The 57,671-nt window shown below is 39.0% G+C and carries 47 protein-coding genes, 2 pseudogenes and 1 CRISPR repeat array (1 of these 50 running past the window's edge); of the genes and pseudogenes, 5 read left to right on the top strand and 44 right to left on the bottom strand.

Going from position 1 to position 57,671, the window contains the following annotated elements:
* The first annotated feature begins 130 nt into the window (after nucleotides 1-130).
* A CRISPR array of direct repeats spans nucleotides 131-563; the repeat unit is 37 nt; unit sequence TGTTTTGGAGACATTCAAAACAGCATAGCTCTAAAAC.
* A gap of 131 nt (nucleotides 564-694) precedes the next feature.
* The 11 genes from csn2 to fucO form a co-directional block, all read right to left on the bottom strand.
* A complete protein-coding gene (gene csn2 / locus IW492_RS07530) occupies nucleotides 695-1,357 on the bottom strand; it encodes a type II-A CRISPR-associated protein Csn2 (RefSeq protein WP_202067003.1) in 663 nt (220 codons plus the stop codon).
* Nucleotides 1,347-1,688 carry a CRISPR-associated endonuclease Cas2 gene (gene cas2 / locus IW492_RS07535; protein WP_202067004.1) on the bottom strand — a complete coding sequence of 114 codons (342 nt, stop codon included), beginning with the start codon at nucleotides 1,686-1,688 and terminating at the stop codon, nucleotides 1,347-1,349. The genes csn2 and cas2 overlap by 11 nt, the downstream gene beginning before the upstream one ends.
* On the bottom strand, nucleotides 1,685-2,551 hold the full coding sequence (gene cas1, locus IW492_RS07540) for a type II CRISPR-associated endonuclease Cas1 (RefSeq protein WP_202067005.1): 867 nt from the start codon (nucleotides 2,549-2,551) through the stop codon (nucleotides 1,685-1,687). The genes cas2 and cas1 overlap by 4 nt, the downstream gene beginning before the upstream one ends.
* Nucleotides 2,552-6,562 carry a type II CRISPR RNA-guided endonuclease Cas9 gene (gene cas9 / locus IW492_RS07545; RefSeq protein ID WP_202067006.1) on the bottom strand — a complete coding sequence of 1,337 codons (4,011 nt, stop codon included), beginning with the start codon at nucleotides 6,560-6,562 and terminating at the stop codon, nucleotides 2,552-2,554. It abuts the gene before it with no gap.
* 570 nt (nucleotides 6,563-7,132) lie between these two features.
* Entirely contained in the window at nucleotides 7,133-9,022 is a 1,890-nt protein-coding gene (locus IW492_RS07550; RefSeq protein ID WP_202067105.1) for an ABC transporter ATP-binding protein, read from the bottom strand.
* Entirely contained in the window at nucleotides 9,015-10,751 is a 1,737-nt protein-coding gene (locus IW492_RS07555; protein WP_202067007.1) for an ABC transporter ATP-binding protein, read from the bottom strand. The genes IW492_RS07550 and IW492_RS07555 overlap by 8 nt, the downstream gene beginning before the upstream one ends.
* Nucleotides 10,748-11,215, bottom strand: a complete 468-nt coding sequence (locus IW492_RS07560; protein WP_202067008.1) for a MarR family winged helix-turn-helix transcriptional regulator — start codon at nucleotides 11,213-11,215, stop codon at nucleotides 10,748-10,750. The genes IW492_RS07555 and IW492_RS07560 overlap by 4 nt, the downstream gene beginning before the upstream one ends.
* Before the next feature lie 1,256 nt (nucleotides 11,216-12,471).
* Nucleotides 12,472-12,987, bottom strand: a complete 516-nt coding sequence (locus IW492_RS07565; RefSeq protein ID WP_202067009.1) for a YjbQ family protein — start codon at nucleotides 12,985-12,987, stop codon at nucleotides 12,472-12,474.
* The gene (locus IW492_RS07570) at nucleotides 12,984-13,676 is read right to left on the bottom strand and encodes a triose-phosphate isomerase (protein WP_202067010.1); all 693 of its coding nucleotides are present in this window, start codon (nucleotides 13,674-13,676) and stop codon (nucleotides 12,984-12,986) included. Before IW492_RS07570 ends, IW492_RS07565 begins: the two co-directional genes overlap by 4 nt.
* Before the next feature lie 11 nt (nucleotides 13,677-13,687).
* Nucleotides 13,688-14,518, bottom strand: coding sequence for a class II fructose-bisphosphate aldolase (locus IW492_RS07575; protein WP_202067011.1), 831 nt, complete (start codon nucleotides 14,516-14,518; stop codon nucleotides 13,688-13,690).
* 134 nt (nucleotides 14,519-14,652) lie between these two features.
* Nucleotides 14,653-15,804: a lactaldehyde reductase gene (fucO, locus tag IW492_RS07580; protein WP_202067012.1), complete on the bottom strand. Its 1,152-nt coding sequence runs from the start codon at nucleotides 15,802-15,804 to the stop codon at nucleotides 14,653-14,655.
* 306 nt (nucleotides 15,805-16,110) lie between these two features.
* On the opposite strand from fucO, the pseudogene IW492_RS07585 reads away from it, so the two are divergent.
* Nucleotides 16,111-17,295: pseudogene (locus IW492_RS07585) on the top strand (IS110 family transposase).
* A 109-nt stretch (nucleotides 17,296-17,404) separates the two neighbouring features.
* Here IW492_RS07585 and rhaD read toward each other — a convergent pair.
* The 18 genes from rhaD to IW492_RS07675 form a co-directional block, all read right to left on the bottom strand.
* Nucleotides 17,405-18,217, bottom strand: a complete 813-nt coding sequence (rhaD, locus tag IW492_RS07590; RefSeq protein WP_202067013.1) for a rhamnulose-1-phosphate aldolase — start codon at nucleotides 18,215-18,217, stop codon at nucleotides 17,405-17,407.
* A gap of 72 nt (nucleotides 18,218-18,289) precedes the next feature.
* Nucleotides 18,290-19,336 (bottom strand): zinc-binding dehydrogenase, encoded by a 1,047-nt coding sequence (locus IW492_RS07595; protein WP_202067014.1) that lies wholly within the window; start codon nucleotides 19,334-19,336, stop codon nucleotides 18,290-18,292.
* Nucleotides 19,337-19,363: 27 nt separating this feature from the next.
* Nucleotides 19,364-20,635: a PTS galactitol transporter subunit IIC gene (locus tag IW492_RS07600; protein ID WP_202067015.1), complete on the bottom strand. Its 1,272-nt coding sequence runs from the start codon at nucleotides 20,633-20,635 to the stop codon at nucleotides 19,364-19,366.
* A gap of 26 nt (nucleotides 20,636-20,661) precedes the next feature.
* The gene (locus tag IW492_RS07605; RefSeq protein WP_202067016.1) at nucleotides 20,662-20,955 is read right to left on the bottom strand and encodes a PTS sugar transporter subunit IIB; all 294 of its coding nucleotides are present in this window, start codon (nucleotides 20,953-20,955) and stop codon (nucleotides 20,662-20,664) included.
* 51 nt (nucleotides 20,956-21,006) lie between these two features.
* Nucleotides 21,007-21,423 carry a hypothetical protein gene (locus IW492_RS07610; protein ID WP_202067017.1) on the bottom strand — a complete coding sequence of 139 codons (417 nt, stop codon included), beginning with the start codon at nucleotides 21,421-21,423 and terminating at the stop codon, nucleotides 21,007-21,009.
* 13 nt (nucleotides 21,424-21,436) lie between these two features.
* Entirely contained in the window at nucleotides 21,437-21,904 is a 468-nt protein-coding gene (locus tag IW492_RS07615) for a PTS sugar transporter subunit IIA (RefSeq protein WP_202067018.1), read from the bottom strand.
* A gap of 7 nt (nucleotides 21,905-21,911) precedes the next feature.
* Nucleotides 21,912-23,972 (bottom strand): BglG family transcription antiterminator, encoded by a 2,061-nt coding sequence (locus IW492_RS07620; protein WP_202067019.1) that lies wholly within the window; start codon nucleotides 23,970-23,972, stop codon nucleotides 21,912-21,914.
* A 1,245-nt stretch (nucleotides 23,973-25,217) separates the two neighbouring features.
* Entirely contained in the window at nucleotides 25,218-26,069 is an 852-nt protein-coding gene (locus IW492_RS07625) for a DUF4357 domain-containing protein (RefSeq protein ID WP_229442086.1), read from the bottom strand.
* Nucleotides 26,070-26,788: 719 nt separating this feature from the next.
* Nucleotides 26,789-28,252, bottom strand: coding sequence for a DUF4153 domain-containing protein (locus tag IW492_RS07630; protein WP_202067020.1), 1,464 nt, complete (start codon nucleotides 28,250-28,252; stop codon nucleotides 26,789-26,791).
* Between the two features lie 2 nt (nucleotides 28,253-28,254).
* Nucleotides 28,255-28,464 (bottom strand): helix-turn-helix domain-containing protein, encoded by a 210-nt coding sequence (locus IW492_RS07635; RefSeq protein ID WP_202067021.1) that lies wholly within the window; start codon nucleotides 28,462-28,464, stop codon nucleotides 28,255-28,257.
* Entirely contained in the window at nucleotides 28,464-28,913 is a 450-nt protein-coding gene (locus IW492_RS07640) for a DUF2975 domain-containing protein (protein WP_202067022.1), read from the bottom strand. The genes IW492_RS07635 and IW492_RS07640 overlap by 1 nt, the downstream gene beginning before the upstream one ends.
* A gap of 424 nt (nucleotides 28,914-29,337) precedes the next feature.
* Nucleotides 29,338-29,643, bottom strand: coding sequence for a hypothetical protein (locus IW492_RS07645; RefSeq protein ID WP_202067023.1), 306 nt, complete (start codon nucleotides 29,641-29,643; stop codon nucleotides 29,338-29,340).
* A gap of 62 nt (nucleotides 29,644-29,705) precedes the next feature.
* On the bottom strand, nucleotides 29,706-30,845 hold the full coding sequence (locus tag IW492_RS07650; RefSeq protein ID WP_202067024.1) for a DUF3114 domain-containing protein: 1,140 nt from the start codon (nucleotides 30,843-30,845) through the stop codon (nucleotides 29,706-29,708).
* 288 nt (nucleotides 30,846-31,133) lie between these two features.
* Nucleotides 31,134-31,793: a hypothetical protein gene (locus IW492_RS07655; RefSeq protein ID WP_202067025.1), complete on the bottom strand. Its 660-nt coding sequence runs from the start codon at nucleotides 31,791-31,793 to the stop codon at nucleotides 31,134-31,136.
* Nucleotides 31,794-31,950: 157 nt separating this feature from the next.
* Nucleotides 31,951-32,871: an LCP family glycopolymer transferase gene (locus tag IW492_RS07660; RefSeq protein WP_202067026.1), complete on the bottom strand. Its 921-nt coding sequence runs from the start codon at nucleotides 32,869-32,871 to the stop codon at nucleotides 31,951-31,953.
* Between the two features lie 317 nt (nucleotides 32,872-33,188).
* Nucleotides 33,189-33,860, bottom strand: coding sequence for a hypothetical protein (locus IW492_RS07665; RefSeq protein WP_202067027.1), 672 nt, complete (start codon nucleotides 33,858-33,860; stop codon nucleotides 33,189-33,191).
* A gap of 142 nt (nucleotides 33,861-34,002) precedes the next feature.
* The gene (locus IW492_RS07670) at nucleotides 34,003-34,737 is read right to left on the bottom strand and encodes an ABC transporter permease (RefSeq protein WP_202067028.1); all 735 of its coding nucleotides are present in this window, start codon (nucleotides 34,735-34,737) and stop codon (nucleotides 34,003-34,005) included.
* Nucleotides 34,737-35,453: an ATP-binding cassette domain-containing protein gene (locus IW492_RS07675; RefSeq protein ID WP_202067029.1), complete on the bottom strand. Its 717-nt coding sequence runs from the start codon at nucleotides 35,451-35,453 to the stop codon at nucleotides 34,737-34,739. The genes IW492_RS07670 and IW492_RS07675 overlap by 1 nt, the downstream gene beginning before the upstream one ends.
* Nucleotides 35,454-35,553: 100 nt before the next feature.
* On the opposite strand from IW492_RS07675, the gene IW492_RS07680 reads away from it, so the two are divergent.
* Nucleotides 35,554-36,297: a polysaccharide deacetylase family protein gene (locus IW492_RS07680; protein WP_202067030.1), complete on the top strand. Its 744-nt coding sequence runs from the start codon at nucleotides 35,554-35,556 to the stop codon at nucleotides 36,295-36,297.
* Nucleotides 36,298-36,301: 4 nt separating this feature from the next.
* Nucleotides 36,302-37,285: an ABC transporter substrate-binding protein gene (locus IW492_RS07685; protein WP_202067031.1), complete on the top strand. Its 984-nt coding sequence runs from the start codon at nucleotides 36,302-36,304 to the stop codon at nucleotides 37,283-37,285.
* Nucleotides 37,286-38,028: 743 nt separating this feature from the next.
* Here the strand turns inward: IW492_RS07685 and IW492_RS07690 are convergent.
* The 7 genes from IW492_RS07690 to IW492_RS07720 form a co-directional block, all read right to left on the bottom strand.
* Nucleotides 38,029-38,640, bottom strand: a complete 612-nt coding sequence (locus IW492_RS07690; protein WP_202067032.1) for a hypothetical protein — start codon at nucleotides 38,638-38,640, stop codon at nucleotides 38,029-38,031.
* Nucleotides 38,641-39,110: 470 nt separating this feature from the next.
* The gene (locus IW492_RS07695; RefSeq protein WP_202067033.1) at nucleotides 39,111-41,234 is read right to left on the bottom strand and encodes a hydantoinase/oxoprolinase family protein; all 2,124 of its coding nucleotides are present in this window, start codon (nucleotides 41,232-41,234) and stop codon (nucleotides 39,111-39,113) included.
* An 11-nt stretch (nucleotides 41,235-41,245) separates the two neighbouring features.
* On the bottom strand, nucleotides 41,246-42,568 hold the full coding sequence (locus tag IW492_RS07700; RefSeq protein WP_202067034.1) for a citrate transporter: 1,323 nt from the start codon (nucleotides 42,566-42,568) through the stop codon (nucleotides 41,246-41,248).
* A 172-nt stretch (nucleotides 42,569-42,740) separates the two neighbouring features.
* Nucleotides 42,741-43,502, bottom strand: coding sequence for a type I 3-dehydroquinate dehydratase (aroD, locus tag IW492_RS07705; protein ID WP_202067035.1), 762 nt, complete (start codon nucleotides 43,500-43,502; stop codon nucleotides 42,741-42,743).
* Nucleotides 43,489-44,718, bottom strand: a complete 1,230-nt coding sequence (locus tag IW492_RS07710; protein WP_202067036.1) for an MFS transporter — start codon at nucleotides 44,716-44,718, stop codon at nucleotides 43,489-43,491. The genes aroD and IW492_RS07710 overlap by 14 nt, the downstream gene beginning before the upstream one ends.
* A gap of 138 nt (nucleotides 44,719-44,856) precedes the next feature.
* Complete coding sequence (locus IW492_RS07715; RefSeq protein ID WP_202067037.1) at nucleotides 44,857-45,735, bottom strand: shikimate dehydrogenase; 879 nt, start codon at nucleotides 45,733-45,735, stop codon at nucleotides 44,857-44,859.
* A gap of 18 nt (nucleotides 45,736-45,753) precedes the next feature.
* Nucleotides 45,754-47,802: an oxidoreductase gene (locus IW492_RS07720; protein ID WP_202067038.1), complete on the bottom strand. Its 2,049-nt coding sequence runs from the start codon at nucleotides 47,800-47,802 to the stop codon at nucleotides 45,754-45,756.
* 687 nt (nucleotides 47,803-48,489) lie between these two features.
* Here IW492_RS07720 and IW492_RS07725 point away from each other — a divergent pair.
* Together IW492_RS07725 and IW492_RS07730 are read left to right on the top strand one after the other, a co-directional pair.
* Nucleotides 48,490-48,771, top strand: a complete 282-nt coding sequence (locus tag IW492_RS07725) for a hypothetical protein (RefSeq protein ID WP_202067039.1) — start codon at nucleotides 48,490-48,492, stop codon at nucleotides 48,769-48,771.
* 532 nt (nucleotides 48,772-49,303) lie between these two features.
* Nucleotides 49,304-50,209, top strand: a complete 906-nt coding sequence (locus tag IW492_RS07730; protein WP_202067040.1) for a LysR family transcriptional regulator — start codon at nucleotides 49,304-49,306, stop codon at nucleotides 50,207-50,209.
* A 269-nt stretch (nucleotides 50,210-50,478) separates the two neighbouring features.
* On the opposite strand, the gene IW492_RS07735 is transcribed toward IW492_RS07730, so the two are convergent.
* From IW492_RS07735 to IW492_RS07770, 8 genes and pseudogenes are all read right to left on the bottom strand, one after another.
* Complete coding sequence (locus IW492_RS07735; protein WP_202067041.1) at nucleotides 50,479-50,664, bottom strand: hypothetical protein; 186 nt, start codon at nucleotides 50,662-50,664, stop codon at nucleotides 50,479-50,481.
* 106 nt (nucleotides 50,665-50,770) lie between these two features.
* Nucleotides 50,771-51,553 (bottom strand): annotated as a pseudogene (locus IW492_RS07740) (transposase).
* A gap of 247 nt (nucleotides 51,554-51,800) precedes the next feature.
* Nucleotides 51,801-52,073: a hypothetical protein gene (locus IW492_RS07745; RefSeq protein ID WP_202067042.1), complete on the bottom strand. Its 273-nt coding sequence runs from the start codon at nucleotides 52,071-52,073 to the stop codon at nucleotides 51,801-51,803.
* A 486-nt stretch (nucleotides 52,074-52,559) separates the two neighbouring features.
* Nucleotides 52,560-53,771: a DUF916 and DUF3324 domain-containing protein gene (locus IW492_RS07750; RefSeq protein ID WP_202067043.1), complete on the bottom strand. Its 1,212-nt coding sequence runs from the start codon at nucleotides 53,769-53,771 to the stop codon at nucleotides 52,560-52,562.
* 10 nt (nucleotides 53,772-53,781) lie between these two features.
* Nucleotides 53,782-55,470 (bottom strand): hypothetical protein, encoded by a 1,689-nt coding sequence (locus IW492_RS07755; RefSeq protein ID WP_202067044.1) that lies wholly within the window; start codon nucleotides 55,468-55,470, stop codon nucleotides 53,782-53,784.
* A gap of 43 nt (nucleotides 55,471-55,513) precedes the next feature.
* A complete protein-coding gene (locus IW492_RS07760) occupies nucleotides 55,514-56,248 on the bottom strand; it encodes a hypothetical protein (protein ID WP_202067045.1) in 735 nt (244 codons plus the stop codon).
* 15 nt (nucleotides 56,249-56,263) lie between these two features.
* Nucleotides 56,264-57,244: a hypothetical protein gene (locus tag IW492_RS07765; RefSeq protein WP_202067046.1), complete on the bottom strand. Its 981-nt coding sequence runs from the start codon at nucleotides 57,242-57,244 to the stop codon at nucleotides 56,264-56,266.
* Nucleotides 57,231-57,671: the 3' end of a YfhO family protein gene (locus IW492_RS07770; RefSeq protein ID WP_442896313.1), read on the bottom strand. Its footprint extends 2,211 nt past the window's final position; the window shows 441 of its 2,652 coding nt (coding positions 2,212-2,652); its start codon lies beyond the right edge, outside the window — the gene reads right to left on this strand; the stop codon is at nucleotides 57,231-57,233. The genes IW492_RS07765 and IW492_RS07770 overlap by 14 nt, the downstream gene beginning before the upstream one ends.

Genomic DNA, 57,671 nt, shown 5'->3' on the forward strand with positions numbered 1-57,671 from the left:
TTATTAGCTTCTGCCGGTATTCCTCATATCCGAGGAGGCTCATTGTCAAGGACAATCGGACAATAACGCGAATTGAAATCGGACACCTTATAAAAACTGTCAAGAAAAGGGTTGCCATTCCAAACTTTCATGTTTTGGAGACATTCAAAACAGCATAGCTCTAAAACTGGGGCTTGTTTTACCCCGCAAATTCCAGAGTTTTGGAGACATTCAAAACAGCATAGCTCTAAAACTTGGAAAGTTGTCAAAAAAACAGTATGCAAGTTTTGGAGACATTCAAAACAGCATAGCTCTAAAACAGTTCAGCTGGTATGATGTATTTCTTAAATGTTTTGGAGACATTCAAAACAGCATAGCTCTAAAACGAGAAACGATTCTCTGCAGTCATTCGAAGTGTTTTGGAGACATTCAAAACAGCATAGCTCTAAAACATGCGCTCTTGTGACTTTCGCAGACACTTTGTTTTGGAGACATTCAAAACAGCATAGCTCTAAAACCAAATGGATGGCGCTTGCCGCAAGGGGTAAGTTTTGGAGACATTCAAAACAGCATAGCTCTAAAACCTCGTAGAAAAAATTTTTTCCACTTAATTTCGTAATCGCACTACTCATCCTAGCAAGATTCTTGCTTTAAATGCCTCAAAATTATTTACTTAATTATTCAATTCTCAAGGATCACATATCTTCACTTACTATTATACCTTATCATCATGGTAAAGAAAATAATCTTCATCTAATATATATTGACTTTTCGTATCAACTTTTCTTGGTTCAATAAACAACACTTGAATATGCAATAAAGAGATATACTGCGTCAGTTCTTCTAATTCTTCCTTCGTTAAAAATGAACAGACATTGACTAAAACCAGTAATTTCTTTTTAGAAAGAAATTTGGTTATCTGCATAATTTCCAGCAACTTCTCGAAAAATGTATCGCTTTTAGTTTCAATCTTGATCCCCAAAGCTTTAAATAGTTCCAAAATAGTTATTTCATCTTCCTCTAAATCTAGTTCATGCTCTAATAGTTCATATCCAATCAAATCGCTTATAGTCGAACTCAGCTTTTCAATCATTGTTTTGACTTCCGGTTTCTCATTCAATTGTTGCTCTAAATCAGTATAAATCAATTTCAAAACAGCCGGAGAATTTACATCATAGCCAAAAACATCCGTAACCAACAGTAATTCTGTACCTTTGAGCGCTTTTTGTTTTTCATCAAATAGTTTTAGTTCATTCCCTTGTTCGTACTGATACAACAATTTCGTTACATGAGCAAAGGCTTTCGGATTTTCAATTATAAAAAAGGCAGATTTATCTATTTCAATCGGTTGATCCAGTAAAGAAAAATTAAGCTTCATCGTAATTTTCTCCTAAGAAAATAATTCGTGTGTCAGTATTTCCAACACTTTTATCTTGTGCACCATTCAAATAAATCATTCGCGCAAATTGTTTTTCTGTCACATTAAGTAAAGTAATCAATCCTTTTTTGGGATTATTTTGCTTCAGTCGAGCAATCATTGCTTTACTGGCAGTACCGTTTAATAGTAATTTACTGTAGACAGAAAATTGATGCATAATAAACCCTTCACTTATTAAAAATTTACGGAATTTCCGATAAGCTCTACGTTCGTCTGCTGTTTCAACCGGCATATCAAACATTAACAATAATCTCATATATCTATAACTCATATCCTAAATTCAGGAACTTCCTTTCCTTCATCATTAAGAGCTTTAATGACTTTTTTAGTATATTCACTGGCAATATTTGTTAAATACATTTGTTTGTTGTTGTATGCATACGTATTGCTAAATAAATCAAACAGCGTTCGCTTGATAGCTGGAAATTCTTTTCCTTTACTCTCATAGACAATCTTATCTACCAAAGGTCGGAATGGTTCCATCAAATCACTAGCCAAATTAAAATCATTAAACTGGTTGGCATGTTTCAATCCGAATTGTGTCATGCAACCAGATTTTACAATTTCTCTAGCAAAAATACTCATCAATAGCGTATAACCATAGTTCAACCCTGCATTGATTGGATTGGATGATTCACGTGTAAAATCGTTACCAAATAATGTATTAAAATAGATTCGAGCAGAATGACCTTCTCGATTCGTCGGATCAAAAATTTCTAATTTTTCATATAAACGATACAACGAGTCAGCTTTCTCTGCATATCCCTCTAAATTTAGAAGTTGCATTTGATTTAATATCTTCTGTGAAATTATTTCTGTCCATACTCCTGCTTTCTTATCACTCTCCCAAGCAATCTGTTTGGATAATTGCAAGCTGCTGTCATGGCGACCATAAAATGGTAGTAATTTCCCAATAGGCAAGCGTTTATCATCACAGAAAAGTACTAGTATATTTTCATCAACTAAGCGTTTAATCAACATGGAGGTTAAAGTAATATCAGTCGTTTCTAATAATAAAACATCAATCTCGGAAAGATGGATCATTTCATGCTGCTGAAGAGATTTAAATATCAAATGATTATTTTTATACGACAGTTTGGAGTGCGTATTTACGATAACTGAACGCCAGCCCATCTAATCACCCAACTTTCGATGTGTTTCATATAATCCGGTGATTGATTGATAAATGATTACAGCATCTAATAATTCTTTCAAGCTTGTGTACCGTTTTCTAGGAATTGTTTCGCCAAAATATTTAAAATCTGCTGGTGCTCCCATTTTATTAAATTGTAATACATTAATAAACGAGGAGGCTAATTCAGCTACTTCACCATCACGATTTTGTTCATACAACTTTTGAATTTTAACTAAATTAGCAGAAGCCCTTGTATATTTCTCAGAAAATTCACTGATAACCTTCAATAATTCATCGAATTCTCTACGATGTTCCTCCAAATAACGTTTACTTTTTCCTGAACTATCATTAACATGTTTGGCATGATACAATAATTCAATTAAATGCTTAGGCAACACCATTTGATTTCCTTTTTGTGCTTCTTTGGCACTTGATACCATACGCTTTCGCCCATTTTCTAACTCATATACAGTATATTTAGGTAATTTCGCTAATACTTGTGGGTTTTCAAACCCTTTATTAACTAAGTATGATATTTCATCTTGCTCAAATTTTTGACTCTCCATAATTGTCATTCCGATAATATCTTTTACACGTTTCTTTTTCTTTCCTTTTTCATAAGAAATAACCACTGAATAAGCAATTACCGGGCTGTCAAAGCCACCATATTTTGATGTATCCCATTGATTTTTTCTGGGAATCAGCTTATCTGAATTACTTTTTGGCAGAATTGATTCTTTTGAAAAGCCGCCTTTTTGAACTTCAGTCTTTTTCACAATATTCATTTGCTTGTATTGTAAAACACTCTTAACCTTACCTAAGTATTTACTATCCCAAACGATTTCTCCTTCATCATTCACACGTTTTTCTTCTTTAAACACACGCATAATATTACTATACAACTGTGCTTTAGCAGTTGCTTTATTCTCTTTAAAACTATTGAATTTTGGATATGTGCCATAAACAAATTCCGGCTCCAATTGCGGATACGCCTTTAATAAAGTAATCGCAACGACCCCATTTAAATAGGCATCATGAGCATGATGATAATCATTCACTTCACGTAGTTTATATAATTGAAATTCTCTTCTAAATTGTGAAGTTAACGCGGATTTCAAGGTAATAATTTTAGTTTTTCTTTCTTTAAGCTCTTGACCTTCCACAGCATTAAAACGATAATCTAAAATTTGGGCTATATTTTTTGTAATTTGACGAGTTTCTACCAATTGGCGCTTGATAAATCCAGCTTTATCATCTTCTGTTAGACCACCACGCTTGGCTTTGGTTAGATTGTCAAGCTTTCTTTGACTGACTAGACCTGACTTATGCAAGCTTTCCCAAAATCTTTCCATTTTATTCACTACATCTTCACTAGGGACATTATCGGATTTCCCTCTGTTCACTGAAGAACTAACCAGTACCCGATTATCAATCGAATTATCTACGATAAAGCTTTGGGGAATAATGTGATCAATATCATAGCTCCACAATTTTTCCAGTGAGAGCTCTTCCCCAGTATACATATCTTTGCCGTTTTGAAGATAGTACAGGTACAAACGATCATTTTGCAATTCAGTGTTGTTAACGGGAGCTTTCTTAAGTAAACTACTGCCCAATTCTTGCATAGCAGCTTCCAAGCGCTTTAATCTCGGTTTTGAATTGTTAATCCCTTGAGCCGTGGATTGATTTTCTCTTGCCATTTCAACTACAATATTTTTAGGTTCATAACCCATAATTTCTACAATTTCATCGACAATTTTCAAACTCTGTAAAATACCTTTTTTTATTGCAGGGCTCCCTGCTAAATTATTAACAATGTCATGTAAGTTATTTGATTTCGTATCTACTTGTGCTTTTTTTATTTCTTCTTTAAAAGAAAGATTATCGTCATTAATCAACTGCATAAAGTTTCGATTGATATTCTTCTTTGGCCCATCATCATCCATTAGATAATCCAAAATTGTCTTTTGCGAATATCTATCATAAATACCTACAAGCAATTTTCCGGATAAACGTCCCCAGCCAGTGTAATGTCTACGTTCCAATTTCTTTAAAATAGTGTCATCTATCCGATCTGAAAAACGTTCCAATTGTTTTTTTATCATTTTACGATCTTCAAAAATGGTTAGAATCTTAATGATTTCTTCCAACATCTCACTATTTTCCGGATCATTCAGCACTTCTTTCGAAAACCCCATTTTATCTTTAAAATCATGATAGACGCCAAAACTGGCATTAAATGCTTTTTGTATTCCCCGAATTTCCTGGACGTCAATACCATATTCATTTTTCAAAAAAATTAGTAATAGTTTTTGAGTAACCTTCCGATGTACTTTAAATAATTTTTCAAATATCTCCCGTTTTTCAACACTAGAAAAGTTTTGTTCATAGCCTCGTTCATCCAGATAGCTCACTTTTGTTAATTCATTAAAAACGCTATATTTTTGATATAACATACTATGTTTGGGTAAAACTTTTTCTTGTGGAAGATATAAATCATTATTGGTCATTCGTTCGATAAACCTTGTTGCAGATTGACTGTAATCTACCAATTGTTCAATATTCCAAGGCCGAATTTCTTCGTCTGAATTACGAACCAGCCACGCAAAATCACTATTCCCTTTTGCCAATGGTCCAACAAAATAGGGGATCCTGAACATTAACAGCTGAATAATTTTTTCTTCATTCTCTGCCAAAAACGGATAATATTCAGCTTGCCGTTTCAGAATCGCTTTTAATTCACTCAAATGAATTTGATGTGGGATTACTCCATTATCAAAGGTTCGTTGTTTTCTTAAAAAATCCTCTTGTGAAATTTTCTCGATAAAATACTCTGCTCCATCATATTTATTTAGTACTTTATTCATAAAGCTGTAAAACTCATCTTGCGTTGTCTTTCCATCAATGTAACCAGCATAACCATTTTTTGCTGTATCTTTAAAAATCTCTGCATATTTTTCCGGCAACTGCTTTCTCACAAATTCCTTCAAATGTTTCAAATCTCTTTGATGTGCTTCGTAACGCTCAATCATACTTGTCGATAATTTAGCATGTGTCGCTGCATCTTTTGTTGTCAAAATTCCAGAAAGTTCAATAGCTTCATACGTATTTTTAGCAGCTTCAAACACATCTGCATATTCATCGCCAATTTGTGCCAACAAACGTTCGATTTCTTCTTCATATTCCTCTCTTGAAAATAAAATTTTAGCATCTTCTTCTAAAGAAAAATATTTTTTGAAATTCCCCGTATTTCCAACAATTATTCTAATAAACTGAGCAAATAAACCTGTAGACTTTTCCCCGTCAAAAACTTGCAGAACATGATCAAATTTTCTACTACGTGACACTTTTTCAGTAAGTAACGCTTCAACATTTTTAGTTTCCTCAACAGGATTAAGTAAGCTGTCATCTTCTTGTTTAGAAAATGCTCGATTATATTCTTGTAGAAAATTTTTAAATGCTGCTGAAACAGAAGAATTATTTGTATTCAATGACCCTTCAATTAAAAAATGACCTCGATATTTAATGATATGGGCCAACGCCAAATAAACCAATCTTAAGTCAGCTTTTTCATTTGAATCTGCTAATTCTTTACGTAAATGATAAATAGTTGGATAGTGGTCATTATACTGTTTCTCTTCTTCTATTGTGCCAAAAACGGGATAACGTTCTGCACGTTTATCTTCAGGTGTCAAAAAGCTATCTTCCAACCGATTGAAAAAATTAGTATCCTTAGAAATTATTTCATCATAGAATATTTCTTGCAATGTTCTAATCCTATTTTTTCGACGCTCTAAACGACGACGAGTAGTTCGTTTTAAGCGTCGATCAGCTGCCGTCTGCCCTTGTTCAAATAGACGTACACCCCAAAAATTCTTTTTAACCTTTCCTCTATCTGTGTTTCCATTTATTTTCATTCTTCTTCTTACTAAATCATAATCTTCTGTTAAAACAGCCCAGCCGACACTTGCTGTTCCAATATCTAAACCAATTGTGTACCCTTTCCTCAATAAAAACACCGCTTTCTTTTTGATCTCATCTTTAGTTTACCAATTTTAGCTTGAAATTTCTATCATAAAAACAAAAAAACCTTGCTTTTTTTATTTCTATAGATTAAAATGATTTTGTTGGAGATATTCAAAACAACATAGCGAGTTAAAATAAGGCCTTGTCCGTAATCAACTTTTTAGTAGCGCTGTTTTCGGCGCTTTTTTTTTATTTTTCTCTTTATTCTGAGAAAACTAATTCATGAGTTCAGACATAGATAATCTTGCTATAATAAGCTTTTAATTTATGAAAACTTTATACTCTCTTAACTGCAGAAAAAGCAGGGATCAAAATCACTTTTGCGATTTTAATCCCTGCTTTTGATAAGATTTGAGATATAATTTCTGAGTCTTTTTTGGTATATTTTTATTGTTGGATTATTGATTGGCTCTACAACATTGTTGGCTAATGCTAAATTGCTGTTATGTCATAATACCGTTGAGACGAGAAATATGCTGGAGTTGATATTAGAAAATAAACACTGCTGTTAAAGCTTTCTTTCGAAGCACTTTTTCTTTTCATCAGCTGCATTTTTAGTCCAATTCCACTTTTCCTGTATATAATTGATAGTATACACCTTTTTCAGCAAGCAGATCATCATGATTTCCTCGTTCAATAATACGTCCATGATCCATAACCATAATAATATCTGAATTCTGAATCGTTGATAATCTGTGGGCAATGACAAACACTGTACGTCCAGCCATCAGACGATCCATACCTGCCTGAACATGTTTTTCTGTTCTTGTGTCGATACTGGAAGTAGCTTCATCCATAATCATAACGGGCGGATCAGCGATTGCTGCACGGGCAATTGCCAACAGCTGGCGTTGTCCTTGAGACAAGCCTTCTCCGTCACCGGTTATGACTGTATCATATTTGTCCGGCAGGTTATTGATGAAGGCACCTGCATTTGCCAGCTGAGCAGCTGCAATTACATCCTCATCACTGGCATTTAAGTTTCCGTAGCGAATATTTTCACGAATCGTTCCTGTAAATAAATGAGTATCCTGCAGAACGACTCCTAAGGATCTTCTTAATGAATGCTTTCTGATTTTCTTTATATTAATACCATCATAACGAATTTTTCCTTCCTGAATATCATAAAAACGATTAATCAGATTGGTAATGGTTGTTTTTCCGGCACCTGTTGCCCCTACAAAGGCAATTTTCTGCCCCGGCTCCGCATATAGCTGAATATCTTTAAGAACAAGCTTATTATCAACATAGCCAAAGGATACATCCTCAAAACGGACATCTCCTGTTAACTCCGTATAAGTCACTGAACCATCTTCATGAGGGTGCTTCCACGCCCAGATACCTGTCCTCGTTTCACTTTCCACCAGCTGACCATTTTCTCTATTCACATTTACAAGTGTTACATACCCATCATCTACTTCAGGCTTTTCATCAATCAATTGGAAAATACGGTCTGCTCCTGCAAGTGCCATAATTACAAAGTTGATTTGCTGCGAAACCTGACTGATGGGCATATTCAGTGAACGACTCAGTTGCAGGAAAGAAGCCAGCATCCCAATAGTCAAACTGGAAACACCATACACAGAGAACAGCCCGCCGATAATCGCCAGCAATACATATTGAATATTCAACAGGTTCATCATTATCGGCATCAGACTGTTGGCATATTTATTTGCCTGTGTCGCACTTTCACGCAGCGACTCATTGATATCAGTAAATTCCTGAATAACTGCCGATTCATGATTGAAAATCTTAACAACCTTCTGACCATGCATCATTTCTTCGATATACCCATTTACTTTTCCTAAATCTTTTTGCTGTTTTCCGAAATGCTTACTGCTTTGTCCGGCAATCAGACGAATCGTAAAGATCATAATCCCAACAGAAACGATAACAATTAAGGTTAACGGAATACTGATTGAGAACATCGCAATAAAAACGCTGATAAAGCTGACTGCTGCAGCCAGCAGATTGGGAATACTCTGAGAAATCATCTGGCGAAGAGTATCTGTGTCATTGGTAAAATGACTCATAATATCCCCATCTGAATTAGAATCAAAGTAGCCAATCGGCAGAGTTTCCATGTGCGTAAACATCTGGTCGCGAATTTCTTTTTGCGTTCCTTCACTGATTCGCACCATAATCAGGTTATAAAGAAGATTGGAAATAATTCCTGTTGCATAAATGAAGCCCATCATTGTAATGGCTTTAAGCAAGCCTGAAAAATTGGGATTTGTCAGTCCCAGAAGCGGCGTTATATAATCATCAATAACTACTTGAAGAAACAGCGATCCGCGAACATTGGCATACGTGCTGAGTAAAATAAAAATCATTACCATGGTTAACTGAAACTTATATTTTTTAACCATATAAGAGAACAGTCGTCTCAATATTTTTAAAGGATTTTGAGGCTCGTGAGCACCTTTTTTAGAGTCATTACGCATCATCTTCACCAAATCCTTTCTGTTGAGATTCATAAACTTCTTGGTAAATAGGATTTGTTGCCAACAGCTCATCATGTGTACCGATTGCGTTAATCCTCCCTTTATCCATAACAACAATTCTGTCAGAATCCTGAACAGAAGAAACTCTCTGACCGATAACAAAAGTCGTTGTACCTGGAATTTCCTGTCTCATGCCTTCACGAATCAATCGATCTGTTTTGGTATCAACAGCACTGGTTGAATCATCCATAATTAATATCTTCGGCTGCTTCAACAAGGCTCTGGCAATACACAAACGTTGTTTCTGTCCACCGGAAACATTATTTCCCCCTTGTGAAATCATCGTGTCGTATTTATCCGGAAACTCCTGAATAAAGCCATCTGCCTGAGCAATCTTACAAACTCTGATCAACTCTTCATCGGTTGCATCTTCATTTCCCCAGCGTAGATTTTCTTTAATTGTCCCTGTAAACAGAACGTTATTCTGCAGCACCATACTGACCTGATCCCTCAAGGTTTTCAAGTCGTATTCACGGACATCATGCCCACCGACTTCAACTATACCTTCTGTTGCATCATAAAGTCTCGGGATCAGCTGAACCATGGTCGATTTTGAACTTCCCGTCCCGCCGACAATTCCAATAACTTCTCCCGGTTTTATTGTCATATCTGCATGCTTCAGCGCTAATTTTTCAGGATCATTGGCATAGCTGAAACAAACATCTTTAAATGTGACACTGCCGTTTGGTACATCGAACAAAGGATGATCATTATTTTTAAGATCACTTTCCTCAGACAAAACCTCTGTTACCCGTTCTGCAGATGTGCGGGCAATAATCACCATAACAAAAACCATTGACAGCATATTTAAACTCATCAAAATCTGCATTGTATAGGTAAACATACTAATCAGCTCACCTGTTGTCAGTGTACCGCCGACAACAAATTTTGCTCCCAGCCATGAAATCAGCAGCATACATGTATACACAGCAAACTGCAGTACCGGATTGTTAAATGCTACAATACTTTGGGCTCTGGAAAAATTCTTGTAGATATCTTTTGAAACAGATTTAAATTTTTCATCTTCAAAATCTTCTCTGACATACGATTTAACCACACGAATTCCCTGAAGATTCTCTTGAACTACGTTATTCAGCCGATCATAGATACGGAACACTTTTTCAAAAATCGGATGAGCAAAATAAAAAACAATTGCCAAGCCGATAATTAAAAACGGAACAACAGCCAGATAGATAATGGATAAATCACCATTAATTTTGAATGCCATTGCAAGTGAAAAAATGAAAATCAACGGACTGCGCACCAGTAAACGAATAATCATTTGATACGCATTTTGAATGTTGGTTACATCGGTCGTCATTCTTGTGATCAAGCTTGACGTAGAAAATCTGTCAATATTGGAAAAAGAGAATTCCTGCACTTTCTTAAACAAATTATCCCGCAGGTTTTTGGCAAAACCAGCTGAAGCCACTGCTGCATAACGACCGGACATTGCACCGAAAAATAAGGCAATAATTGCGCAGATAAACAACAAAGCACCATACATCAAAATTGCTCCAGTGTCGCCCTTCTCTACCCCTCTGTCAATCATCATCGCCATAACTAAAGGAATAATAATGTCTAACGCCACTTCTCCAGTTACATAAATCGGAGTAATAATACTTTCTTTCTTATACTCACCTACATTAGCAAGTAATTTTTTGATCATGCATTTCGCCTACCTTCCTTACCTATCTCCATCTTCTTGCTGTTTTCAGACAGCTGATCAATTACTCTGAAAAACAATGCAAGCTCTTCTTCTGAAATGCCTTGAATCAGCTGTTTATCAAAGCCTTCCAGCTTACAAATGTTCTCTTTTACCTTGTGCTGCCCTGAAGGCGTCAAAAAAATCGCCTTCAGGCGATTGTCTTCGTCACAGCTCTTACGTCGGATTAATTCACGCTTTTCCATTCTTTGTAAAATCCCGCTTGCCGTAGAACGGCGGATATCAAATTCATGTTCAATGTCTTTTTGATAAACTGGTTCATTGCTGCTGTTTTTCCAGTGAATAAAATTCAATACTCTCATTTGAATTCCTGAAGAAGGCTCACCGTCTTCCTTCAAAAGCTCAGCAACTTTTCTGTTCAGCTCATTAGACAGTATCTTAATTCTCAGTGCAGTTTTTCTGCTCATAACTTTTCCTTCCCATAATTAGTTCGCTCCCTAACTATTTTACGATAGATTATAGGAAACCGTCAAGAGAAATTGCTGAAAAAAAAACAAGAAAATCAACATCAAACAAAACAAGCCTTTATACTACTCTTGGTAACTTATCTGAAACTAATATAAAGGACCTGTACATGGATACCTATCATTCAAAAACCTCTTTTCAGAAATGGTTTTCTTCTATTTCTTTAAGCAAACAGTTATTTTAATAGGTAAAGTTTCGAACACCCCAGTCTGGAATCCTACTTCACATGACCTTCTGTTATTTAGATTTACTTCATCAATACCCAGAACAAGTAGTACTCACACAAATCGACAGACTGATTAATAAAGCCGAAACCACCTATATCACAGATTACGGGTATTTCAACTATGTGCGGTCCAATCAAATGTATCCCGACGTGTATTTCTTTGTAAGCCGACTCAAGAAGGATATGTTAGTCAGCATTCTTGAGCATCTAGAGACATCTGTTTCCAAGCAGGAAAATTATTAGATTCTCAGAGCGATCAACACGTCAGCTTAGAATATGGGAAAACGTATAAGATATCTTGTTTTCGCTTAATCACCCTTGAGACAAAAGGCAAGAAACTACTTCGATGTGCCTACCTATGAACTTCCAGATATGTATCAAGCCTGTTGGTAAATTGAGTGGTTTTTCAAGTACTTGAAACAGGATCTAACCATCAAAAAACTATCCGCGTGAAGTTAAGAAAGAGCACTCAATCAAGTTTTACTCACCTCGATAGCGGTACTTCTCACGTATGTGATAAAGATTGAAGGCTGAATATTTCACATTCATCAGATTGTCGGTTCACATACCAGCCTACTAGATGTTCCTACATCAGTAGAAGAGCCTTGTATCTACTTTGAAAAGCATTGGCTGCTGCATTGGGGCAATCTATCGAAAAATTAAACTATCTTGCCGTGAACATTCTTATCAAAATCAGAGAATTTATAATGGTCTCGGCTTTACAGTCTGCTTTTTTGCGATCAATCCGGTGAACATATCAATAACTTTCTTAATTATAATTATTAGCGTGACTATCTATAGCGAAATTACCAGCTCCCCCTCTATTATTCTAAAGCAAGGCAGTTCAACTGTTCTGGCATTTTTAAATGTTCTATTGTTAATTAATTTACAACATAGTTAAACTCAAAACAGCTAAACAGTGGAAATTAAGTCAATTTTCCAACCTGTTCAGCTGCCTTCTCTTTATGTCTTTTACTCTCCGATAAAATGGAGATGACAGATTCTGTCTCTTACCCGATTTTGATCAAAATCGATAAAATAGACAGAACCAACAACACCAGTCATTAATTTTTCTTCTTTCACAACAAGAGTTTCACTTGCGCCAAAAATAGAAGCACGAATATGGGCATCTCCATTCAATAAAACGGCCGAATCAGACGGATGATCCTTATGATTCAAACTAAGCAGAAAATCTAAATGCTTTTGCCCCGGATACCGATAATTCATATTTTCTGACAGCTCTCTTGGTACAATTCGGTCTAGGACATGATTTAAGTCCGCCTGCAAAAATTCATCTCCATTATAATCCAAATCATGGACGAATTCTTCAAAAATCACAGAACAGGTTGTATGCTGTGACTGTACGGTACAAATCCCATTTTTCACTCCATTTTCATCCAAAAATTTTTTGATCTCTTCAGTAATATTGTGATAGGTTACTCGGCGTCCGTTTGACCGCAAAATCAACTCTTTCTCTGCTATTTTCATGTGGATGTTCCTCTCTTGTATTCTCCGACTTCCCGAATCATCTGACTCAAAACCGCTTCAGGATTATCCGCGCAGACAATCCCGCTGGTTCCTCCAGTTCCATCTGCTCCTGAAAGAAGTGCCTGTCTAACATCTTCAACTGTACTGATTCCAGCTGCCTGCAGTACATATACTTCTTTCGAAATCTCTTTTATCGCCTGCTTTGTCTGCTCCATATATGTCCGATCACTAGTCTGTCCCGTTCCAATTAATTCTGTCGGCTCACAGACTATGACTGTCGGTTCCAGTAAAGCAGCAGCTTTTCCCTCTTCCAGAGAATCTGCACAGACAATTGTCTTTATCCCTACCTGTTTTGCTCGTTCAATTGTCTTTTTCAATTCATTATAAGTAATTGGGTACTCCGCATGATTTAGAAACGTTGCCTGAACTCCTATTTTTGCAAGTGCTTCCGGTAAAATGTATCCCATCCCCGGCCCCTGCTCCAAATAATCCATGTGTTGAACAGTAATGATAAGATTCTTCGTCTGCAAAGCAATTCGATAAGCATCTGCATGTTGAACTGTGAAAAAAATATCCACATCATACTTTTCAGCTAAACAATCTGCTGTAATCGCTAATTTCAAAGAAGAATCTCCATAAAGATAAGCTTTGGGATTCACACAAAAAAATGGTGTCCTTAACCGACTCATTTCTGTTCCTCCTATTCCTTAGCTGCAAAAATTTGGTAACAATGTCTCAACACCTCGGCCATACCATTCTCAGCAGAACGTTTTAATTCAAAATAATCATTTGGATTTTCTGTTTGAATTTTTTCCATTGCTCCAGTTACAAGGTCTGTAAAAATATTAATTTTTACTATTCCTTCTATCGCACACCGATGCAAATTTTCATCTCCTGAAGAAGAGCCGCCATGAAGAACCAAAGGGATATTTGTTCTATTCTTGATTTCATGAAGACAATCAAAGTTAATTTGAGGAACTCCTTTGTAAAAGCCGTGAGCTGTTCCAATAGATACCGCTAGTGAATCCACATTAGTTTCAGCAGCAAAGACCGCAACCTTTTTGGGGTCTGTATAGATTGAATCACTCTGGGAATGATTTTCATAATTTTCACCAGAACCAACATGTCCTAATTCGGCTTCAACCACTACGCCTCTTGGTTGTGCATACTCGATAACTCTCTTCGTTCTTCGAATATTTTCTTCAAAAGCCTCTTGTGAAGCATCTATCATTACGGAAGTAAAACCTAAATCAATCGCTTTTTTGATAATCGCCTCATCTGTGCCATGATCCAGATGAAGAACTATGGGAACAAAAGATTCAGCAGCCAGATACTTACCTATTAAAGCTGCTTCTTCCAACGACAACAAGTCCATGTGTGCCTGAGCAAATGCCAGTATCAATGGTCGATTCATTAATTCAGCAACTGAAATAAATGTTTTGGCTGAAGAAAAATCAAAGAAGTTTGGCGCAGGAACTGCATAGTATTTTGCTTTTGCATCAGCAAATATTTCTCTTGAAGTAACTAACATTTATCTTCCATCCTTTCTGTAAAAGTTGTACCAAAAGCTGTCTGTATTACATCATTTATTCAGTTTAAGAGGATGCAATGACTCTTCAGCACATTCTCTTCTGTATATCTTCTTTTATTTAAAACTGAGACCCCCTACATCAGACTCTGATACAGTCCAATGATTTCTTCTACTGAGGTATCTCTTGGATTGCCCGGTGTGCAGACATCCTTAAATGCATCCTCGGCAATCTTCTGCAGGTCTTCGGCCTTCACACCCAGCTCTGAAATAGTCGCTGGAATGCCTACATCCCGGCTTAAACGATCAATTGCTTCACAGGCGGCATCCCTTGCCTCTTCAATCATCATCGTTTCTGCGCCCTCAATTTTTAAAGCCTCAGCGATTTCACGGTATTTTTCGCCGGTAAATGCTTTGTTGTACTTCATGACAGTCGGCAGTAATGAAGCACAGGCAACGCCGTGCGGAATATTATACCAAGCGCTCAACGGATGCGCCATTCCATGAACCAGTCCCAATCCGACATTGGAAAAGCCCATTCCCGCAATATACTGCCCCAGTGCCATTGCTTCTCTTCCAGTTTCATCACCATTTACGGAAGCTCTCAATGATCGACCAATAATCTCAATTGCTTTCAGGTGCAGCATATCCGTCATTTCCCATGCGCCCTTGGTAATAAAGCCTTCAATTGCATGGGTCATGGCATCCATGCCGGTTGCCGCAGCCAGACTCTTCGGCATCCCCATCATCATATCACTGTCCACAAATGCCGCAATAGGAATGTCGTGCGGATCTACGCAGACAAACTTGCGCTGATTTTCTTCATCAGTAATAACATAGTTGATCGTTACCTCTGCTGCAGTGCCTGAAGTGGTCGGCACCGCCAGAATCGGCAGACAGGGCTGCTTCGTATCTGCAACACCTTCCAGACTTCGGACATCTGCAAACTCAGGATTTGTCACGATAATTCCAATGGCTTTGGCTGTATCAATCGGCGACCCGCCGCCGATAGCGATAATACAGTCAGCTCCCGCTTCTTTAACAGCCACCACCCCGTCCTTCACATTCTGGATCGTCGGATTCGGAACGATGCCATCATGAACGGTATAGTTTATTCCCGCCTTGTCCAGTAAATCTGTAACTTTTGTCGCTACACCAAATTGAATCAGCTCCTTGTCGGTAATCACGATTGCTTTCTTAAAATTCCGTTTTTTAAATTCTACCGGAACTTCCTCAATTGCTCCTTTACCAAAATAGGATGTTTCGTTTAAAATCATTCGATTAACCATGTTTACACTCCTTGTATACTATATTTAGGGTTTTAATCTTCCAATTGTTGAAGAAGAACCCTCTGAACCTTTGTTATCTTTCTATTGGTATTTCCTCATTCATTTGAGAAAATATACTTAATGGATTGAGAGGTTGGATCGTCCCCTCCTTGAATCCTTAAAACTCGTACTTGAAAGACTGATCCCTCCGATTACGAATGAGTTAGATGTTGCAGGTGTTCTGCCTGACTCTATATCTAGAACAAGGTAGTGACACTTTTCAGTTGAGTAGCAATCAATCCAAATTCTTGGAAAAGGGTGGTTCTTATGTTTTATCTTGGTATTGATATTGGTAAACATACCCATGCCGTATCAGTAATGAATGCAGAGGGAAAAATTCTCCTTAAAGGGTTCTCTTTTCCAAACTCGATGGAGGGCGCTTGTAGCTTAACGAAACAATTAGAAGCTTTCTTTTCTTCACCTAATGATTTTCTCGTTGGAATGGAAGCTACCAGACATTACTGGTTGGCACTCTTTTCCTTTCTCAACGAACAAGACTATTTTGTTCACGTCATTAATCCAATCCAAACAGATGGCTGGCAAAAAGGTACTGAAATCCGCAAACGTAAAAATGACATTATTGATTCGGTCTTGATCGCTGATTTGATTCACTACGGTTCGTTTAACAACACTTCTCTAGCAGATGAAACGATGTTTTCTTTACGTCAGCTTACTCACTATCGCTCCTATCTGATTAGAACAGCGGGTTATTTCAAACGAAAAATTATCGCTGTCTTGAATCAAGTGTTACCTGAATACGAGACTACCTTTTCAAAAGTTGGCATTTTTAGAAAAGCGTCTAAAACCGTGCTTTCTAAATTTTCTTCTCCTGATGAATTCAATCAAGTTTCAGTCGAAACACTAGCTGAAACCTTGAGGTAGGCTAGTCGCAATCGCGTTGGGATAATCAAAACAGAAGCACTAAGAGATGCAGCTTCTCATTCTTTTGGTATTCGTTTTGCACAAAACGCTTTTTCGTTTCAGCTGCGCTCAATGATTGATTAACTAAATTTTTTAGAAGAACAGATCAACCAAACAGAAAATGAGATCAAACAATTGATGATGTCTTTACATTCTGTCGTTGAAACGATTCCTAGTATTGGACGGATCACTGGGGCGACGATACTAAGTAAGATTGGGGATATCCATAAATTTTCCAATCCCCAAAAATTGGTTGCCTACGCTGGTATCGATGCCTCCGTTACTCAATCTGGACAGTACGAAGCTACCCACACTGTGATGAGCAAACATGGTTCTCCTTACCTGTGAAAGGCGTTGTTTCAGGCTGCTTTGATTGCTTCACAACATGATCCCACGCTTAAAGCCTTTTATGATAAGAAGTGAGCAGAGGGGAGACACCATCTGACTGCGATTGGTTCAGTCTCTAGAAAACTGTGTTACATCCCCCATGCGATATTAACGAAAAACGAACCTTACAAAATCCGTCAGTAATGAAAATTTGATCCTTCTAATATTTATTTGGTATGCATAAAAATTGTTATTTGATTCCAGATGGATTTTATTTATTTGTACTTGACTTTATATAGTTAGTCTTTCTACATTAAAAAAAATCCTTGTTTGGAACCACACCAAACTGTTTGGCAAGAGCCCGGAAATTTTCATCTGTAATCCTTTGTTTGACACCCCCCTGTGCACAAACATACGTATACACTTCTGCCGCTTTCTCTGCAGTTTCAATCAACCCAAATGTTTCATCCATTGTTTTTCCTGCGCCATATATACCATGGAACGGCCACAAAACAATTCGAAACACCTTCATCATTTCAGCAGTTGCCTCCCCAATCTCATTTGTTCCCGGAGTCAGCCAAGGCAGTATCCCCACTCCTTCGGGGAATACAACCAGACACTCTGTACACATTTCCCACAAAGTTCTTGTAAATACTTTAGGAGTTAAGTCATGCGTAAAGCTCATTGCCAATAAATGTGTCGCATGACAATGCATCACAACCCTGTTTTCTGAATCAACTTCAAGTCGCGCAATATGACTCATAAAATGGGCTGGCAGTTCACTGGTTGGAACGCCGCCGCCTTTATATCCCCAAAGGAGGTCCACACTTTCACCGTCCCCTGCAACACGGATAATTCCCAAGTTTGTCTCAGGATCAGCAGCAACATTCTTGAAAAATTTTCCTGAACCTGTGACAAGAAAATACTTGCCAATCAACTCTTCTCCATTAAAGATCATCGGAATATTCCGTAATACCTTCGCTGCATCCACATATTGCAGCACTTCATTTTCCTCAAGAAGATAACTAATATTCCCACCATTTCGTTCATCCCAGCCCAGCCTATACAAATTGCTGGTAATATCTATCATTTCCTTAACTGCCTGATAATTCAATACATCCTTCATCCGAATTCCTCCTGAATTATTTCTTTTGATTTGATGCTGCTCGTTATCGTTAATTTTTGATTACTTTACTCTTTATTTTTCGTTCATCCATGGCTTGATCAATACTTTATTTGCCTGACCGCTCTTCATTAACTGAATGGCATCAAACAATTCTTCCAGCATCATGATCTTAGAAATATACTTCGATGCATCAATCCGTCCAGAAATAATCATATCGAATGATTCTTTGACTTGTATTGTATTCGATCCATAATGCCCATATACCCAAATACTGTTATAGTGCAGGTAGTTGGTGTCAATATCTGTCAGTTGTCCCTTGGGAACACCGCCAAAGAAGACCAGAGTTCCATTTGCTCTCACCATATAAACTGCATCTGTCTGTGCTTTCGTAGATGGATTAGCTGAAATAACCACATCTGCTCCTTCACCGTTTGTCAATCGCTTTACTTCTTCAAGTGCGTTAACTTTCAAACTGTTTATTGCATGATCTACTCCAAATTCTTTTGATTCTTCCAGCCGCTGATCATTAATCTCAACCATAATCACCTGATTGGCACCACGTATTTTTGCCAGTTCTGCCTGCAGACAACCAATTGGTCCTGCACCGACAATAACCACTGTCTGACCAATACGAACATTGACATTATCCAGACAGGCATAAACAGAAGACAACGGTTCTGCCATCACTGCCGTTTCAAATGCAGCATTTGCAGGAATTTTATATATATTTGGTCCGTTAACACCCCATGATGGGACTGCCATGTATTGTGCAAATCCCCCTTGAATACGATCGTAAGCTTTCAAATTCTTACAGCTGTGACTGTTTCCTGCCCGGCAATATTCACATTTCAGACAGGGAACTGCCGGATAAACATACAATCGGTCACCGACTTCAAACTTTGTACATTCTGCACCAACTTCTGCAACTGTCCCAACCACTTCATGTCCATAGATATGTGGATAGTCCCCTTTTCTTGAATCTGTGGTCAGGTTTCGAATATCTGATCCACATAACCCGATGACTTCAACTTTCAGTAATAATCCCTGTGCATCATACTCAGGCTTCTTTATCTCTTCAATACGAATATCATTCGCTCCATACATTAATGCTGCTTTCATTTGCTCGTTCACTCCTACTATTTTTTATTAGAACATCATACCGATTTTTTCAAACACCCAATAAATAATCCATGTGTACCATTGGGAACCAACTGCCAAAGACGTAACTTCTTTAGTACCTTCTGGCAACTGGTATCCCACCTGAACCGCTAATTGTGTTATAATAGGAGCGGCATAGCTGGAGCAATAAAGAATGATCGTGGTGAAAACTACACCTGATATCAGACCTCTGAACAGGTTTCCTTTTGACGGAAGGATAGCGAATATCATAAAGTATGGTAAAGCAGTTAAATCTGCAAGAGGCAATACTTTATTTCCTGGCAGAATGAATGCTAACACCAGTGCAAACGGGATCATTAATAATCCTGTTGTTAAAACGTAAGGGTGACCTATTCCCAGGGCAGAGTCCAATCCAATATAAAGCTCTCGTCCTGGGAAACGTTTTTGCATCCACTCCTGTGCTGATTCAGAAATCAGTGTCAGTCCGTCCATCAGCAGTGCCACCATTTTCGGCATCAACACCAGGCTTGCTGCAATGGTTACAGCTGTTTGAAAAATGATATCCAATGGCATGCGGGCAACCGCAGCCAACAGCCCTCCAACGAACAAGCCCATCAGCATCGGCTCTCCAAAAATCCCCAGACGATTCTGCACTTTTTCAGGTGTCCATGAAATATTTTTGATTCCCGGAATTCTGTCCAACAGCCAATTCAGCGGATATCCGATAAATGCCCAACCGCTTGATTGAATCTGTGGAAATGAGATTCCTTCCAATCCAAGAACTTCATCCAAATCTTTTTGTGTCCAATCTGCAACTTTGAAAATAATGGCCATATTAACAACGGCACTTAGCAGAGCAATCACCATATTTCCTGTTGCCAAGTACAGCGCACTGGCAATAACCATAGGATGCCAGAAATTCCAAATATCCACATCCATGGTCTTTGTCCATTTTAGCGCAATCATAACAGCATTCGTGGCAATAATTGTAATGAATACAAAAGGAACAACCTCTGTTCCCCATGCCAGAGATGAACCCACACCCCAGCCGATGTCAGTCGCCGTGAGTTTGAAATTGTACTGCTCAACAAGAGCCTGTGTCACCGGACTGATAGCATTCATCATCAGTGTGGCAATCACATTCAAGCCTACAAAACCAATTCCAACTGTCAGTCCTGATTTAAATGAAGCCGAAAACTTATTACCAAAAATCAGTCCCAGTATTGTAATAATCAGCGGCATCATTACACTGACACCTAAGTTGATGATGTACTGAAAAAAATCAAAAATTACTGTCATTTTTTCTCCTCCTTACTTCTTAAAAATCAACTTTTCAAAATTGAAATAATTTCGTCAATCGTTTCCTGTTTTTTGATCCCCGTCAAAAACGAACGTCCCATAACAATCGGAACATCTTTCACATCTGTAGTAATCTGCGCCGAACTAACAATCAAATCCGGTTTCAATGTTGCTACTTTTGAACTGATTTGCTGTACTGTACATTGATCCAAAGTGTAGGGAATGCCATTATTGTCCAGTGCTTCTTTGACTTTTTTCGCAATCACAGTTGAAGTGGCAATTCCCGACCCACAACATACATAAATTCTTTTTTTCTGCATCTTATTATTCCTCCGATTCTATTTTATTTTCCTATAAACAGGATTGATGCCTTAGACCATGCCCATTTCTTCTACCAATAAAGAAAAACGTTCCCGCTCAGACAGTTTCTTCTTTTTTGAATTGTAAAAGAGCATTTTTTCCTGTCCTGACATTTTAGCTGCCGGTTTCACCCACCACTCATTTTGTGTCGGGACAAGGATATACTTTGGCAGCTGCTGTCGCTGCACAAGCCAATTTTCAAAATACTGATCTGCTGTCATCTTTTCGTACGCACTTTTTTCTAAAAAGGCTTTCATTTTTCCAGGAAGATATTCTACCCAAATATATTTGGCATATAAAACAATTCCTCCATAGACAGCGAAGATTATCAAAAAAAGCAGCAGATTATTTTGAATCAGTTCAACAAAAAAGCGACCCGGTTCGCCTAAATTAAAGCTCAGCATTCGATCAATAATTGGTGCCAACATCGTGTTCCCTCCTCTATTGATTTGCTGAAAACTGCCGAATACACTGAATAATTCCGGCGGCATCTTTTGCATGTCTCAGCTTATCCATATTTCTTTCATCTTGAATCAGTTCAACCAGCACTTGAAGCATCTCTAACTGGTCTTCTGCTTTCTTTAATGCGAGCATAAAAAGCACTTCAACCTGAACCTGCTCATCCTCACTGCCCATTTGGATAAACGGAACCTGATGCTTCAGCACAACAATTGCGATAGCCGATTCATTAACATGTATGCTGTCTGCATGCGGAATCGCAACACCGATATGTTCTGTCTCCAGTCCTGTCGGGAATATTTTTTCTCGTTCAATCACTGCCTGCTTATAAGTTGATTTTGTTTTCCCCTGCTGCTCAAGTAAATCAGCCGTTTCTTCCAATAAAAGCAACTGATCCTTCTGAGTTGTGAACAGAACCAGTTCCTCTTCTACTAGGTTTTCGACATCCATCCATCTTTCACTCCGCTTCCTGAATAACTAATTGATATAACTCTTTTTCATTTGCCGCCTGTTTCATTTTTTCAAGCCGCTGTTGATTTTCAGCCAAATTCATAATTTCATAAAGCATTTCTATATGCTGCTCTTTATCTACTGGGGCAATGACAAATAGGAAATGAATCGTATCTTCCTCAGAAAAGGAGACCCCTTCACGAACAAAAAGAACAGATACTCCCAGCATCTGTACACCGTATTCCGGCAACGCATGGGGAATCGCAATTTCTTCACCTAATACAATATATGGAGCATTAAAATCATGATTGTGAATCATTTGATATACATAATTTTCGTTGATATAATCTTCGCCAATCAGAGGGTGACTAGCTAGATTAATTGCTTCCTGATAATTCAATACCTTATTGACAATCTGAACCTGATTCGCCTGAAGAAGGTCCCTTAAGCTTTTCCCCGAAGCAGCGTGTTCTTCATAGTTCACTTCATAAAGGAGCTGTGTCAATTCTTCCTCCAACTGCTCCAACTGCTCAATCGTTGAATATTTTTTTATAATTGACAGTATGTTATTTACTGAGACAGCCTTTGTTGGTTTTGTCGAGATTACTGACAAATCATTTAAAACTTCCACTCTCAAAATTTCCAGCTCACGCTGTGTCATCATTGGTTTGACTAAATATACTGGAAGCTTGCCGTCAATAGGAACAGTTGAAAAAATAATCTCAACATCATCTGGAAGTTTATTAAAGTCCCTTAGCGATTGTGGCGGAACAAATTGGAACTCGGGAAATATTTTTTGCAAAAAAGTGTGTAATGTTTGAGAAATCAGAATACCGCTCTTGCAAATAACAACTGCCTTTTTTTTAGGTGTAGCATCACTTTTTTCCGACAAGCCACTCAAAACAAAAATAGAAATGAATTCGAATTCTTCATCCGGAATTACCTCTCCAATAAACTGCTGCAGAGGCTGAAACGTTTCATAGACAATCCCTTTTAATGCCGTCTGGTATTCATTAAAATGAAAATTTTCCACACTCATTTTTAGATTCAAATGATATTTGATTCGATAATATGCCGGCTTCAAATGCAGTACCAGACGCTGTTTCAATTCTCTTTTGTTATTTAAAGTCACACAGGCTCTGCGCTCAAATTGATACAAACAGTTTTCAACAACATCAAATAGTTCTTTTGAGAGCTTTTCTGTCAGCAGATCCCCAGAAAATACATTTGTAGTCAATAATTGAAGGGTAATAAATAACTTTTCCTGATCAGGAATCCCGGTCCAGTTATCAAAAATTTTACTGGCTGCCATAAACTCCTTTGTATCTGAAAGCATATTGTTACGAATATGAAATGATTCCTGAATAATATGTCCCAGTTCAATTCTTTTAGCCATCAGTGCGAGTACATAAGGAAGATGTTCGATTCGATCATCCGTAAATTTTACATTCAGCAGCTGTTCCGCATTTTCCAAAATGTCATGATATTTTAAAAACGTCGATTCAGAAATATCAATATACTTCTTCAAAAAATGTTCTCCATTATACATCCGTTTGACAGTCATTACTGTTCGAATAATCTGCTTTCTAATATCCCACTCTGTTCCAATCAGCACATACCCTTCATTTCTGTTATAGGAAATTTGAATATTTTCAGGCAGCAGCTCCCTCAAATAATTGATTGTCCGCATTACTGTATTTTTACTGATATTCAGATCAATCATAAAATGGTCTAGCGAAAGATACCCCTGCTTGGAAAAAATCATCAGCAGAATCAGATTTGACCGCTCATCCTCTGACAATACGTAATCCTCGATTACTGTTTCATTTTTAGCTGTTTCGTCTTTATCCATTAAGTTCAGCAGATTTTTCGGTACTTGGAAATGCCCAGTACGAAGCCGTTTAATTTCAGGATAACGATTTTCTTTACACCAATCGTTAATTTTATTAATTGTATAGGTCAGCTGATTTCTGCTTAATGAAAAGCTTGTCATGAGTTCGCGATTGTCCGTGTTAGAATGATAAACAAGGTATTGAACAATATTTTTACTGCGTTTATCTAAATACATATTTCCCCCGCCTTTCTTTAGTAGGTAACTCCCCATAGATTACCCTAACCCCCTCAAATCCTTTTGATACACGGATTTACAACCTGTTCTCATTTTCTCCCTTGCAACGATTCAATTATATTATCTTAGGTGGCGACGTGAGCATTTTACAATGAACAGCATGGAGCTGTAATAATAGCCCCAAAGCGATTCTTTACTGCGCCTTTTATTGATGGACAGAGGTTCTTTGTTAAGTGCATCGGTTATTCAATCGGTCATTTTTTCATGGATTCTTTTGAGTTACCCTTCAGTCTTATCTCATAGTATCATCCAGAGGATTTCTTGAACTTAATTCCAGTATAAAGGAACGTATCAAAAAAAGAACGCGCTTTCATAACCAAAAGTCAGCAAGCTAATAAATGAAATGATGATTATTCATTTTAATATCCCATTTCACTAGATTCATCCTGCATTTTCAACTCAATATTTCTCCAGACTGTGATGCTGTTACTCTTCCTTATAATTGTTTTGCAGAATAGAAAATAGACTGGGAACAGTTTCCCAGTCTAAAGTATATCGCAGTGAGTAATTTTACAATTCGGCTCTTTATTTGATGACTTAATTCAGATCAATCTGCTTTTTTACAGATATTCTATCAGAGCTTTAATTTGCAGCCCACCAAGCTGATCCTGTTTAAGAGAGTTGAATCCACAGACGGTTTCTCAAATTTATCCCCTACTCTATTTCAATCAGCTTTATTTCTTTGACCTCAATGATAATAGTTGAATTGCCTTCATTCAAAAATACTCCTATACTGGAAATCCACGTTTGTTTCGTTAAAGCTTCATATGTCACCTTGATTTTCTCCAATTAATTGTTTCTTTCGATTCAAAGCATTCAACAGCATCCGCTGAAATTCAAATGGGGTACAGTCATCCAGTATATTCCAAGTTTCAGATAAATGATTCGTTCAACTTTAGCAGATCCTTTTTTATAGACTCAAATCAACGTATCAGACTGGCTTCTGAGCTGTATAACCATATGATAGATCACTCATAGCTTCAACTTTTCCTTTTGAATTATTATAGTTAAAATATAAACTATACTATTCGATTATCTAATGACTAGAATCCGCTCCTATCATACGTTTCCGTGCATTAACTGCTGTCATCTAAACAAAAAAAGAGAGGTGTGATTGCGGCTCAATCATCCCTCTCTTTTTTTTGTTTCTTCACTATGAGAATGGTCAGTCACCGCTTGCTTTTATCAGTCAACTTTTGTCCATTCATCTATAGTTTTACCCGAGCTGTCCTTCATTTCAAGCCAGCCATTCGTTCCGCCATAATATAAAAACAGACCGGCTTCATTCACACTCTTTAAGACAACATCCTCCGTCGTTTTAAAATCCTTGATGGCTTCCTTGTGATCATCCCGCAATTTATCGCCAAATTTCATATCCATCCCAATAGATCCGTCTTTATTCAGTCTGCCTTCAGGCTTTAAAATGGCTCCGGCCTTAATCACCATTTCATTTCTTTTTTGCCAGAGAACAGTTGCTTTGCTTTCTCGTGAATCGACATAAAATTCGATTTGGCTGACTGCTTTGGTCCAACGGTGACTGGCTTTTGCAGGCTTCGCCTTTTTAACCTGCAAACTATAACCAAATTTTTCAAGTATCAGCAATACTTCATTTTTATATTCCGTCACTGCCTTTTTCTGATTAGCAGGCACCTTTACTTCTTCAGTCACCGGATCAACCAGCTTCAGCTTATTTTCTTTTGCTTCCGTAAGAAACAGCTGTTCCAGGTATAGCGGCTCAATTTCCCATGGCGGTGTAATGACAATTATTTTATTAAAATTAGAACTATCCAATGTATATGATTCACTTACTTTGCCAATGTAGTTTACTTTATTATCCTTTAAAAGAAAATAGACCGCTGGATGTGCCAAATTAATTGACTTATCTTCAGCATCTATGATGTTGATTTCTCCTTCGCGATCCTCAAATTGAATATTTATTTTCTTCTCATTAATCTTTACCTTCAAATTAACTTCCATAGCCAACTCCCCTTTTTTCATCAGTCTAAAGACAACAAATCTGCCAAACTTTTCAGTCATATCCTAAACTCTTTGTCTTTAAAAAGTATATAGTAACACAGCTGGAAGTACAAGGCAAAAGCTTTTGACAGTAAAAAAGAGAATATTCTCTGTCAAAAGATTCTGTCGATTTTTGAGATTATCGAAAAATCAACAACACTAAAGAAGCTCATTTTTTATGACATGGCCACATCTTTTGAATGCAGCAACTAACTTATCTATTCGTAATTTTTCTTCCGGATCAAGGGTACTCGCCCGATTTTTTGAAACCTGCAAAACATCAGAATACTGTTCTCTGAAGTTTTCCACCAATGGCGCCTGACAGTTGAAAAAGACAGCTATTTTGGCTTCACTAAAATAGTCAACTCTGATTAGAAAAATATTTCTAACAACAAAGCCTGGCTAATTCCATTTTAGGTTCTCTACAACTACTTCTTCGGAAGCAATCTGTTCGACTGCTTGAAAGAACAGGTCCCGTATTTATTATAATGATTTTTGATATTTAGGCTCATATTCTTTGAAAATACGCTTGCTTCTGTAATATCTATCTGTGACATAATTTTATTTCTTCTATCTATTATTTTAGCAGAAATGGAAATCAGATTAGCTCAAAACTATGTCCACTTTTAAAAAAGGAAATGCCGAAACATTTCCTTTTTTGATTTTTCTCAAACAACACTATTTGACTTTGAGCCGAAAAAGCAGACACCTAAGCCTGAGATTTCCTCGCTTCCTTCTGTTTATTTATTAGTTTGCTTAATTAGCGCCAAACTTCTGCTTCGTTGTAAGTTACGCACCATTGAATCTTCTTCAATATTTTTTTTCACCCAAGCCAGATACCCTGACAGCTCTTCTTTCAGCTCCGGATCAATTGTTTCATTATAAATTTTGACTGCCTTTGGAACTGCCTCTGCACCCAACACGTAGAAAACGCTAATATCCATTTCTGAAAGCTTCCCCTGTTGATATTTTTCATAATTATACGAAACAATATCATTTCCTGTATTCCTACAGCTGATTATCAAAAGACAAATACTCATAAAGACAAGAATGATCCGCATGTAGTTAAACTCTTTCCATAACGCCGCAATGAAAATACTGACACAAACAAACAGTGCAATCATAAACAAAGAAGTGTTAAAGCGTAAAACGGTCAGACCAAAGGAAGCAATATAAAGCTGCATTTTAGCAAATGCCAGGACAATCAATCCCAAGGTTTCTACGCCAATCAGACTTAAACCACTTTTAATCATCTTGGAGTTCCCGCTAAAGGCATTGATTGCCCAAAAAATAAAAACATTAATCACCGAAACCAGCAACAGCTGGAAAAAACCTTCTCTGGCATATGCAGATAACGTTGTGGATGCAGATTGAGTAAACTGAAAATAGCCCATTGCAGCTACACCAAAGAACAACAGATAGATAGCTGTAAAAATAAACAGAATCGTTAAAAACAGCACATCCGGTCCTTTTAGAAACGAAAGAGTGTGAGGCTTAACCGGACTTTTTTCTATATTTCGGTAAATGCATAAGAAAAGATAAATGCCTACAGGAACCGCGATGATAAATGTAATCAGATGTTCAATGACATTCATGGATATGCGATTGACAAATGAATTAAAAAAACGAGCAAACATGCTGTCAGCTCCGGTTAAGAGTGTCAAGACTATGACAGCTAAAGGGATTGACATAGCTATGCCAATCAACACATATTTTAGATTTTTGTGTTTTTTTCCTAATGATAGATAAGCTGTAATATCAGCTGTAAAATTTTTAAAAGACCGTACAATAAGTCCATCGATAAAATCAAATACAATGTAGCCATCCAACTTTCCATTCTTTCTGGTTCCTGAAAAAACTAAAATCAAATAGGCTAAATTTAAAACTAAAAAAATGAAATTTACTCCCATCAGAACAGTATTTTCAAATAATGAAAAAGATACCCCAAAAGCTAACGTGTAACCCATATAGCCGAAACACCGACGAGATATCTCCATGTCCTTGGCTCTGATATATGCGAGCAAGGTTCCGCAGAATAATACAGTAAATAATGTAATCCACAATCCACCATATCCCTTAAACAATTGTAATGAAAAATAAGCAATAACAATACTTGCTATACTGAGCAAAATATCTTTGCTTTCGAATTTTGGCTGTTGTTCAATCCAGTTTTTCTGCTGTCTGTCTTCTTCATGTATTTCCATAATTATTCCTCCTCCTGATACTCCAATAGGTCTGCCGGCTGGCAATCCAAGGCTTTACATAATGCCTCCAACGTACTGAAACGTATTGCTTTTGCTTTATTATTTTTCAAAATTGAAAGATTTGCCGGCGTAATATTAATTTTCTCTGCCAGTTCGCCTGCACTCATCTTTCGTTTTGCCATCATGACATCAATATTTACTATGATTGCCATTAGATCGTAAAGTCATTTTCTTCTTTAATCAAACGTGCCTGACAGAACACATTTTTGATTATTCTAACAATAACACCGACAAAAGCAGCCACTCCGGCAACAAAAAACCAGGGGAAATAATAGCTGGAAGAAATCAGCAGGATTATTGCCTCCAAAAAACAAAGCCAGCTGGTGATACGCAGCAGCTTAATATTCTGCTCAGTAAATATCTTTTCCTTCTCAATATTTCGTATTAACTGATATAGAAAATACAGAATAACCAGCCCGATTCCCAGACAAAGCTCCAATGTCAGAATAAAGAAAAAGCGATTTGCTGATGACACCATCTGAGACGGAACGATGGCATCAATAAATGATGAGATAAAAATCATTACCATAAAAATTAGCATTGCTAAAACATAAATACACCAGGTTGACAGCTTGATTGACTGTTTATCCGTCCATTGCATCTTTTTCACTCCCCGCTTAAAGTAACTTTATGATACGAAATGATTTTTTGAACGTCAATATAAATTTATCGATAAACGATAAATTTATATTGTTTTTCAATCATCTATAGAAACAATCTGTTGACTTACCGGCGTTTCACCCTTAAAAAAATGAATCTTAAAAATGTTTAAAGATCTTTTAGCTGGCAGCCAAATAAAAAAACTGATATTCATTTAAAAGGAATATCAGCAGTGTTCTTCATTAAGTTTTAGTTGTCGATCTTTTCTTTCAACTGTAAACATTTCTTTAAATCCTACAACTGAGTTTCATAAAGCTGCTCTTTTTTGATTAAAAAAATTGTTTTTTTAGAATCAGGATACGTCCAATAAAGTCTTTCAACTCAATAATAGAGCTAAAACTTTTCCAAGAATGGCAGGTTTCAGACTATTCATCCTTAATTGAAAGCTCTTCCCGATTCAGCTCAAATTCCTTTTCTAAGTAAAGACTTTCATTTTCCAAGCTGAATCCCCTTTTAAGTATAAGACAGAGTGCGTGCACACACTTATAAATCAAAATACCTGTAAATAAACTGTATAGAACGAAATAGATCAGCTTTTTCAAGCTATAATCAAAAAAAATAGTTAAACTAACCTTTGAATCAAAATAGTTTTTCTGCAAAGTAAAAATAATAAACTGATAACCAAAATAATTCATGGCAAGAATACCAATACAGCTGACTATTGTTAGCATGATAAAGAGCTTTTTTCTATCTAAAATTACCCTATCCAATCGATAAAACGATCATCAGTTCTTCATTCTTCTTTTTTCAGTACTTTCTGAATACTACGGGCTGTTCGATAACATTCCTTGTATTTTTGAGGAAACGGCCACTTTCTTTTGGCCAGCTTGCGGAGATCGCTGTCAAACTTTTCTTGCCCACTTGGCTTCATATCGTAATAATCATGAGCTCTTCTCCATGGAAGCCAATCAAAAAAGCCACGATCATAATTAAACGATTCAGTATCTGCGATTTCTTTCCCGACATGCCCTGTCAGATCATAATTTTCCGGATTACTGTCAATCAGCTCTTTCATTCGAGCAACAGTACTCTCCTTTGTCTCATCAAAAACCAGCTTTCCGCCTACTGTTTTCAACCGATTCCACTGAGAAACAAAACAGCCAGTTTCAACATTTAGAATAAACTCAGACAAGCCGTTCTCCGTTTTTATTTTATCATTGGTTTGCTCATGGCGTCCTTCTCTTGATCGATATTTAGAGTTCATTGTTTTCCCACTCTGCCGAACACGATTGTGAAAACGGGAAGAATCTCGATAATTTAGTTTTTGTCCCGTTTGCTTTGAATAAGCCAGCAGTTTTTCATAATCTGTTTTCCCTTTAAAATTTGAGCGGATATAAAACAAATTTTGTCGGTCAAAATAATATCTGAGTTGATGGACACATTTTAATTCCTCCCAACTAATTGTTGGATGAGAGGCTGCAATCAAGCCTCCCGGATAACCAATTTTTACACAAGCTGCGAACTGTTCTAAAAATTCACTGTGCGGAGACATATCCGGATCAATCCTGCAGAGACCGCTGAGTTGAAGCATGCCATGCTCATCAAGACTTCTTCCCAGCTGGTCCAGTACCAGCCGAACCTTTTCACGAGGAGCAAGTTGGGAATGCTTAAACAAATGAAAATAAACAGAGGAACCTACCAAACGAATCCCTTCTTCACTTGTCACCAGTATTTCTTCTGCGGACTTCTCACGGTATTCCAGCTGTTCTTCCACATAAGCTGCGTAAGCTTCACAGGCAGCGGCATCCCAGCCTAAATGTCGACAGTACTCCTGCTGCTTTGATACTATCAGTGCCTCTTTTTCAGATAGCGTTCTATTTAATTGACTGTTTGCAGACGAAATATCTTGTTCAAATAAACTGATTTTCCTCACCTGCCTTATTGATTTTCCTTATTATCAGATTGCTTTCTCAATAGTGCTCTTTCTTTAAAATTATACCATCCAAATGAATCTGCTTCTAAAAATTATGTTTTTCACTTCAAATCTCGCCAATAAAATAGGAGCACCTTATTTTCTCTTAGAACCACAAATAACTCTATTTTCAACACTAATAACTTGCGCTGAAAATAGAGTTCCATCTTAATTCTCGGAGCTGATCGCTTTTGTCACAACCTCACGACCTCTCTATTTATTTGACCTTTATGTTTGCTTTAGTCAGCCTCAATTTATAAATGTTTCAATCTTCTTTTGCGGCCAGCTCAGCTCATCTGAACCACTCAAAACATCCGGTACTGTCAATCGTTGTGTTTTCCCTTTATCTGTTTCCCTGTATGCTTTAAAAAATTTCAGCAGCGTCGGCAGTTTCATATTGGTTGTGACGCTTTTATTCAGCTCATTAAATTTTTTAGGGATTGCAGTTATCCGCTTATCCCCCACCAGCTCATTCTTTATTAATCTCAATACATGTTCCTGTCGTTCAAAAATCCCCAGCTGATTTGGAGCATCCAACTGATAGCTGATAAAATCAGTCAATGCTGCCTTAGTTACATGCTGTTTGCCCTTTTCGAAATATCGATCACTTGCAGTATAGGTAAACGTTGCAGGATTGTTAATCACAAGCTCCTGTTTATTTTTAAAGAGAAAATCAAGAACTCTTTCCTTATCAGCGATTACGAAATTTTCTATTTTAAGCTGTACGGCTGTTTCGAAAAAATCAATAAATGCTGTGGTAGAAAGCAGCCTATATTTCTGCGAAAGTGTCTCACCACTCTGATACTGTACCTCAGGCGAAAACCGAAGCAGTTTTTTCTTTCCATCTTTCAACAGATATAAATAAAAGGTCGTAGCCATTCCATCTTCAAAAATAAACAACATATTCATGCCTTGGTTCACTCCACTTCTTTATTTAACAGGACAGCATACTCATCTGTCTGTCAGCAACTAAAAATGACCCGTCCATTTAGTTGTCTAGGACCGGGTCATTACTTCTACTCATAGTAAATTCATCAAACATTGATTCAACATCACTCAAATAAGCTTACAGACCAAGCTGTTCTTTCAGTTCAGTTTGTACACGCGTCATTTCTTCAGAAGAAATCCCCTGATAGGAAACACCATCCTGCATAAAGCCTTCGCCTTTCAACTGATCCTGTTTAATGGCACCTAATGCCGAACGATAATTTAGAGCCAACGTTTTCATATCATCAAAGCTCATATCGGTTTTCACGTGTTCGCCAACTGCGTCCAGCACTTCCTTGTATTTAGCCGCTCCTGAAAATGTCAGCAGCTTTCTGGCAAGTCCGTCAACAATCTTTCTTTGACGTTCCTGTCTGCCGTAATCCCCATTGGGATCTTCATAACGCATCCGTGAGTAAGAAAGAGCCTTCTCTCCATCCAGTTCCACTTGTCCAACTTTGAAGTCGTATCCATCCTGACTAAAATCCAGGGTATTGCTTACAGTAATCCCGCCAACTGCATCTACCAGCTCTTTCAATCCCTGCATATTTATGGAGATATAATGGTCTACAGGAATATCCAGCATTTTCTGCACCGTATCCATTGACATGGACGCTCCGCCAAAAGCGTAGGCATGATTAATCTTATCTTGTGTTCCGTAACCTACAATTTCTGTATATGTATCTCTGGCAATACTGACAATGGTTGTCTGTTGTTTTTCAGGACTAACAGTAGCAATCATCATCGTATCTGATCTTCCCTGCTCCACACGACCTAAGTCACCAGTATCAATTCCCATTAAAAGAACTGAAAAAGCATCCTGCTCCTGAATACTGACTTCTTCCTCACGTAAAGGTTCAGCCTGCCTCTCAACTGTTTCATAGGTTTTTGATACAGTTTTTGAAATATCATTATATACTTTGGCACTCAGAGCAATTGTACCCACTACGATAACCGCAAGCACACTTAACACAACTAATAGAATTTTTTTTCCTCTTGACAATTCATGACCTCCTAGTCTTGAATAAAAATTTCATTAAAATAAAAGTGATAGAAGATATCTTTTTAAATTTTACTTTGTAATTCTTTTTAAAGCAACTGTTATTTCAATCTATTATAAGTATCTTAAGACACTACTCTATCCTAACATCCATAGAAATAAGCTGACAAAACTTAAAGAGTTTTAAAACGCACTAATTGTAAACAAGTATCCTTTTTTTCCTGTCAAAAAAAAACAAACCTACGGACCTATCTCTTGCTATCTTTGATTTTATCTTGACTCTTTCCCTCAGCTCTGTAAACAAACCCAACAGTTATTTACTAAGGTAAATATTCCAGCATAACATCTTCTTGTCCCGACGCTGCATTTCCAGCATAATTTGGTGTTGCCAAAGACAGCCCGCCGCCGCTATTGGTAAAGACATACAGATTTCCCTGATCCAGCCCGCCATATGCACTGGCCAGATACTCCAATATAATCTCTGAATTTACAGAAACTGTGCGGATTTCATTTGTACCTGCTGAGAAAACACGAATCGATTTGGTGGGTATTTGGCGATACGAAGCTGTGTACATAATAATGTTGGAGCCCGGCTGATTAAAGCTCATTGTGACTACCCCATTCGATTCAGTAATGAATGACAGGTCAATATTATTTGGCGTGTTCATACCATTCGTTGAAAATCTTCCGACAGTTGCCAAATCTGTTAAAGAAACCATATAGGGATACTGGCTTTTATCCGCTGCTTCTTGAACTGGTTCTGCAGAAACATCTGTTGAAGCTGCTGTTGTTTCCTGAGAACTGCTGCTGGTTTCCTCTGTCGCTTTCTCTTTTTCTTCGAGCTTTCTTTCTTTTAAAAGTACAGCAAGCTTGTCCACAAACAAGCCAAATTCTTCTGCCTCTGCCTGTTTCTTCCTTTCCTGCTGAGGCAATTCAGAACATCCTGCAAGTAAAATGGTCAGACCAGCAACCAGTAAAATTTTCTTTTTCATCCCTTTTTCCAGCCTCTTCCTTTTATGTCTATAAAGCAATTCTTTTCTTTGTCCATTGTAGCATGCGGACAGAACACTTCTCAACATCATTTCTCTTAATTGAAAAGCTTGGTATACAGGAGGTTATTTAATCTGTATTAACTCATTTATAGTTGCAAAATCGCTTTTCGAGCGTATCGAACAAGCTGAAAATCAAATAACCTGCCAGTCCAATCATCAGGATACCCGCAAACATTTCTTCATAATCCATCTTGGACCACGCGCTCAAAATCAGATAGCCCAATCCATAGACAGTGTTGTAATTTTCGGCGAAAAACAATGATGCCAGAGAAATTCCCGTACTTACCCTTAAACTTGCCAGCAGACCCGGCAGTAATGCCGGAAGAATCAGGAATCGAACAGTTTGGAGTCGGCTGCTGTTATAGTTGGACATCACCCGATAATAATTTTTCGGGATATTGTTAACACTGTCCCGAATAGAAACAGTAACCTGAATGGAAATAATTGCGACAATTAATAGGATCTTTGAAAGATTCCCCAAACCAAAAAAGATCATAAACACAGGTAAGAACGCAACCTTTGGCAAGGGATAAAGAAAATAAATCAAGGGACCAAATAAGCACGCTATCCACTTGCTTCGACTTAGTAAAATCCCTAAAGGAAGACCGATTATCAGAGAAAAAACAAGTGCTGCACCAATTCTCAAAACACTCGCCCCAGCATGAAGCAGAAGGTCAGTTTTCATCAGCCAAGCTCTTTGGAATGTCCCTAAAGGAGCAGGGACCGCCCGATTCTCTGTTATAAATGTTAACAGCTGCCATAATAAAATGAGAGAAAGAAAACCAATAAAAAAGGAAACAATCTTTTGTTTTTTCATCAATGGCCTCCTTTCAGAATATTTCTAAGTAAAATACAAAATTTATAAAATTCGACTGATTCACGACGCTCATCAAAAGAAAATATTGGATTTTCGTAACTAATCACAGAGCCGCCGCCCATGATCAAAATGGTTTCTCCCAGATACGCTGCTTCTTCAATGTCATGTGTGACGGTAATCACTGTATTCTGCCGTTTTCTTTGCTCGGATAATATAAACTCCTGTGCTCGTTCCTTTGTTTCCTGATCCAAAGATGAGGTTGGTTCATCCAGCAACAGAAAGTCAGGTTCTGTAATCAGCCCTCGGGCCATGGCAACCCGCTGCTGCTGACCACCGCTGAGTTCATCAGGAAACTTGGCTGACAACTCTGACAATTCCAGTTCCTCCAATAACTGACAAATTTTAGTTTGACAACTGTCTTTTTCCTCTTTCCGGATCTTCAGAGGCATTTCGACTGCCTGATAAACCGTTTGCCAAGGAAAAAGCTGTAAATCCTGAAAGACAATTTCCACTTGCCGTTGTGATGTTTGTTCATAACTGATCTTGCCGGAAACCGGCAGCTGAAATCCTTTCAGCAAAGCCAGCAGCGTACTTTTCCCTACCCCAGAACGTCCCAACAGCACGTAGGTTTTCCCTTTTTCAAAAGAAACGTTCATACCAGAAATAATATTTTTTTCTTCATAGCTGAAAGATACTTCTTCCAAATTGATTCTCATACCCCGACCTCCTTTTGTGCATAGTTACACAACTGTTTTTCACTGATTCTATGTTATACTGTTATCTGAATTATTTTGAAGAAAGTCAGGTGAAACTCCAGTGTTCAGAACACTTGTATTCCACGAAGTTCGCCCTCAGAAAGAACTGAACGGCCGGCAAAGACCCATTGCTGTCAGTGACAGTTACGAGGACTCCTTACCTTTACCGTTATTTGATAGTTTACCTCTTTTTGAAGAACAAATAAACTATCTGAAGGATGCGGGTTACCATTCATTAAGTATTGGCGAAGTTCAAGGCTTCTATGAAAAAAAACTTCTATTACCGGAAAAATCGGTTCTACTCACATTCGATGACTGCTATCAGTCGATGAAAGAATACGCCTATCCAGTCCTGAAAAAAGCTGGCTGGAAAGCCGCAGCATTTGTCGTCTCCGGCTGGCTATTTGACGAACCGTCTGCCTATGATCCGAACAGCTCCCGAGTATTGAGCACAGCAGAGCTGGAAGAGATGCGGGATGTTTTTGAGTACGTCAATCATACCAGTCATTTTCACCGGAGAAAAGGAACAACAATGTCCTCTGCTATGTGGGAAACAACGGAAGACTTTAAACAGGATTTGTACGACTGTAATCAGTTTGTTGATATCAAAGATGCGTTTGCCTATCCTTTTGGCTTGTATGACCAACGAACAATCGACACATTAAAAGAAATGAGCTTTAAACTGGCATTTACAACGAAGCCGGGGGTCAATACAAAAGACACCCATCCGTTGGAACTGCATCGGGATGTCATCCCTTATTCACTATCAATAGAACAATTTAAAAATTTGATGGAAGAGGTATAGGAATATGAAAAAAATTTTAGGAACAGCTACAGTTCTTTTATTCACTATGGCAGTCTTGGCAGCTTGCGGAAATAATACAAATGATTCAGAAAATTCAGCAGATAGTTCCACCGTGGAAAGTAAGGTAGCTGCGGTTACTGATCAAACCTTAAATATCGGTATTTTACCAGCTGAATCAGCCATTCCCATTATTTTAGCCAAAGAACAGGGCTTTTTTAACGAACTAGGATTAAATGTAGCAATCAAAGCCTTTACCGCACCAACAGACCGTAATGTTGCAATCCAGTCTAAAGAACTGGATGGAACGATCAGCGATGTCATGACCGAGGCAACGTTTAAAAAGAACGGAATTGATATGACTATTACATCAGATATTTTGGAAGACTTTAAAATTTTGGCTTCCCCAAAATCAGGTATTACTGAGATGAAAGAGCTAGATGGAAAAAAAGTTACCCTAGTTCCCAACTTTATTTTAGAATACATTATGGATGAGTTTGCTCATGAAGATGATTTCACCTATGAAGTAGTTGATATCCCCTCCTTCTCTGCCCGTTCTGAAGCACTTCTAAACAATCAGGTGGACGGCGCTGTTTATACAGAGCCACAGGCAAGCATGCTGGCACAGGAAGGCGCGATCGTTTTGGGCAGTTCTAAAGATCAAGGGATCAAGGGCGGCACTATTCAATTTATGGATTCCGTATTAGCTGATCGACCTCAAGATGTCGCTGCATTCTACAGAGCCTACAATCAGGCAATTGACTACATGAATGAGCATAAAGCTTCAGAATATGCAGATATTCTAACTAACTATCAATTTCCGGATGCAATGAGCAACTATCTGGATAATCAGACGGACAGCTATCCATATGCTCAGGCTGTTCCTGAAGATCAGTTTGAAACCATCATCACATGGATAAAAGAAAAAGGGCAAATAGATAAAGCATATACTTATGAAGAACTAACCGATTTTAGCTATTTGAGTAAATAGGTGTCTAAAGCAGTAACACAGGAGAGGATAGCAGGGTTTTGTGCTGAGCTCAACAAATCTAACTTTTTGAGGCTACTACGTTCAAATTTCCTGCTGTTCTTTTTTTAAGATGATCATACTTCATTCAATAAATTATTCTACTCAACCTTCATCGACAGCTTAAGTACAAATTGTTCCAGATAGCCGGCGCTTTCACTGCAATAACCTTTATGGAAGAGCGGACCCATTGTTTTCTTTTGAGTTCCCCTTTTTTAAATTATATACAATCAAAACGCTCACAGTCTTTTGCAGAATTTTTGCAAAACAGCCAAAGCTGCATACAGGCGAGATACCATTCGAAGGCTTCGGAGAAAAGAATCAGATCATAGCCCACTAACTCGCTGATTTTTCTGATTCAATACTTTACTGTATTTTTACGGATAAACAGATATTCGTCGTATCGTTGAATATCACTTTTATCAGTGCATATTCACTCCCTTCATCCATGCTTCTTTCCTCCATAAATTCAGCGCAACCTGCAAAATTTCGACAGACTGCTCATATTGAACAATAGAAGTTTTGAGGAATTTCACCATTTTAAAGTCCATTCATTATATCTTGATCCTTTTATGGCAACAATGACCAGTGCAGTTGTTTTATATGAAATCTGAAAAGTTGGAGAAACAAAAATTTTCTCTGCAAAAAAATCCCCCTAGAGGACACTCTTTTTCTAAGTGTCTACTCTATAGGGGACAGTTTACTTTTTATTTATATTTTTGAAATTGTTTATATTCTTCCACCAGTTCTTCTTCTGACAGCTGCCCGTTTTTTACCAGCTCCTGCACATCATAGAATAACGGTAAAACCGGCAATTGCTGATATCCTCTGACAAATGCATGAGCAGCAATCTCACTTAGCTGACGTATCATTACTTTTCTCTTTCTGCCAAACAAGCCGGGAACTTCCAGAGGGGGTAATTGCTCGTATGCAAAACCACGCTCACTTTCCAGAAAATGAAACCATTCATGAGCAAGCAGCAAATCCTCTACTTGCTTTTCGGTACTGCCCGTAGTATTTATCAATTCCTGAATGGCTGCGGCATACAAAAAAACTTTATGTCTACCTCTGTGATCATACTCAAACTCTGCCCGAACCATTCCACTTCCGATCTTTGCTGAAGTCTCAATATAGTGAATTTGAATAGCATGCGCGGTGTATAGCTCTCTGATTTCGTTATTCTCTATTTCGAGCGCACCCTTATATCCCAAATCCAATGCCCCAGAAATATACTCAAGAACAGCATCTTTAGGAATATATCTGAAAAACAGAGATTTTTTTAATTCCAAATAAGCTAGAAATTCGTCGCTCCAATCCATTCTTTTCTCCTCTTTTCAATAGGTTGTGTCTGAAAAGTTCAGCGGAATCCGAAATTTCCAGATATTTTTGTGAACGTCTAAATTTAACAAATAAAAGAGCTCGCTCATTTTAGCGTATTCATTTCTCTATAAACAACGGTTGGAAAAATGAAACTTATTCTCGTACACATACCATGATTCGTCTCCCCAGAAGTAAGAAAGGAAACTATTCAGCGATCTATGCCCTAATCATCGTTACTATTTTGTCAAACGAGGGAAATTTCTATCAGCTATTCGCTGAAAGTCGATAATAACTTCCTATCTTACTAAGCGATTTATTAAAATATTAGCTTTTTGAGGATGAATCATGCCCTTCCGCTAGAGGGTTCTATTAATAGAAGGACTGGCAATATGGTTCACAAGCGAATATTTATAATGAAGAATTCCATAGAAACAGCAAAATATTCACCGCTAGCGTTTTCAGGCATGTCCTAATAGGACTGGTTGGCTGCAATAATCAGCACATCTTCATTTGATTGAAAATCCGCCATTTCCACTTCAATCAGCATCATCAGCTGAGAAAAATCATTACTGGAAAAATCCATCATTCTCGGTCCCGCGCAGATATAGAAATCCGGTCTGATAATCAAATCTGATTTGTAGTTGGCCATCTCTTCCCATAAAAAGCTGATTGCATCCATATAACTGCTCATCGGGGTTTTAATGGTTTTCGCATGTCCACGCTGCATACGAATAAATCCTTTTCGGTCAATCACACGCACCGCATCTCCTGATTTAATTTTTGCACTGAAAACATAGAAGTGCTCACTTTGTTCAACGAGTTGAAGCTGTTCATCCCCTACTCTCAAATCCGTACCGGCAATTTCGTGTGCCTCTTCTTCGGTACAGGCTGAAAGAAGCTCAGTCGTCTGAACCTCTGTTGATCCAGTTGCAATCGCTGTAATTTTCTGTGTTTGAGGATCAATATCAATATGCACTTCTATGCTGTCTTCTGTTGCACCATTCTCAATGGCTTTATCCGCAGCTTCTCTTTTGATGGCATTAATGTCTTCCCGTGTCGGATTTGGAATCATTCGCTCCACAACATCCTGAACCATGGCCAAGGCCACGCCAATAGAGGATATTACTTCTGCATTCTCTGGAATTTGATAGTTTAAACCCAGCTTTTCTGCGGTATAAATGATTAGTGAAGCGGCCCCGCCGCCGACACCTACAAGAGACATTTGATCTTTTTCCAGCTTATATTTCTCAGCCAATGACAGAATCACCGGCCGAATTTTAGCAAATGCCAATGCCAGTAATTCCTCTGCCATCTCTTCAATAGTTTTATTGACATAGTCCGCCAACGGCTGCATTGCTTTTCGAATTGACTCCTGATTTCCATAGGAAAAATGTTCCGGTTGAATCAGCCCCAACACATTGGCTGCATCTGTTGTGGTAATTGTAATTCGTTTGCCGTTTTTTAAACGAATCGCCACATAATCTTTTGGATCACCTGCTTTAGGAGAAAAGAATTCAAGCGTCGGCTCTTCAATTTCTTCCGAAGGTGTAAATGCGGCATAGTCCATTCCGCCAATATGCGCACTTCTCGGTCCAATATCAAGCAGTTTGTGCTGTTCTACCCGAACCATACTGCCTCCTGCCACTCCCAGTACCCGTACATCCAGAGAGCTGATATATGTATTTCTGCCGCCAATTTGCGAATAATCGATTGCAGGCCGTCCATCTTTAATCACTCCAATATTCGTGGATGTTCCGCCTACTTCAAAATAGATGCCGTTTGAAGCCCGCAAATACATCAGCGAGCCCATTACACTTGCAGCAGGCCCGGAAAGCATCGTTAATACCGGACGCTTTTTCATCTCGCCAACATCCATAACACCGCCGTCTCCCCGCATAATCATCAGGGGAACATCTACTCCTGCTTCCCTTACACTTTCTTCTGTACAGTTGGCTGTTTCCAGCATTTTGGGAAGAATAGAGCCGTTAATAACAGCTGTGCGGGTTCTTCTGGATAATCCATACAGCTTAGTCATTTCCGATGCCATTGTACAGGAAAAGCCCTGTTTTTCTGCAGCAGCCAGAATTTCCTGCTCCTTCGTTAAATCATCAACACCAAAGGCACTTGTCGCAACCAGCACATTTACCTTCTCAGACCTTAGCTCAGCCAATGCCTGATCAACTGCAGCTGCCGTGTATTCTTTTCCTGGAATATATCGACTGATAACTACTATTTTTCGCCCAGTTCCCAAATCAATATCTTTCACCTTCGTCTGCAGCTTTGCAAGAAAGCCTTCAATACCATTGCCCCCGGTTCCAATTACACCGACTGTTGCCACATCGCCTTCCAGCAATGCATTCGTTGCCTGTGTTGTACTGTGGGCAACAAAAACCACAGACTCCGGTGCAATCTCATACTCTTCCAGACATTTCAAAAATGCTGCAACAACACCGCCTGAAACGCCGCTTTCACTATCATGTGTTGTTTTTACAGAGGATTTGCCGATAATTTCTTTCGTCAGATTATCAATTGCAACTGCTTTAGTATGCGTTCCTCCGACATCTATTCCAATTCGTACCTTTCGTTCAGTCATTTTTTTCTCCTTTACATGCCGCCGTATAGTATAAATGTAGCTGCTTCCAGAATCAGACAAATAACCATTCCCGGAATAATCGCCGCTTTCATATAATCCTTTGGTTCCACATTACTGTATCCAAGCCCCCAGGCAATCCATGATGTTGTAATATCAAAATGACCCATTCCAATCATAATTGAAATGAATAGCGGATAAAGAAATGTGATTGGATAGGCAGCCGGATTTTGCGCAATCACTGCCAGCAAAGCCGCACCGCTTCCGATCAGACTCATGGGTCCTCTAAACCATGTCAGAGGTGCCAGAACAAAGAACAGCACGCACAGCCAAAAAGCAGAAGTGGGAATTAACCCGCCAATAATCGACTGGAAGTAAGGACCGGCAAATTTTGCAGCTGCATTGAACATAGACAGACACAACCAGAAGCCTACTAATGAAGAGGTATCTTTTACGCCATCCGCATACAGCTTCGTTAAAAGCCTGCAGGCCGTCCGGAAGCCGCCTTTAAATTCTCCGCAAACCATTAAAGCAAAAAGACCCGCCAGAATGAAACACAGGATCATCGGCAATCTCAGAAAAATGACACCTACAACCGGTAAAAACGGTGTTAACAATGACAAATTAGGTGCATTGACAATTTGCGGTTCTTTGGAAACAGTCCATGTATAACGAGGATTCTTAATTTTCAGATAAATCACAGAAAAAACAGAAACAATCGAAATCATTACGACAAAGGCTAGAAATCCAAATGTGAAATACGTTGAATAATCATATTCAGTCATCGGAGCAATATCTGCAAAGAATGCCCGATACTGTGCATAGTTAATCGGGTTGATAAAAATTCCTGCAGCAACAGACCCAGTAAATGCAAACAAAGCAATTTCTTTCGGTATACCAATTGAAAAAAGGATTGGCAAAATAACAATGGCAATTGCCAGTACTGGACCTGCTCCGCTCATTGAAGTAAAAATTACCGCTGTAATAATATTTGTTAAAACCAGAATCACTGCTGAATTGTCACCGCCCAGTTCAACAGCTTTTCTGATAATTGTAGCTGCTATACCAGTGTCCAGCAGCACACGCCCAAACCAGGCGCCAAAGAATACATTTACCAAAATACCACCCCATGCTTCAGGTGCCTTCTGGTAAACAGCCTGAATCATCTCAAGCACCGGCGTAATTGAGCCTTCTGTCACAAAAATATCGATACTTGGTAAAATTGTCCAAAGGGCAGCCATCACAATAAAACCAACCATCAAATTGAATCCTTTAATCGAATAAACCACAAGTCCTATAAAAGATAAAAATAAAATAATGCCAATTACTTCCGTCATAAAGATTCATCATCCCCTCTTATTTCCACCTGCACCAATATATTGTTACTTAGTTCACAATACATTAGACTCCTTACTTCAGTATAACGGTTCTTTAAATAATTTAAAGCTGTTTTTAGACTTAAAGCTGAGACAATCAGAGAAAAATTCTCCTGCCTCAGCATTGTTATCTCTATTTATTCAATGATAATGTTTCCAGCATTTCCCGCAGGACAGCTACCGGTACTTGTCCTGGAGCAGAAGCCTGTGCTGCCGCACCAAATGTCATGGCTGAGCCAAATACTTCTCCAGTCAAACGACTAACCATTCCCAACTGCCCCATAGACATGGTCACAATCGGTCGATCTGCATACTTCGTTTTCATTTCATTTGTTGCTTCCAGCAGCGTTAATACATCCGCAGCACTTTGCGGCATTACTGCAATTTTACAAATATCTGCATGTTTTTCCTGCATGGAACGAAGACGCTGAACGATCTCGCCTTTCTCCGGTGTTTTATCAAAGTCATGGTTGCACATAACAATTTTAATCCCTTTAGCGTGAGCCTGAGCAATAAGATTCTGAACTTTTTCGTGATCCATAAAAAGCTCAACATCCAATAAATCCAGCTGACCACTTTCAATCACGGTCTGGTAAACAGCGAAATAATCTTCGTCAGAAAATTCGCGCTCGCCACCTTCTTTTTTTGTTCGGAATGTTACCAGCAGCGGCTTCTCCTGAAGAACCTCAGCTACTTCTTTTGACAGCTCTGCAACTGCCTGAAAATCAGCCACATCTTCATAGAAATCAATTCGCCATTCCGCTAAATCACAATCCAGATTATTTAATCGCCTTGCTTCAGCTAAAACATCTGACTTTGTTTTACCAACAAGCGGTACAATAATTTTTGGTTTTCCTTCACCCAAAGTGATATTTTTTACTTTAACCAGCTTCACCAGCAAGCCCTCCTTTTGTCTTTTCCGGCGTTGTGTCTATGACTTGTCTGTAGCGAATGAAAATAACGACAGCCAGGATAAAGCCGATTCCTGCAATAATCGTGTCAAACAGCATAATTCCACGCGGGTTACTACTAGCAATTTTACCAGAAACAACCGGGATAACAAAGGAGGCAATGCTTCCAAATGTATAGAAAATACCAGTAATTGTTCCTTTACCAGCAGGGAACATTTCACCCATCACTGTTAAGCCAAGCTGCATGACGCCTCCGGCCGCAAAAAAGCCGACACTTACTGCTCCGATTTTCAAGACTGCCGGTGTTGGAAACAGCCACATTGCACCAATTGAAATAAACGAAGCCAACGTATACGGCAGGATCAGATTAACCGGACGAACCTTCGTCGCAACAACTGCTGTTACTGCCACACAGACCAATGACCCTGTAGAATAGTAGGAAACCAGAAGTTTTGCTGCATTTTCTGTCATTAACGCTACTTCCTGACCATACAGGGCAATATACTGACTAATCAAGTAAAATGTTGCCTGAGAAATAAATCCGTAGATAACAAAAGCCACTCCTTCAATCTGCATCTTAGGTTTGCTTTTGAAGTTTGTTGTCGGTACTTCCTCCCCAGCTTTTTCAGCAGCCTTTGTATCCTCATCCGGAAACGGCATTTTCAGCAAGAACAGACCGTTTAACACCAGCAGAACGATACAAACCATGAAGGACCAGCCGAACCATAACCCGCTTGTACCTAAAAAGGCAATAATAAATGGCAGTCCAAACTGACCAATTTGAACCGCTGCTTTAATCAGAACATTGGCTGTTCCGGCTGTTTTAGGAAAAGATTCCATTAATGCCGGATAAGTACCTGAATCCAGACAGGAATTAGCAATACCGGCTACAACCCCAAAGATCATTGCCAGCGGAACACTCGGACTGAATAAAATTCCTGCAAAGAACAGGATATAAACAAACATTCCCAAGTAGACAAACGGCTTACGTCCAAATTTATCTGACAGACGACCTGAAATTAAAATAGCAATTAAGCGTCCAATCCCCAACATTGCAACAACACTGGAAACCCCTTCTATATTCGTATTCCATTGTGATGCCAGTGCATCTTTGTTCTGCATGATAATTAAGACACCCATACCATGGATGATGTAATTGATATATAACCCAATTGCTGTCGGCATATACTTGTTTTTCATTGTTTTGCTCCTCATCTTTTATAATAGCTTATCGTTGTAAATTTGAGATACTCATTGAAATTGTATTAATTTATCTGGATTGTGTCTGAAAAATTTAATTTTCACTGTATTTCTCAGATCCTTTCCGCAAGGCAAACACTAGTCTTTAAACAACAATTCTTTGATATAGTCAACTGGCATTTCTTCCCCTGTAAACAGTTTAAACGCTTCTGCTCCCTGATAGAGCATCATACCTAACCCGTTGATAGTTTTCTTCGCTCCATTTTCTTTGGCAAATTTTAACAACTTTGTTTCTTTTGGAATATAGACAACATCGAATATCACAAGGTCCGGACGAATCACTTCAGGATCAGTAATCAGACTGACATCTTCCAACGGCTTCATGCCACAGCCGGTCGCATCAATATAAATGCTGCTTTCACTGATTGACTGCTTAAATGCACCCTGATCAGATAAATCTGTCAATGTAGCTTTACAGTCTGTTTTACTGTTGATTTTTTCCACTGTTTCTTCAGCTGCTTTAAACTGCTGATCTTTGATATTAAAAATTCTCAGCTCTTTTACGCCATCTAATGCAGCCTGAATGGCAATAGCAGTTCCGGCGCCTCCAGCTCCCGTCATGGTAACAATTTGATTTTTGATTTCCACATCTTCTTCTTTCAACGCCCTCATTGCACCGGTTCCATCAGTCACATGACCAACCAAATGCCCTTTGCCATCCAGATTTGTTACCGTGTTAACCGCTCCAACCAATTCAGCAGCTGGTGATAACTCATCAAGATAAGGAATAATCGCCTGTTTATTCGGCATTGATACGTTTGATCCGCGAATCCCCAAAGCTCTCAGTCCCTGTACCGCATCCGCCAGCTCTTTATTGCCGACTTCAAATGCCAGATAAGCATAATCCAAGCCAAGCTTCGCAAACGCCTCATTGTGCATCGTCGGTGAAAGACTATGGCGAATCGGTGTTGCCATTAAACCAATTAATAACGTGTGTCCATCCAATCGTTCTGTCATTTTTTAGATTCCTCACTTTTATAATTTTTGCAGACTTTTTGTCTGTTCATACAATTGCTTCTGTGTTCTCGTTGTTTCCAATACTTCCAGTGTTTTCAGAACATCCCTGGCTTCTCTGGTTCCTTCCATGATTCTTCGAGCTGTTTTACTGTCCCCAATATTCAACAAAACTGTGCCATTTTCACGTGCATAGCAATCCAGTTCACGAATCAACGGTGCCTCTGCTCTCATACCGAGACAGACAAAGCCCAAATCAAACGAAAGCTCTGCTGTTTTGCCGTCCGTCTCCACAGTAAAGCTTGATTCATTGACTTCCATCAGCTTGGTGGACACGTAAGCTTCTACCCCATATTCTTCGACAATCTCCATCATTGCCAGCTTCGTAATTACATCCAAATCTTTTCCAAGCTCTGTCTGCATTTCCACGATACTGACTTTTTTTGCTCCCCGTTCAGCATAGTATTCTACGACATCCAAGCCAACTGCTCCACCGCCGATAACCACCACTTCTTTTCCTTCAAACTCCTGAAAATCATCCATGTTGTTCAAGATATCAAAAATGGAAAAAATCTTTCTATTTTTATTTTCAAGCTGTTCATGCAAACCTTTAATCGGCGGTAATAATGGTTTTGCTCCTGTAGCATTCACAATGACATCCGGACTCATTGCTTCGATTTCTTTCAATCCAGCTTGGTGGTTTAGGTGAATGGACAGATTATCCAGCTCTTTACAGCGGTTTATCTGATACGTAATAAAATCATCTATTCGTTTCTTGTCAGGGAAGCGGGCAATTTCATGCCCCAGTCCGCCCAGATAGTCCTTCTGTTCAAATAATTCCACAGAAACCCCTACTTCCGCTGCAGTTGCAGCTGCTTCAAGTCCGGCTGTTCCTCCGCCGATAACCACCATTTTTGTTGGATGCAGAACTGGCTTCATTTTGTAGCTATCTTCATAATGCAGATCAGGATTCACCGTACAGCGAATCGGTCTGGCTTTTGAAATTCTGTGATCTGCACAACCGATATTACAGGAAATACATTTTCTCAATAAATGTTCCTGTCCATTCGCTACTTTATTCACCCAGCTTGGTTCAGCAATCAGTCCCCGTCCCATTGCGAGCAGATCTGCTTCCCCATTTTCCAGAATTTCTGCAGCCCGTTTCGGACTTCTAATATTTCCAGAAGTGACAATCACTTTATCCGGATATTTTCCTTTCACTTCTTTTGCCATATATGAGCGCCAGCCGTCCGGCAAATTCATTTTATCAATTTGATACTGCAAATTGTCGTTTAACGCAGCAGATACATTTAAAATATCAACTTCCTCGGCGAAATAATCAAGAAGCTGCAGACTTTCTTCCAGCGTATTGCCCCCTTCTAAAAGTTCATCTGCACTAATTCTCAGTGAAATTGGAAAAAATGGTCCAACTGCTTTGCGAATTGCTTCAACAACCAACTTTGTGAATCTCGCTCTGTTTTCTGTGCTTCCACCAAATTGATCTGTCCTCTTGTTATACAACGGAGACAGGAACTGACTTAACAAATAGGAATGACCTGCATGAATCTCCACACAATCAAAGCCGGCACGCTGTGCACGTTGCGCGCCATATGCATAACGATCAATGATTTGATAGATTTCCTCCTCTTTCAGTGGACGAGGAATTGGATTGCCTTTTTTAGAAGGAATGTCTGAAGCCGATACGGGCTGTTCCCCTTCCAGCCTCAATCCATAAGCTGAAGCTCCTGCATGATTTATTTGAACCGAAGTACAGGCGCCATATGCATGCATCTTTTCATTAAAATGCCATAAGCCTGATATGTACTGATCATTATCCATTCTCAATTGTCTGGCACCATTTGTTCCCAGCGGAAAATCAATACAGACATTTTCCAATGTAATCAATCCAGTTCCGCCTTTGGCACGCTGTTCATAGTAAGAAACATGCTGCATACTGAATGTTCCATCCATATTTGCGAAATTTGTTCCCATTGGCGGCATAATAACCCTATTTTTTAGTGTCATTCGTTTCACTGTCAACGGTTCAAAAATTGCTTGATATTTATCCATGATTGCCTCCTGTTTCCTTTTCGATTGTTAATTTATTCACAATTACAGTTTATGGAAAAATACCAATAAATTCCAATGAAACTTTTTAGGGTAATCCATAAATATTATTTATGAATACTTTTTTAATAGCTTAAAGAAATATATTAATAGCTTATGGAGGAAAAAATCTGATGAATATTCTCTAAAAAAAGAAAACTTTCAAAAAAATAGTTCATTAAAAAAACAGAACATCTCTTTGACAGCAAATAGGCTTGCTGTAACTATCTATTCGTGATATTTTTAATTTAATAATGAAAGGCCAACTTTAATCTCTATTCGTAAAATAAATGGGTTTCAAAAAAATTTATACTTATTTATTCTCATATAGAAACAACCAGTCATATGACAGTTTAATAAACACGCAGTTGAATCCAGATTGGAGATACAAAAATTAAGCAGAGAGAAGCTGACCAGCTGAAAAATATTATTTTTATAGGCAGACCTATGGGCGTTGGGAAGTCGACAACGGCAAAGCAGTCAGCGAAACTCCTTCCCCACAGTGTTTTTCTAGACGGATACTGGTATTGAAACATGCATCCATTTGTAGTAAATGAGGGAAATAAAAAGATTGTTGTAAGCAATATCGGCTTCCTTATCAATTCTTTTATTGCTAATTCAACGATTGAAAACATTGTGTTCTGCTGAGTAATGAACAGACAGGAGATTCTTGATGAAATAAAAGAAAGACTATTTCTGGATGATCATCGTTTTTTTAGTTTTTCGCTTATTTGCACTGAAGAAGAATTGACCAGAAAGATTTCAAAGACTATCGAACAGAGAACCCGCAGCGAATCCGCTTTACCAAACGCAGTTGCACGTCTGCCGTTATACAATGAACTGACAACTGTTTTAATTGATACCACGGGAAAATCAGTCGCTGAAGTGGTTTATACTGTCACCAAAGAAATTTCTCCAACTACTAACAATTAAAGAAATTTAATCTATCTTTATTACAAGCGGATAGCTATAACAGATAGTAAGACTTTCCATCAAAATAATGCATAATTTCGTGATTATTGATAAGATGGAAGTCGAGACAAAAGCAATCAGCTCCAAGAATTAAGACGGAATATCCGAAAATTGTCAAGGAACACCATTCATAAAATGAATAGCTGAGAATGGATACACTGCACTGCGCTTTAATCCCATCAACTTCTACGTAGAAAACATACGAGAGTTGACAGGCTTCACCAGGATTACTTTAGCAGAGTAGATGACGTCCTGTTACCTACTCGGTGAAGGATCTGCCTCATGTTTTCAGGATCGTTCGGCTTAATTCCGAAAGAACTGCTCCTGCGGTTACTCGTCGCAAAAAGAATTTTTGCTTTTGTATCACCGTTTATTCGGAGATAGGTACGAAGAGAGTTTGAAACTTTATTTCTGTCCCACTATCATTTCTGACTAAAAATTAGTACAGATAAATAAAAATATATAAGTGAATGAAATTCGAAAGGAGTCTCCTATGAATCTTAGGCAGTTGGAATTTTTTAAAATGCTGGCGGATACAGAGCATATGACTCAGGCAGCCAAGCTGCTAAATACCACACAGCCTAATTTAAGTCATGCCATGTCCGAATTGGAAAAAGAGCTGGAAGCACAGCTGTTTGAAAAAATCGGGCGAAATATTCAGCTGACGAAATATGGAAAGTTTTTTTACAAGTATGTCAATACGGCTTTAAGTGAACTATCAAAGGGTGAACGAGCATTGAAAGATTTGGTCAGTCCAGATAAGGGCCTGATTGATTTTGGCTTTATCTATACAGCCGGTTCGTTTCTTGCTCCAATGCTCTTGAAGGAATTTTCTGCCAGAGAAGGAAATAGTCAGATTCGATTTAATTTATTTCAGGGAAATTCCTCTGATATGATGGATCTCCTGCTGCGAGAAGAAGTCGATCTGGCCATTACATCAAAACTAAAAGAAGACAAACAGCTTCATTATGATATTTTAACCGAGGATGAAGTGGTGCTGATTGTGCCGCCAAATCATCCTCTGGCTCAATACGACCAGATTTCGTTAAAAGAAACAGCTGGATACCCATTTGTCTACTTCAATAAGCGAAGCGGACTTCGACCGTACATTGATAAAATTTTGAGCACATCAAATGTCGAACCTGAAATTGTCTGTGAAGTAGAGGAAGACCACTCGATGCTTGGCTTTGTTGCCCATGGCTTTGGCATCGCATTGATGCCCAGCATCCCTTCCATTTCTTCTTATCAGGTAAAAGCAATACGCCTAATTGACAATTCTCAGCCAAGATATATTTATCTGGCAACAAAAAAAGAGCATTTTCTGTCGCCGGCAGCAATTCGCTTTAAAGAGTTTATCCTCCTTTTTACCCAAGGATATTTCAATGATTTTGAACATTAAAAAAGGACAATAGGTTGAGCTTGCTTTATTCGTCCGCTCAACTCATTGTCTTATTTATTCGTCTGAAACAACCAAAAATATTTGCTAAATACTCTTAATAAAAGAATAACTGGATTTTTCAAATACTGCCTTTTCTTCATAAAACCGATGTGCTTCCACTCTCTGCAATCCTGAAGATAATGTGGTTTAGTTATAACCATCTGTCTTGGTAATTTCTTCGAGCTGTTTCAAAACATCTGTTCCAACGCCGCCGGAACATTCATTCTTGTCTACAACCAGATTACAAATCCATAGACAACGGTCATAAGTGTCTGCCTGTTCATCACACCACAACAGGCAATAGTCTCCCTATTGTCGGAGCGATGAGCATAGAGCTGATAGTCTACCTCCTTCTGATACTCTCTGACTTTTTTTAGATACGCTTGTTCAGATAAATGAGTTCTTAATTGTTTCATTACCGGATAAGCCTCAAGAATCTGTTTATCACTCAAACACAATTCTATAACAGACACCTCATTTTTTTGCTTTTCATTATTTGATTTGTCAAATTAAGCTAGACAATTATTCATCATTTAGGTAACTCAAAAATACTTCTAATGGTGTCTGATAGTTTAATGATTTTCTTGGTATGTGATTTCTTTTGGAGGTAACGACTGACACAAAGGCTGGGTCAACTTGATTAAAATCCATCATTTTAGGAAGCCCATCTTTGCGCAATAAACCGTTAGAATGCTCATTCAATCCACGTTGTGACGGTGTTCCAGAATCTGCAAAATAGATCGAACTATCATTGTCATTACTCATATCTTTCCAATTTGAGAACTCTTTTCCGCAGTCAGATGAACGCCAACAATTGTGCCGCCTTCCAAATGACCAAATTCCTATTTAAATTCAGGATGGTTATTAATTCTTTCTGAAATAGTGCGTTTAAGCGCTTTCTTTCCACGATGCTCGTTATACCCGTTGGGCTTTCTTTTCCCTTCATTGGTAATTTTGCACAATCAAATTGATTGGCTTTGAACTTACGATAGAGTGTCCTGACAGAGCATGAAATAGGAAACGCTGCTCGGCCGATAATCACATCTGGGGAGCAACCTTGAGCAACAATGAGTTGAATGTACTTCTGTTGACCTGCCGCTAAAATAATTGGCTGTCTCCCACAACGGGTTTTATTTTCTTTGCATTATTTGTAATAATCACTCGCTATTTTTCCTACTTGTAGACGTTATAAATCGTCTGCCTAGAGCGCGTTAGTCTAGCAGCTGCCTTCAGAACTGATTTTCCCTCGTGATAATACGCTTCTATCATCACACATTCATTTGGTGTAAGATGGGTATTGGTCATTTGACTTCACTCCTTATAATCCTTTGGTCAGAACTATTTTGAGTGTAGCACAAATGACTTAGTTTAGTTGTCTAGTTTAATTTTACTATCGGCGCTTCTCTAAGTCTTTCAGGTATTTTACAATACTTTCAAGCTTTCCAAAAATCTTTCTTGCCGTACGACCATCATCAATATTGATAAAATTGTACTTTCGGTCATCTCTGACAATTCAACTTCCTTAAACTGGTTCATAGCTTATTCCCAAATTCTAAAAATATTCCAGATAATTCATATCCATACATCCGTTGTTAGAAAAATCCATTAAGAAATTACTAGCTACTTCTGAAAAAACAAAATGTGATAGTCCCTGATCCGATTTATCTTTTTTCCAGTCCCATTTGATAATGGTCTGCTCATTCTTCGCTTGGCAGTGAAAGTAGAACTGGTCTTTGATGAAAACTTTTTGAAAATGATTCTCTTTAAAAGAAAGATTAGGGGCTAGAATATCTAGGAAGCCTTTGGTATGATCAGATAGAGCCATCTTGAGAAACTCCTTTGGATTGGTTTTAGTCGACTTTAATTTTAACGGGGTTTAAGGTGTCTTTCCTGTTTTTTCAAAAAAAGTGCCAGTAAATGTAACCTCACCAACACTAGATATTATAGAGTCTGAAAATGTCATCAAGTGTAAAATATCAACACCCAAAAATACGTTTAAAAGCTTCGTAAAATGAACTTTTAAACGTATTTTTATTATTGTACAGGCGCTGCAAACTTTTCCTAATTAAGACAGAAATAAATTTCTAGAGAAAACCGGAATGCAACATTAGTGTAAATAAACAGAACAAGATAATTTGCAAGCTGAGACCACCAGTATTGAACACATGTTACACTGGCATTTATAATAATCAGATTACTCCAGTATTCTTTATACATTACAATGATATAAACACGCCTTTTGGACAAAAATATATCCATTGCAGGATAGGAATAGATAGTTAGTCTTTTCATGTTAATTGAACCCGGAGAATCATTTTTTGCTGATCTTACCAGATTTCTTTTGTTTCATCCGTTGAAGTTTTTCTTTTCTCTCGGATTTCTTATTTTGATTAACTTTCTCCTTATTCACTCTTCGTACAATATAAAATATCCCAAAACTAGTCAATAAGATAACCACAAATATCAGAACTACCAATTGCCAATCGAAGCCTTGCTTCCCTCTATTGGTCAATCCTTCATTAGCATTTTTGGCTTCTTCATCTGTGATTGTAAATGGTTGATCCCACGACCACTCATGCTCACCAGATACAGCTAAAACATGGGCTTCATAATCCCCCGCTACCAGCTTGCTTCCGACTGGAACAGGGAAGCTCATCTGATTGTTCGGCCCCATCTGCAGATCACTCCTCTTGGTCTCATACAGCACTGCTGCTTTGCCTGCCTGAGTAATCGTCACTTCCAAAACTAAATCCCCCAAATACGCTGCCTCTATATTTGAGAGGTTCACAAACAACACACCCTCACCATTCTTCGTACCCGCAACTACAGTATTCAATACTAGTTTCGGATATACTTCCGTATCCGTTTCTGTCAGTAGTACTCCGATCAAAAAGGCATACTCGTTGATGACTCCAGTCTGTTTAGAGCGTTTCTTTTCATCCACCGTTTCCTTTAGCTGAATTCCGCCCGAGATCACCCCATCATAGGACTTAGCCGGCATCTGGATTGTTAGGGAAAGCTTCTCTGTTCCTTTGGCCGGTACCTTGATGGTTTCAGGCCCGCTCACTATCTCTTCAAACGCATAACGCAGTGACGCATCCTGTTCAATGCCTGTTGGACCGTTTTCAATCACCCCGTTACTGTTGGTAGTCGTACCGTTCAAAGACACTTCAATTGTTTGGTCTTTATCAGTCAGATTTCTTAACTCCACTTCGATTGTCTGTTTCTGTTTTGGTTTCATCCGCAAATCAAAATACCCTACCTGGCTTCGCTGATTCTCTGGATGAATAACTTTATAGGTAAAACCGATCGGGTTTTCTATAGTGCTTCCTTCTGTCTCTACACCATAGACTGTCACGCTGCTGTACAGACAAAACAGAAGACTCATTATGTATAATAAAGGAATGCTTTTCTTTCCCTGAACCATTTCTGCCTCTCCTTCCGCTTCCGCAGCACCGACTGATCGCTTCGAACAACCGATGCTCAACGAACTGATTTTGCTTGTTTCATTGATTCTCTCCAAGTACAGTCTGCTACTGCAGTCTTTCTTCAAAGTCAGCTTTACGCCACCATACTAGCAGACCTATTCCCGTCAACAGACTAATCCCCAAACTAATCTTCTGAATCCAGGTTCCCTGATACCACAGCGTTAATTCGCCTCTGCCATTGACTTCCACCTCCGCAAACCCATGCATGGACGTCCCCTTGTATGTTCCGGCATTACGAACCTTACTGTACATGCCTGTTCCGCTGACCGTATAGCCCTTATATAATAGAACCGGAAAAATAAGACGAACAGGTTCGCTAGTCTCATAGCTCAGTGAAAAAATATTGTTTTCCCGAGACATCTGACTAACTGCTGCAGACCCTTCCGGTTCTGAAATTAATGTGGTCGGAGTCATCCAGCTTTCCATCCCCGCCGGCAGAAATTCTCTGCCGGCGCCGGTCTCATACTCACCGCTCATTTGCTCAAAGGATTCATAGGGGACCAGTCGGGTGTCAGAAGCTCTCATCTGAAGCTGCATCTGTAGACTGCTTCCCAGCAGCCACAGGCTGAGGACTAGAAAAAAACTCCGTCGATACATTGGCTTAGAAAACAGCTTCAACAGACCATCTGCCACTACCCAGCTAAAACACAGGCTGACAAGTAAAAAGTACCGCCAGGGAAACTGCAGCACATTGAAAAAGGTCTCGTCAAACAAGTGATGGGGAAACAAGTTCGTCGCTAAAAACAGAAACACAGTACCCAGCTCCGCCAACTGTCGATTAAATGTATCCAGCCGCCAATACAACATAAGGCTGACCACCAGCACCACAAACACCCAGATCCCCAGATTATTATACCTCAAGTTGCTCACAGCACCTGCCCAGTACTCTTCCAGACTTTCTGCCGTGTGCGACAGGTAAAATATAGGTTCCTCTGCAACCCGCAGCTTCTGATAGACTAGCTGTTCCACCATCGGCGCCCAGCCAGCCATCGTCAATAATAGCGTACAGCCAGCTGCCTTCGCCAAAGACCAAAGTCGTCGGGGAGCACGAATCAGATTCCCTACATTGCGCAAACAAAACAGAGCAAGAAACAAACAGGCTATCAAAGTGGATAACAGGTGCCCGTAAAACAATCCTGTCATACCGGCAGTCAGCCAGAACCAGCGGTTCTGATCCCCGCACACCACCTGATACCCACCTACCAAAATCAGCGGGAAGACCATAAAAGCCAATACTTCTCCCAGTGCAGCTCGATATAGAACATCTGTCAGCCGATAGGTAGACAGACCATAGACCACCGCAAACAAACAGGCCCCTGTTCGCTGTGTCGGACGCAGCTGCAGAAAGCTTTGATAGGCAATCACAAATGTCGCCAGACTTACCAGATACAAATAGAGACTGTAGCTCTGTACTAGAGAAAGTCCCCCTATCCGCAGCAACGCCGCTGGATATAGAAAGAAATCCGGATAAAAAATACCTGTCGCATACCCCATACCGCCGGTGATAAAGTAATTGATTTTCGGCAGCCAATCCCCTTGTCCCAACGATTGAGCCAGGCCTTCGATCCGACCCAGATGAAAATTCAAGTCATCTCCAAAAAAGAGACGTCCATCTATCCTCAGTGCACCAAACAGTGACACGGCAGCCAATATCGCAAAAATCAGATAAGGAAATAGCAGGCGCCGACGTGCCGGCCATTCGTTGGCTTTGTTCATGGTCTTCTGTTCATTCATTGATACACTCCTCTTTTTCTATCTCGCTTTTCCTCTTCTAAGCTTATACTCGATAATCGTACGTTGCTCCTGATATCTTATAGGGATAACCCGTACTGTCAAATTCCACTATCAGTCCCTTGCCAAATGTCTTGGCTTCTTTGCCTTTCAGATAATCTGCATAAAGCGTCACCGATTGATTTGCCATTTCCTCTGGTGTTTTCACTGTGGCTTCAAACTCCCTCATTCGCTGATCCAAATCCTGTATTTGCAGAATCTCACCCAGTTGTCGGATTAAAGTCAAAAACTCCTTACCCTGATAGCTCTTCTCTCCTGTCCAGTTAAAAATATCAATTTTCTGCCCAGACAGTTTAACTTTTTTCAGCTCCGGTAGATACTGATACACAGCTGTTACAGTTCCATACGCCACATAGGTCCCTTCACTGTTTGAAAAGGTATCCGTTACACTGAGCTTCAATTGTTTATCTGTTGTCGACAGCTGAAGCTCCCCCAGTTCTGACTCCACACCCTCTTGGGCAAACTCTTCCTCTATCGATGCCCGCAGTGCATCAAACGATGGCAGCACCGACAGACCAAACTTGTCTGTCAACTCTGTTTTGATGGTTTCCTCTGAATCGGCGTAGTTGTAAGACCCAAATGCACGGGTCTGGTCCCCCCACCAGGTAAATGCAGCTTCCTCTTTTGGCAAAGAGACTTCTGCTGTCGATGGGTTCGATGTACAACCGCTAAGTCCCAGACTCACCCAGCCAATCACTACTATTGATAGCCAATGTTTCATTTATCTTTCTCCTTCTCAGGTGTTATTATTCGCCAGACGAATGGCTTCCTTCTCTGGAAAGACAACTACATCCGGCGTTAACAATAATTCTTTGGTGCGGTCTGCCTTCGGCAGAAGATATACCACTGCCGCCTCCCTTGTCTTTCCTGCCTCAAGCGAGTCTTCTCCTGCTTCAAGCAGCGTCTTAATCTCACTATCCAACTCGCCCAGGTCCATTAAAGAAACCAGTGTCATCGGTGTGCTGCCCGCAGTTGCCTTGATTCCCTTACTCCATTGCTCTTTGGGAGAAAAGGATGCTGTGCTGACATTTACACAGGTAAAACGAAGAACCAACAGGTCTTCCTCTGTCGTCCAATCCACTTGTTTATATCCTGTGATTTGCAGATCAACTATATCATTGTTCATTGTCCCCAAGTCGTTACCAGTAGTCGCCCCCTCAGAAGTATCAGTAGTCGCTACACCTGTTTCTTTCAACGTCTGGACAGATTGCTCAAACAATGCCTTACGCTTGGCATCTGACTGATCATCCGGACTGTAAAACTGAAACTCCACCAAATTGGTGTCTGTTGCCACGTAAAAGAGGTGAACCCACATTTTTCGTTTTTTATAGGTACTTTCTGCCAGATAATACACGCCCGGCCACTCTCCCACCTCAAATTCTGTCGGAGTCATGCTTCCTTCAACACTATACAGTTCTTCCAAAGTCGTCTGAGTTGTCTCAAGCAGGTCCTCTTTGGCTAACCCCGGTACCTCCTCTACCCGAATAAACATTCGAGCTGTACTTTGGCTGTCCTCAGCACCAAATACAGCGGCTTGATTAAAGACTTCCTTATACGCCTCAACTGCTTCCCATTTTTCTGGCAGAGAAAAGCGATACGCTATTTCGTTACCGGTAAAGCTCACCGTCTCTGCAGACAGTTTGCCTTGTCCACATCCCGTCAGTATCAGAAGCAACAGGCAGAAAACGACAAGTACTCGCCAGCTAGTTTGTGTCATCTTCGACTTCCTTTCTCTGTTTCCTTCTCAGCATCCACATCATACCAATAAACAAGCCCGTGCAGCCCAACAGCAGTCCTACCCCGATTGCAAAGCCTGGCGGCAGATAAACAAAACGGATCTCATGCTCACCGGCAGTCACAGGAACCGTTAAAAAAGCCTCTTTGAACGGAGTGATTGCTACTTCCTTACCATCAATATAGACACGCCAGCCTCTGTCATAGGGAATGGTCGTAAACAACACCTGATCATCTGCTGCGTTTACTTTACCGATCGCTACACGCCCCTCTGTCACCATCTCCACGCCTTTGTTCTGAATCAGTTCAATTGCTGCCGCATACTTCTCTGTATCCAACACCAACACATCCGGTTTATACAGACTGACATGTGTCTGCTCCAATGTTCCCCGTGGAAACGTCGTTGTCAC

The sequence above is a fragment of the Enterococcus sp. BWB1-3 genome (assembly GCF_016745275.1).
Taxonomy (GTDB): Bacteria; Bacillota; Bacilli; order Lactobacillales; family Enterococcaceae; genus Enterococcus_L.

Bases quoted from the DNA above. Each gene is read 5' to 3' on its own strand.
- IW492_RS07695 (WP_202067033.1), bottom strand. From the start codon at position 41,234: ATGACTGAACGAAAGGTACGAATTGGAATAGATGTCGGAGGAACGCAT.
- IW492_RS07605 (WP_202067016.1), bottom strand. From the start codon at position 20,955: ATGCAGAAAAAAAGAATTTATGTATGTTGTGGGTCGGGAATTGCCACT.
- fucO (WP_202067012.1), bottom strand. From the start codon at position 15,804: ATGGTTAATCGAATGATTTTAAACGAAACATCCTATTTTGGTAAAGGA.
- csn2 (WP_202067003.1), bottom strand. From the start codon at position 1,357: ATGAAGCTTAATTTTTCTTTACTGGATCAACCGATTGAAATAGATAAA.
- IW492_RS07725 (WP_202067039.1), top strand. From the start codon at position 48,490: ATGAACAGACAGGAGATTCTTGATGAAATAAAAGAAAGACTATTTCTG.
- IW492_RS07635 (WP_202067021.1), bottom strand. From the start codon at position 28,464: ATGGCAATCATAGTAAATATTGATGTCATGATGGCAAAACGAAAGATG.
- IW492_RS07555 (WP_202067007.1), bottom strand. From the start codon at position 10,751: ATGATCAAAAAATTACTTGCTAATGTAGGTGAGTATAAGAAAGAAAGT.
- rhaD (WP_202067013.1), bottom strand. From the start codon at position 18,217: ATGAAGGATGTATTGAATTATCAGGCAGTTAAGGAAATGATAGATATT.
- IW492_RS07700 (WP_202067034.1), bottom strand. From the start codon at position 42,568: ATGACGGAAGTAATTGGCATTATTTTATTTTTATCTTTTATAGGACTT.
- IW492_RS07640 (WP_202067022.1), bottom strand. From the start codon at position 28,913: ATGCAATGGACGGATAAACAGTCAATCAAGCTGTCAACCTGGTGTATT.
- IW492_RS07610 (WP_202067017.1), bottom strand. From the start codon at position 21,423: ATGTTGGCACCAATTATTGATCGAATGCTGAGCTTTAATTTAGGCGAA.
- IW492_RS07655 (WP_202067025.1), bottom strand. From the start codon at position 31,793: ATGAATATGTTGTTTATTTTTGAAGATGGAATGGCTACGACCTTTTAT.
- IW492_RS07735 (WP_202067041.1), bottom strand. From the start codon at position 50,664: ATGAAACAATTAAGAACTCATTTATCTGAACAAGCGTATCTAAAAAAA.
- cas2 (WP_202067004.1), bottom strand. From the start codon at position 1,688: ATGAGTTATAGATATATGAGATTATTGTTAATGTTTGATATGCCGGTT.
- IW492_RS07710 (WP_202067036.1), bottom strand. From the start codon at position 44,718: ATGAAAAACAAGTATATGCCGACAGCAATTGGGTTATATATCAATTAC.
- IW492_RS07685 (WP_202067031.1), top strand. From the start codon at position 36,302: ATGAAAAAAATTTTAGGAACAGCTACAGTTCTTTTATTCACTATGGCA.
- cas1 (WP_202067005.1), bottom strand. From the start codon at position 2,551: ATGGGCTGGCGTTCAGTTATCGTAAATACGCACTCCAAACTGTCGTAT.
- IW492_RS07745 (WP_202067042.1), bottom strand. From the start codon at position 52,073: ATGGCTCTATCTGATCATACCAAAGGCTTCCTAGATATTCTAGCCCCT.
- IW492_RS07720 (WP_202067038.1), bottom strand. From the start codon at position 47,802: ATGGATAAATATCAAGCAATTTTTGAACCGTTGACAGTGAAACGAATG.
- IW492_RS07625 (WP_229442086.1), bottom strand. From the start codon at position 26,069: ATGACTGAAAAGTTTGGCAGATTTGTTGTCTTTAGACTGATGAAAAAA.
- IW492_RS07575 (WP_202067011.1), bottom strand. From the start codon at position 14,518: ATGTTAGTTACTTCAAGAGAAATATTTGCTGATGCAAAAGCAAAATAC.
- IW492_RS07730 (WP_202067040.1), top strand. From the start codon at position 49,304: ATGAATCTTAGGCAGTTGGAATTTTTTAAAATGCTGGCGGATACAGAG.
- IW492_RS07550 (WP_202067105.1), bottom strand. From the start codon at position 9,022: ATGCGTAATGACTCTAAAAAAGGTGCTCACGAGCCTCAAAATCCTTTA.
- IW492_RS07715 (WP_202067037.1), bottom strand. From the start codon at position 45,735: ATGACAGAACGATTGGATGGACACACGTTATTAATTGGTTTAATGGCA.
- IW492_RS07765 (WP_202067046.1), bottom strand. From the start codon at position 57,244: ATGACACAAACTAGCTGGCGAGTACTTGTCGTTTTCTGCCTGTTGCTT.
- IW492_RS07600 (WP_202067015.1), bottom strand. From the start codon at position 20,635: ATGACAGTAATTTTTGATTTTTTTCAGTACATCATCAACTTAGGTGTC.
- IW492_RS07760 (WP_202067045.1), bottom strand. From the start codon at position 56,248: ATGAAACATTGGCTATCAATAGTAGTGATTGGCTGGGTGAGTCTGGGA.
- IW492_RS07670 (WP_202067028.1), bottom strand. From the start codon at position 34,737: ATGAAAAAACAAAAGATTGTTTCCTTTTTTATTGGTTTTCTTTCTCTC.
- IW492_RS07665 (WP_202067027.1), bottom strand. From the start codon at position 33,860: ATGAAAAAGAAAATTTTACTGGTTGCTGGTCTGACCATTTTACTTGCA.
- IW492_RS07620 (WP_202067019.1), bottom strand. From the start codon at position 23,972: ATGTATTTAGATAAACGCAGTAAAAATATTGTTCAATACCTTGTTTAT.
- IW492_RS07595 (WP_202067014.1), bottom strand. From the start codon at position 19,336: ATGAAAGCAGCATTAATGTATGGAGCGAATGATATTCGTATTGAAGAG.
- IW492_RS07565 (WP_202067009.1), bottom strand. From the start codon at position 12,987: ATGAAAATAGCAGAGAAAGAGTTGATTTTGCGGTCAAACGGACGCCGA.
- IW492_RS07675 (WP_202067029.1), bottom strand. From the start codon at position 35,453: ATGAGAATCAATTTGGAAGAAGTATCTTTCAGCTATGAAGAAAAAAAT.
- IW492_RS07630 (WP_202067020.1), bottom strand. From the start codon at position 28,252: ATGGAAATACATGAAGAAGACAGACAGCAGAAAAACTGGATTGAACAA.
- IW492_RS07560 (WP_202067008.1), bottom strand. From the start codon at position 11,215: ATGAGCAGAAAAACTGCACTGAGAATTAAGATACTGTCTAATGAGCTG.
- IW492_RS07690 (WP_202067032.1), bottom strand. From the start codon at position 38,640: ATGGATTGGAGCGACGAATTTCTAGCTTATTTGGAATTAAAAAAATCT.
- IW492_RS07570 (WP_202067010.1), bottom strand. From the start codon at position 13,676: ATGAGTCGGTTAAGGACACCATTTTTTTGTGTGAATCCCAAAGCTTAT.
- IW492_RS07645 (WP_202067023.1), bottom strand. From the start codon at position 29,643: ATGCTAACAATAGTCAGCTGTATTGGTATTCTTGCCATGAATTATTTT.
- IW492_RS07755 (WP_202067044.1), bottom strand. From the start codon at position 55,470: ATGAATGAACAGAAGACCATGAACAAAGCCAACGAATGGCCGGCACGT.
- IW492_RS07615 (WP_202067018.1), bottom strand. From the start codon at position 21,904: ATGGATGTCGAAAACCTAGTAGAAGAGGAACTGGTTCTGTTCACAACT.